Annotated in this window: 51 protein-coding genes and 6 pseudogenes (1 of these 57 only partly in view); 28 read left to right on the forward strand and 29 right to left on the reverse strand. The window is 69.6% G+C overall.

Features of this window, described 5'->3' with window-relative positions; translation table 11 throughout:
• The first annotated feature begins 294 nt into the window (after positions 1-294).
• Both AC07FT_RS11700 and AC07FT_RS11705 read left to right on the forward strand, forming a co-directional pair.
• Complete coding sequence (locus tag AC07FT_RS11700; protein WP_479175973.1) at positions 295-633, forward strand: peptidoglycan-binding domain-containing protein; 339 nt, start codon at positions 295-297, stop codon at positions 631-633.
• A 516-nt stretch (positions 634-1149) separates the two neighbouring features.
• Complete coding sequence (locus AC07FT_RS11705; RefSeq protein ID WP_479175975.1) at positions 1150-2592, forward strand: RICIN domain-containing protein; 1443 nt, start codon at positions 1150-1152, stop codon at positions 2590-2592.
• A 535-nt stretch (positions 2593-3127) separates the two neighbouring features.
• On the opposite strand, the gene AC07FT_RS11710 is transcribed toward AC07FT_RS11705, so the two are convergent.
• Positions 3128-3730, reverse strand: coding sequence for a hypothetical protein (locus tag AC07FT_RS11710; RefSeq protein WP_479175977.1), 603 nt, complete (start codon positions 3728-3730; stop codon positions 3128-3130).
• 166 nt (positions 3731-3896) lie between these two features.
• Positions 3897-4301 (reverse strand): RidA family protein, encoded by a 405-nt coding sequence (locus tag AC07FT_RS11715; protein WP_479175979.1) that lies wholly within the window; start codon positions 4299-4301, stop codon positions 3897-3899.
• Positions 4302-4402: 101 nt separating this feature from the next.
• Here AC07FT_RS11715 and AC07FT_RS11720 point away from each other — a divergent pair, with 101 nt between their 5' ends.
• On the forward strand, positions 4403-4786 hold the full coding sequence (locus AC07FT_RS11720) for a winged helix-turn-helix transcriptional regulator (protein ID WP_479175980.1): 384 nt from the start codon (positions 4403-4405) through the stop codon (positions 4784-4786).
• 242 nt (positions 4787-5028) lie between these two features.
• Here AC07FT_RS11720 and AC07FT_RS11725 read toward each other — a convergent pair whose 3' ends face one another.
• Genes AC07FT_RS11725 through AC07FT_RS11750 form a run of 6 tightly spaced genes read right to left on the reverse strand, consistent with a single transcriptional unit; the run spans position 5029 to position 13758 of the window.
• A complete protein-coding gene (locus AC07FT_RS11725; RefSeq protein ID WP_479175982.1) occupies positions 5029-7392 on the reverse strand; it encodes a glycoside hydrolase family 31 protein in 2364 nt (787 codons plus the stop codon).
• A 1-nt stretch (position 7393) separates the two neighbouring features.
• Positions 7394-8221, reverse strand: a complete 828-nt coding sequence (locus tag AC07FT_RS11730; protein ID WP_479175984.1) for a carbohydrate ABC transporter permease — start codon at positions 8219-8221, stop codon at positions 7394-7396.
• Positions 8218-9129 carry a carbohydrate ABC transporter permease gene (locus tag AC07FT_RS11735; RefSeq protein ID WP_479175986.1) on the reverse strand — a complete coding sequence of 304 codons (912 nt, stop codon included), beginning with the start codon at positions 9127-9129 and terminating at the stop codon, positions 8218-8220. The genes AC07FT_RS11730 and AC07FT_RS11735 overlap by 4 nt, the downstream gene beginning before the upstream one ends.
• Entirely contained in the window at positions 9126-10376 is a 1251-nt protein-coding gene (locus AC07FT_RS11740; RefSeq protein ID WP_479175988.1) for a sugar ABC transporter substrate-binding protein, read from the reverse strand. Before AC07FT_RS11740 ends, AC07FT_RS11735 begins: the two co-directional genes overlap by 4 nt.
• A 41-nt stretch (positions 10377-10417) precedes the next feature.
• A complete protein-coding gene (locus tag AC07FT_RS11745) occupies positions 10418-11350 on the reverse strand; it encodes a LacI family DNA-binding transcriptional regulator (protein WP_479175989.1) in 933 nt (310 codons plus the stop codon).
• A 2-nt stretch (positions 11351-11352) separates the two neighbouring features.
• A complete protein-coding gene (locus tag AC07FT_RS11750) occupies positions 11353-13758 on the reverse strand; it encodes an ATP-binding SpoIIE family protein phosphatase (RefSeq protein ID WP_479175991.1) in 2406 nt (801 codons plus the stop codon).
• An 85-nt stretch (positions 13759-13843) separates the two neighbouring features.
• Here AC07FT_RS11750 and AC07FT_RS11755 point away from each other — a divergent pair, with 85 nt between their 5' ends.
• Positions 13844-14002 carry a hypothetical protein gene (locus tag AC07FT_RS11755; RefSeq protein ID WP_479175992.1) on the forward strand — a complete coding sequence of 53 codons (159 nt, stop codon included), beginning with the start codon at positions 13844-13846 and terminating at the stop codon, positions 14000-14002.
• 141 nt (positions 14003-14143) lie between these two features.
• Here AC07FT_RS11755 and AC07FT_RS11760 read toward each other — a convergent pair whose 3' ends face one another.
• Genes AC07FT_RS11760 through AC07FT_RS11775 form a run of 4 tightly spaced genes read right to left on the reverse strand, consistent with a single transcriptional unit; the run spans position 14144 to position 17323 of the window.
• Entirely contained in the window at positions 14144-15232 is a 1089-nt protein-coding gene (locus AC07FT_RS11760; RefSeq protein ID WP_479175993.1) for an ABC transporter ATP-binding protein, read from the reverse strand.
• Complete coding sequence (locus AC07FT_RS11765) at positions 15229-16074, reverse strand: ABC transporter permease (protein WP_479175995.1); 846 nt, start codon at positions 16072-16074, stop codon at positions 15229-15231. Before AC07FT_RS11765 ends, AC07FT_RS11760 begins: the two co-directional genes overlap by 4 nt.
• Complete coding sequence (gene modA, locus AC07FT_RS11770; RefSeq protein ID WP_479175997.1) at positions 16071-16901, reverse strand: molybdate ABC transporter substrate-binding protein; 831 nt, start codon at positions 16899-16901, stop codon at positions 16071-16073. The genes AC07FT_RS11765 and modA overlap by 4 nt, the downstream gene beginning before the upstream one ends.
• A 35-nt stretch (positions 16902-16936) precedes the next feature.
• Positions 16937-17323 (reverse strand): TOBE domain-containing protein, encoded by a 387-nt coding sequence (locus AC07FT_RS11775; protein ID WP_471201792.1) that lies wholly within the window; start codon positions 17321-17323, stop codon positions 16937-16939.
• Between the two features lie 139 nt (positions 17324-17462).
• Here AC07FT_RS11775 and AC07FT_RS11780 point away from each other — a divergent pair.
• Together AC07FT_RS11780 and AC07FT_RS11785 are read left to right on the forward strand one after the other, a co-directional pair.
• Positions 17463-17810: pseudogene (locus AC07FT_RS11780) on the forward strand (molybdopterin-dependent oxidoreductase); the annotation flags it as partial.
• Positions 17811-17953: 143 nt separating this feature from the next.
• Entirely contained in the window at positions 17954-18694 is a 741-nt protein-coding gene (locus AC07FT_RS11785; RefSeq protein WP_479175999.1) for a class I SAM-dependent methyltransferase, read from the forward strand.
• A gap of 63 nt (positions 18695-18757) precedes the next feature.
• On the opposite strand, the gene AC07FT_RS11790 is transcribed toward AC07FT_RS11785, so the two are convergent.
• Positions 18758-19498 carry a methyltransferase domain-containing protein gene (locus tag AC07FT_RS11790; RefSeq protein ID WP_479176001.1) on the reverse strand — a complete coding sequence of 247 codons (741 nt, stop codon included), beginning with the start codon at positions 19496-19498 and terminating at the stop codon, positions 18758-18760.
• 887 nt (positions 19499-20385) lie between these two features.
• Between AC07FT_RS11790 and AC07FT_RS11795 the strand changes: the two genes are divergently transcribed.
• The gene (locus AC07FT_RS11795) at positions 20386-21921 is read left to right on the forward strand and encodes an FAD-binding oxidoreductase (RefSeq protein WP_479176003.1); all 1536 of its coding nucleotides are present in this window, start codon (positions 20386-20388) and stop codon (positions 21919-21921) included.
• Positions 21922-21957: 36 nt separating this feature from the next.
• On the opposite strand, the gene AC07FT_RS11800 is transcribed toward AC07FT_RS11795, so the two are convergent.
• Positions 21958-22449, reverse strand: coding sequence for a MarR family winged helix-turn-helix transcriptional regulator (locus tag AC07FT_RS11800; protein ID WP_479176005.1), 492 nt, complete (start codon positions 22447-22449; stop codon positions 21958-21960).
• Between the two features lie 75 nt (positions 22450-22524).
• Here AC07FT_RS11800 and AC07FT_RS11805 point away from each other — a divergent pair, with 75 nt between their 5' ends.
• Both AC07FT_RS11805 and AC07FT_RS11810 read left to right on the forward strand, forming a co-directional pair.
• Positions 22525-23472 (forward strand): quinone oxidoreductase family protein, encoded by a 948-nt coding sequence (locus AC07FT_RS11805; RefSeq protein ID WP_479176007.1) that lies wholly within the window; start codon positions 22525-22527, stop codon positions 23470-23472.
• Positions 23473-23723: 251 nt separating this feature from the next.
• Positions 23724-25191, forward strand: a pseudogene (locus tag AC07FT_RS11810) (APC family permease); the annotation flags it as partial.
• Between the two features lie 161 nt (positions 25192-25352).
• On the opposite strand, the gene AC07FT_RS11815 reads toward AC07FT_RS11810, so the two are convergent.
• Positions 25353-25727 carry a helix-turn-helix transcriptional regulator gene (locus AC07FT_RS11815; RefSeq protein WP_479176009.1) on the reverse strand — a complete coding sequence of 125 codons (375 nt, stop codon included), beginning with the start codon at positions 25725-25727 and terminating at the stop codon, positions 25353-25355.
• Between the two features lie 127 nt (positions 25728-25854).
• Here AC07FT_RS11815 and AC07FT_RS11820 point away from each other — a divergent pair, with 127 nt between their 5' ends.
• Positions 25855-26292, forward strand: coding sequence for an STAS domain-containing protein (locus tag AC07FT_RS11820; protein WP_479176011.1), 438 nt, complete (start codon positions 25855-25857; stop codon positions 26290-26292).
• A 388-nt stretch (positions 26293-26680) separates the two neighbouring features.
• Here the strand turns inward: AC07FT_RS11820 and AC07FT_RS11825 are convergent, their stop codons facing one another.
• The 4 genes from AC07FT_RS11825 to AC07FT_RS11840 form a co-directional block, all read right to left on the reverse strand.
• Complete coding sequence (locus tag AC07FT_RS11825) at positions 26681-27124, reverse strand: nuclear transport factor 2 family protein (protein WP_479176012.1); 444 nt, start codon at positions 27122-27124, stop codon at positions 26681-26683.
• Between the two features lie 754 nt (positions 27125-27878).
• Positions 27879-28625 (reverse strand): SDR family NAD(P)-dependent oxidoreductase, encoded by a 747-nt coding sequence (locus AC07FT_RS11830; RefSeq protein ID WP_479176014.1) that lies wholly within the window; start codon positions 28623-28625, stop codon positions 27879-27881.
• A complete protein-coding gene (locus AC07FT_RS11835; protein WP_479176016.1) occupies positions 28622-29614 on the reverse strand; it encodes an alpha/beta hydrolase family protein in 993 nt (330 codons plus the stop codon). Before AC07FT_RS11835 ends, AC07FT_RS11830 begins: the two co-directional genes overlap by 4 nt.
• A complete protein-coding gene (locus tag AC07FT_RS11840; protein ID WP_479176018.1) occupies positions 29611-30531 on the reverse strand; it encodes a zinc-binding dehydrogenase in 921 nt (306 codons plus the stop codon). Before AC07FT_RS11840 ends, AC07FT_RS11835 begins: the two co-directional genes overlap by 4 nt.
• A gap of 89 nt (positions 30532-30620) precedes the next feature.
• On the opposite strand from AC07FT_RS11840, the gene AC07FT_RS11845 reads away from it, so the two are divergent.
• Positions 30621-31565, forward strand: coding sequence for a LysR family transcriptional regulator (locus AC07FT_RS11845; RefSeq protein ID WP_479176019.1), 945 nt, complete (start codon positions 30621-30623; stop codon positions 31563-31565).
• Between the two features lie 486 nt (positions 31566-32051).
• Positions 32052-32564, forward strand: coding sequence for an ATP-binding protein (locus AC07FT_RS11850; protein WP_479176021.1), 513 nt, complete (start codon positions 32052-32054; stop codon positions 32562-32564).
• 86 nt (positions 32565-32650) lie between these two features.
• On the opposite strand, the gene AC07FT_RS11855 is transcribed toward AC07FT_RS11850, so the two are convergent.
• A complete protein-coding gene (locus AC07FT_RS11855) occupies positions 32651-33559 on the reverse strand; it encodes a LysR family transcriptional regulator (protein WP_479176023.1) in 909 nt (302 codons plus the stop codon).
• A 98-nt stretch (positions 33560-33657) separates the two neighbouring features.
• Between AC07FT_RS11855 and AC07FT_RS11860 the strand changes: the two genes are divergently transcribed.
• The 8 genes from AC07FT_RS11860 (at position 33658) to AC07FT_RS11895 (ending at position 42578) form a co-directional block, all read left to right on the forward strand.
• Entirely contained in the window at positions 33658-34653 is a 996-nt protein-coding gene (locus AC07FT_RS11860; RefSeq protein WP_479176025.1) for a threonine ammonia-lyase, read from the forward strand.
• Positions 34654-34800: 147 nt separating this feature from the next.
• The gene (locus AC07FT_RS11865) at positions 34801-35760 is read left to right on the forward strand and encodes an ABC transporter substrate-binding protein (protein ID WP_479176027.1); all 960 of its coding nucleotides are present in this window, start codon (positions 34801-34803) and stop codon (positions 35758-35760) included.
• Between the two features lie 4 nt (positions 35761-35764).
• Positions 35765-36700 carry an amino acid ABC transporter permease gene (locus tag AC07FT_RS11870; protein WP_479176029.1) on the forward strand — a complete coding sequence of 312 codons (936 nt, stop codon included), beginning with the start codon at positions 35765-35767 and terminating at the stop codon, positions 36698-36700.
• An 8-nt stretch (positions 36701-36708) separates the two neighbouring features.
• Complete coding sequence (locus AC07FT_RS11875) at positions 36709-37461, forward strand: amino acid ABC transporter ATP-binding protein (protein ID WP_479176214.1); 753 nt, start codon at positions 36709-36711, stop codon at positions 37459-37461.
• 11 nt (positions 37462-37472) lie between these two features.
• A complete protein-coding gene (locus AC07FT_RS11880) occupies positions 37473-38804 on the forward strand; it encodes a M20/M25/M40 family metallo-hydrolase (RefSeq protein ID WP_479176030.1) in 1332 nt (443 codons plus the stop codon).
• A 196-nt stretch (positions 38805-39000) separates the two neighbouring features.
• Entirely contained in the window at positions 39001-40656 is a 1656-nt protein-coding gene (locus AC07FT_RS11885) for a thiamine pyrophosphate-binding protein (protein WP_479176031.1), read from the forward strand.
• The gene (locus AC07FT_RS11890; protein WP_479176032.1) at positions 40653-42089 is read left to right on the forward strand and encodes a gamma-aminobutyraldehyde dehydrogenase; all 1437 of its coding nucleotides are present in this window, start codon (positions 40653-40655) and stop codon (positions 42087-42089) included. Before AC07FT_RS11885 ends, AC07FT_RS11890 begins: the two co-directional genes overlap by 4 nt.
• A gap of 69 nt (positions 42090-42158) precedes the next feature.
• A complete protein-coding gene (locus AC07FT_RS11895; protein ID WP_479176034.1) occupies positions 42159-42578 on the forward strand; it encodes a RidA family protein in 420 nt (139 codons plus the stop codon).
• Positions 42579-42607: 29 nt separating this feature from the next.
• On the opposite strand, the pseudogene AC07FT_RS11900 reads toward AC07FT_RS11895, so the two are convergent.
• Together AC07FT_RS11900 and AC07FT_RS11905 are read right to left on the reverse strand one after the other, a co-directional pair.
• Positions 42608-42865 (reverse strand): annotated as a pseudogene (locus AC07FT_RS11900) (TetR/AcrR family transcriptional regulator); the annotation flags it as partial.
• Positions 42843-43046, reverse strand: a pseudogene (locus tag AC07FT_RS11905) (GyrI-like domain-containing protein); the annotation flags it as partial. The pseudogenes AC07FT_RS11900 and AC07FT_RS11905, both read right to left, overlap by 23 nt.
• 514 nt (positions 43047-43560) lie before the next feature.
• Here AC07FT_RS11905 and AC07FT_RS11910 point away from each other — a divergent pair.
• Positions 43561-44286 carry a dienelactone hydrolase family protein gene (locus tag AC07FT_RS11910; protein ID WP_479176035.1) on the forward strand — a complete coding sequence of 242 codons (726 nt, stop codon included), beginning with the start codon at positions 43561-43563 and terminating at the stop codon, positions 44284-44286.
• Positions 44287-44366: 80 nt separating this feature from the next.
• Here AC07FT_RS11910 and AC07FT_RS11915 read toward each other — a convergent pair whose 3' ends face one another.
• The 4 genes from AC07FT_RS11915 to AC07FT_RS11930 form a co-directional block, all read right to left on the reverse strand.
• On the reverse strand, positions 44367-44576 hold the full coding sequence (locus AC07FT_RS11915; RefSeq protein ID WP_479176037.1) for a hypothetical protein: 210 nt from the start codon (positions 44574-44576) through the stop codon (positions 44367-44369).
• Positions 44577-44644: 68 nt separating this feature from the next.
• Complete coding sequence (locus AC07FT_RS11920; RefSeq protein ID WP_479176039.1) at positions 44645-45529, reverse strand: methyltransferase domain-containing protein; 885 nt, start codon at positions 45527-45529, stop codon at positions 44645-44647.
• Positions 45530-45773: 244 nt separating this feature from the next.
• Positions 45774-45932 (reverse strand): hypothetical protein, encoded by a 159-nt coding sequence (locus AC07FT_RS11925; protein ID WP_479176040.1) that lies wholly within the window; start codon positions 45930-45932, stop codon positions 45774-45776.
• Positions 45929-46195 (reverse strand): hypothetical protein, encoded by a 267-nt coding sequence (locus AC07FT_RS11930; RefSeq protein ID WP_479176041.1) that lies wholly within the window; start codon positions 46193-46195, stop codon positions 45929-45931. The genes AC07FT_RS11925 and AC07FT_RS11930 overlap by 4 nt, the downstream gene beginning before the upstream one ends.
• Positions 46196-46565: 370 nt before the next feature.
• On the opposite strand from AC07FT_RS11930, the gene AC07FT_RS11935 reads away from it, so the two are divergent.
• The 4 genes from AC07FT_RS11935 to AC07FT_RS11950 all read left to right on the forward strand — a co-directional run bounded on the left by AC07FT_RS11935 (position 46566) and on the right by AC07FT_RS11950 (position 49608).
• A complete protein-coding gene (locus AC07FT_RS11935; protein WP_479176043.1) occupies positions 46566-46727 on the forward strand; it encodes a hypothetical protein in 162 nt (53 codons plus the stop codon).
• Between the two features lie 59 nt (positions 46728-46786).
• The gene (corA, locus tag AC07FT_RS11940) at positions 46787-47869 is read left to right on the forward strand and encodes a magnesium/cobalt transporter CorA (RefSeq protein ID WP_479176216.1); all 1083 of its coding nucleotides are present in this window, start codon (positions 46787-46789) and stop codon (positions 47867-47869) included.
• A gap of 192 nt (positions 47870-48061) precedes the next feature.
• Positions 48062-48955: a sigma-70 family RNA polymerase sigma factor gene (locus tag AC07FT_RS11945; RefSeq protein WP_479176045.1), complete on the forward strand. Its 894-nt coding sequence runs from the start codon at positions 48062-48064 to the stop codon at positions 48953-48955.
• A 164-nt stretch (positions 48956-49119) separates the two neighbouring features.
• Complete coding sequence (locus AC07FT_RS11950) at positions 49120-49608, forward strand: carboxymuconolactone decarboxylase family protein (RefSeq protein ID WP_479176046.1); 489 nt, start codon at positions 49120-49122, stop codon at positions 49606-49608.
• 489 nt (positions 49609-50097) lie between these two features.
• Here the strand turns inward: AC07FT_RS11950 and AC07FT_RS11955 are convergent.
• Positions 50098-50709 (reverse strand): annotated as a pseudogene (locus AC07FT_RS11955) (metallophosphoesterase family protein).
• Between the two features lie 218 nt (positions 50710-50927).
• On the opposite strand from AC07FT_RS11955, the gene AC07FT_RS11960 reads away from it, so the two are divergent.
• Positions 50928-51614, forward strand: a complete 687-nt coding sequence (locus AC07FT_RS11960) for a methyltransferase domain-containing protein (RefSeq protein ID WP_479176048.1) — start codon at positions 50928-50930, stop codon at positions 51612-51614.
• A 190-nt stretch (positions 51615-51804) separates the two neighbouring features.
• Here AC07FT_RS11960 and AC07FT_RS11965 read toward each other — a convergent pair whose 3' ends face one another.
• On the reverse strand, positions 51805-53049 hold the full coding sequence (locus AC07FT_RS11965) for an MFS transporter (RefSeq protein ID WP_479176050.1): 1245 nt from the start codon (positions 53047-53049) through the stop codon (positions 51805-51807).
• Positions 53050-53189: 140 nt separating this feature from the next.
• Here AC07FT_RS11965 and AC07FT_RS11970 point away from each other — a divergent pair.
• A pseudogene (locus tag AC07FT_RS11970) lies at positions 53190-54126 on the forward strand (LysR family transcriptional regulator).
• Between the two features lie 551 nt (positions 54127-54677).
• On the opposite strand, the gene AC07FT_RS11975 reads toward AC07FT_RS11970, so the two are convergent.
• The gene (locus AC07FT_RS11975; RefSeq protein ID WP_479176218.1) at positions 54678-55292 is read right to left on the reverse strand and encodes a TetR/AcrR family transcriptional regulator C-terminal domain-containing protein; all 615 of its coding nucleotides are present in this window, start codon (positions 55290-55292) and stop codon (positions 54678-54680) included.
• A 78-nt stretch (positions 55293-55370) separates the two neighbouring features.
• Between AC07FT_RS11975 and AC07FT_RS11980 the strand changes: the two genes are divergently transcribed.
• Positions 55371-55577, forward strand: the beginning of a protein-coding gene (locus AC07FT_RS11980; RefSeq protein ID WP_479176052.1) for an FAD-dependent monooxygenase. The gene runs 1044 nt beyond the window's last position; the window shows 207 of its 1251 coding nt (coding positions 1-207); its start codon is at positions 55371-55373; the stop codon falls past the right edge of the window.

Consider the following 55577-nt stretch of genomic DNA (forward strand, 5'->3'; position numbering starts at 1 on the left):
CGGCTGGTCCGGCGGAAACCTCCGGCCTGGCTGGTTGCCCCCCTGGCGGTGTTGAGGGGGAGGGGGAGCCGCGGTCGTGCTGCGCGACTCCATCAGGTACAACTGGGGTCTGTGGCAGTGACGTTCGCGGTCATCGGCTTCGCCATCGCCCATGTCACATCCTCCGGCGACTCCACACCGGCTGCCAAGGCATCGCCCTCGAGGCACCCGCCGGAGGCCACCGCGTCGGCATCCCCTTCGCGAAGGGAGAGGCCCAGTGCCCGTCCCCCGACCACGCCGGGGGCGAGAGAGTCCATGTCGCCGAGTGGCCGTCTCAGCGCTTCACCGCCCCCCAGCGCGTCCGCTTCCCCCAGTCCTTCGCCCACCACCCATCCGGGGGGTCGTCCAAGCGCGTCCCCGTCTCGACTCCCTGTGCAGCCCACACTGCGGAGAGGGGTCGAGGGGCCCGAGGTCACGGAGTTGCAAACACGTCTCGCCAGGATCGGATTGTGGCCCTATCCCCGACGTGACAGGTTCAACGGGACCGTCCAGCGCACGGTTCAGTCTTTCCAGAAGCGCCATGGCATCCACGAGGATCCGCCTGGGGTCTACGGTCCGGCCACTCGGAGGGTGCTGGAGTCCCTCACTCCGTGAGACCGGGTGTCCATCGCCGCCCGCATGCTTGGTCCTGATGAGTCCCGATCGCGACTCCGCTCACCTCCAGTGATGTTATCGCAAACATGTGGTGAGTGGCAGGTCATGTGGCCAATCTGTCGAATGTCTCGAAGTGTGCTTGCCGAAGCCCTTGACAGCCCATCATGGAAATCCCACACTCTCACCCAACCTGCGGTGTTCACGTAAGCATGAAGGGGAGGGCGCAGTCGCCCAACACGGCAGGCCACCCCCGTTCGCCCCGCGCCGCCGGGGGAGAGCACCGATGGCCAGGCGTTGTGCGGCAGCATTCGCACGGCTTGTTCCGCACCGGCTCACCCTTCTTCGCCCCGCACGGCAACCCTCGCTGCCGGTTCGCCGCATTCGTGGCCGACCGGTCCGGTCGGCCACGGCCTGACCTTCCTGTTCGAACAGCCCTGTCCGCATGGGCCTGTTCGCCCCATGACCGAGGTGCGCGATTCCCGCATGCGCACGGAGAGCACGCAGAGGTATCCCCACATGGCTCGTAGATGGACGACTGCGACAGCGTTGTTCGCGGCCTTGTCCGCACTGCTCCTCTCAGTCTTCGGCGCCGTCGGTACCGCCTCGGCGGTACCGACCAGCGTCACCAACGCCACACAGTTCACCGACACCTCCGGTGCAGGAGTCCACGCCCACGGCGGTGGTGTCCTCAAAGTCGGCCGGTACTACTACTGGTTCGGCGAGAACCGCAACGCCGACAACACCTTCCGCTATGTGTCCGCCTACCGTTCCACCGACCTCAGCACCTGGACGTTCCGCAGACATGTGCTGACCCAGGCCACCGACCCCGAACTACGGTCCGCCAACATCGAACGTCCCAAGGTCATCTACAACAAGACCACCGGCAAGTTCGTGATGTGGATGCACAAGGAGAACGCATCCGACTACGGAGAGGCCAGGGCGGCCGTCGCCGTCTCCGACACGGTGGACGGCGACTATTCCTGGCGGGGCAGTTTCCGGCCCTTCGGCCATATGTCGCGGGACATCACGGCCTTCGTCGACACCGATGGCACCGGCTACATGATCTCCGCCGCGAACGAGAACCGCGATCTGCACATCTACCGGCTGAACCGGGAGTACACCGCGGTGCAGAGTCACGTCAAGAAGCTCTGGGCGGGCGAGTCGCGCGAGGCACCCGCGCTCTTCCAGCGCGACGGTGTGTACTTCCTGCTCACCTCCGGTGCCACTGGCTGGGCACCCAACCAGCAGAAGTACGCCACCGCCACCAGCATCACGGGAAACTGGAGCGGGCTGAAGGACATCGGCGACTCCACCACCTACCGCAGTCAGACCGCCTATGTGCTCCCGGTCGCAGGTGCCAAGGGCACCGGCTACCTCTACATGGGGGACCGCTGGGCGGGCGAGGGGAACAAGGTCAATGACTCCCGGTATGTCTGGGCACCCCTGACCTTCCCCACCAGGACGTCCATGACCATGGAGTACTCACCGAAGCTCACGATCGACACCGCGGCCGGGTCGGTCGAGGGCATGGATGTGACCTGGGAGTCCATCGAGGCCCGCAAGAGTGGTAAATGTGTCGACGTCGCGAACTTCGCGATGGACAACGCGGTGGAGCTCGTCCAGTGGGGCTGCGGCGGCAACCTCAACCAGAACTTCTGGGTGAAGAAGCTCAGTTCGGGATACGTCCAGATCATGGCACGGCACAGCGGAAAGTGTCTCGACATCAGCGGTGCGTCGAGTGCCGACGGTGCCCTGGCCGTCCAGAACTCCTGCGACGGCCGTAGGTCCCAGCAATGGACGGTGAAGTCCACCGACAGTGAGGATCACGTCCAGTTCATCGCCCGGCACAGCGGCAAGTGCCTGGACGTGGTGAACCAGGCGACCACTGACGGTGCCGCCCTGGAGCAGTGGGCTTGCAACGGTGGCCACAACCAGCACTGGAAGCGCACCTCTGTCTGACCACACACATAGCTACTGAAGAGCTGGTGCCAATGGCAGTGGCGGTGCCCCGATGACCGGTGGGCTCTCCCTGTCCCGGCACGGCCGCCCTCGTCCCCGCAGGCGAGGGCGGTCACCCGGTGTGCCGCCGCAGCGATCGGTTCCTCCGCCCGGCCCTCTGCGCCAGGGACGTCGACACGAGTGATTCGGCCACCGCGCATTCCGGGCGTGACATCCTCGCCGCCGCGGCGCAGCCCGCAGCACGCTGTCCAGCAGTGTCGACTCGCGGTGGACGCCGTGGCCGGCAGCCGCGCGGAGCGCACGCCTCGGGCGTTGTGGAGGCAGGGGAGGCGGCCTGATTCGGCAGCGTCCCGCGGGAGACGGGGGTGGTTGGGTGTCAGGCGCCGTGCGCTGCCGGGGAGGTCGGCCCGAACGAGTGCCGATACGGCGTATCGCAGCAAGTTGCCGGAGTAGGGCCGGTGTCCGTCTCGGAGCCGCGAGGGAAGCTGCCGCGAGCCGGGGCCGGGCGGCGTCGCCGAGGGCGACCGAAGGGTCTCTAGTACGGGCCGCCGCGGAAGAGCATGGTGCCGTGGTGGCGCGGGCGGTCGCCACGTTCGTGGGCTGCTTCGGAACGGTCCGCGGGGGTCGAGAGCCGGGCAAGAGACCGGAGGGTTGCGAGGCCGGCCAGCACTTCGTCACGACGCTTGGAGGACTTCATCCAGACCGGCAGCCGGGCGAACATCGCCATCGTCGGGGAGGCGCGACGCTCGCGCAGCCGGGCGCCCACGTAGGCGGCGAGGGCGTCGACGTGTTCCTCGCCGTAGGCCCACAGGATCCGTCCCGCGCAGCGGGTCTGAAGCCAGAGCGGCCGCCGGAAGAAGAGGTCCTCTGTGCCGCCGGGCTTCGCGCCGACCAGGCCGGCGCCCCGCTCCTCCGCCTTCCAGTCGGCGACCGCGCCGCAGCCGGTGCAGGCGAGGCGGCGAGGCTGGAAGAGCAGGGCACTGAAGTACTTCGGTGCCGCGATATCGGGCCGAGGCACGACAAGCGCGCGGCCACCGCACCTCGGGCAGACCACGAGCACCCGGTCGGTGAACCGGACGAGCCACTCGCCGTGGTCGCGGTGGCGGGCCGGGGTGGGGTGCGCGGGCTCGGAGCTCATGACGGACACCCTGCCAGGCCCACCCCCTCGCGTCAGCTGCTGCCGGTGAACCCGCTCAGAAGTCGAGCCGGCGCCTTCCGTGGTGTGTCTGCCGACGGCGACGCGGTTGTGCTCGCTGTCCGCCGTTACCGCTCGGGCGCGTTCGACGGTTCCTTCGTGTGCGAGGTCAGGCGGGCAGTCCTGGGTCGACGATGCAGCTGATCTCGATGACCTGCCCGGGGAAGGTCAATTCGGATATGCCCAGGACGGTGCTGACCGGGCGGTGGTCGCCGAAGTACGCCCGGTTGCCGTCCGCCGTCGCCGCCGCGTTGTGCCGCAGATCCACCACGTACAGGGTCTGCGAGATGACCTGTTCGCGGGTGACCGCGTAGTGGTCCAGGACCTTGTCCATGTTGGCGTAGGTCTGCTTGAGCTGTGCGGTGAAGTCGTGGGCGTGGACGAACCTGCCCGCCTCGTCGAGCGAGAGCTGGCCGGAGACGTGGATCAGCTCTCCGGACTTGATCGCCTGCGCGTAGCCGAAGTCGCTCTCGGCCAGCACGTTGTGATGGCAGACATCGATGGGGGTGGCCATGGTGTTCACCTTTCCCCGCCGCTCTCTTGTGGTTACTGGAGAACTGTAGGAGAGTGATGGCTGACCTGGACGAACGCACTTTTCGGTGACTGAGGTACCTGATGGTGACCAAGCATCTGCTCACGGGCCTGCCCGAGGACGCCGACCTGAGGCGCGCGGACTCCCTGGCGCGGGAGATCTTCTCGGACGTCGCCAACAAGTGGGCATTCCTGATCATCGAGGCGCTCGGCGAGGGCACTTTGCGCTTCAGCGAGCTCCGCAGGGAGGTCGCGGGTATCAGCCACAAGATGCTCACCCAGAACCTGCGTATGCTCGAGCGCAACGGCCTGGTCGACCGGAAGGTGCACCCCACCGTGCCGCCGCGGGTCGAGTACACGCTCACCGAGCCTGGCCGGGCCCTGCGAGCCACAGTCGATGCCATATGCGGCTGGACCCGCCAGTACCTCGGTCACATCGAGGACGCGCGCCGTCACTTCGATTCCTGATCGCAGTGGCCACAGGACGCCGCCCCTGCGGCGGGTGAGGGCCACGACGGCCTGGACGTGTCGCCGGTCATGGGCACGCTTGCGGTCGTGGAAGCCGCGGCCTTCGTCTGCGGGGTCGGATACACCCGCGCGAATGCCAGGAGTTTGGGGGCGCCTTGCGTTTGTGGCGCCGGTGCAGGCGTCGGCATCCGGAGAGCCGGGCCGGGCTGCCGGCCCGGCCGCCTGGAGCGTGCGGAGGGACCTCACACATCGAGACGGTCGGTGGATGTCACGGCTGTGGGGACGCCGTTCAGGTCGGCGGTCGGAGTGGGTCCGGGGTGGCCCAGAACGGCGATGCGGAGGCGGGGGACGGCGGTGGTGAGGGTGAGGTGGTCATCGGCGAGGCGGGCGGTGACGGAGGCGTGGGCTGTGTCGGTGTCGGTGTCGGTGTCGGTGTCGGTGTCGGTGTCGGTGTCGTGGAGGGTGGCGTGTGCGGTGTCCAGGGGGCGTACCCAGGTGGCGGTGATGTCCTCGAAGGAGGCGGAGTCGGCCCGGTCGGCTGGGGTGGTGGTGAGCAACAGGCTTCCGGCCCGCAGCCACAGCGGGCAGGTGGACAGGGGCAGTTCGACACGGTGCCAGGCGGGCCCGGTGCGGGGTGTGCCGCCGTCGTACGGCAGCCACTCGCCGGGCGGGAACCAGACCTGGCGCTGCCCGCCCGGTGCGTACAGCGGGGCGACCAGCAGGTCGGGGCCGAACAGGTATTGCAGGTCGGCGGTGTGGGCGTCGGGGTGGTCCGGGTGGTCGAAGGGCATCGGGCGGGCGAGCGGTGCTCCGGTGCGGACGGCGTCCGCGGCGGCGGCGTACACGTAAGGCAGCAGGCTCATACGCAGTCGGGCCGCGTGCAGGACGGCCGAGTACGCGCTCTCGCCGAACGCCCAGGGCAGCCGGGAGGTGGTCCCGTGGAACCGGCTCAGCGGTGACAGCAGTCCGAACTGCGCCCAGCGGACGAAGAGTTCGGGGGTCGGCGTGCCGTGGAAGCCCCCGATGTCGTGGCTCCAGAACGGGTGGCCGGAGAGCGACAGGGACAGCCCGGCGCGCAGGGTGGCGGCGAGGTCCGGCCAGTCGGCGTCGGGGTCGCCGGTCCATTTGACGCCGTGCCGTTGGCCACCGGTCCACGATGAGCGGCCCCAGGTCAGGCCGGAGCCGCCGGTGACGTCGCGGGTGGCGTCCGCGACGAGGTCGTTGTAGAGCAGCGGGTAGAGGTTGTGCAGACGGTCCCCCGTCATGCCGTTGTGGGCGATCGCGTCGGCGGGAATCGCTTCGCCGAAGTCGGTCTTGGGGACGGCGGCGCCGCTCGCCAGCGTCTCGCGCACCCGGCCGGTGAGCCAGGCGGCGGCCCCGGGATGGGTGAGGTCCAGCAGAGCGCATGGGGGGTGGTACTCGCCACCCCACACCTCGGACACCACGGTGTCGCCCGCGGCGGTGCGCAGGAACCACCCGGCTCGCTCGACCTCGGCGTAGTACGGGCTGGCGGTACCGATGTAGGGGTTCATCCACAGCGAGACCCTGAAACCCTGCCGGGCCAGATCCTGGTGGAGCCGTCCCGGGTCGGGGAAGGATCCGGTGTCCCACCGCATATCGGACCAGGAGCCGTGCGGCTGCCAGTAGGTGTCGATGTGCAGGACGTCGCAGGGGAAGCCGCGGTCGCGGATGTGCCGGGCCCGTTCGCGTACCGCGTCGGCGCTGTCCGGCTGGAATCCGCCCGAGATCCATGGCCCGAAGGCCCACTTGGGTGGGAACAGGGCAGGACCGGTCAGGTCGCGGTAGGCGGCCAGACAGCGGCCGGGATCGCCGGTGATCAGGTAGAAGTCGAGCACCTCGTCGGGGACGGTCACCGACCAGGTGGCGGTGCTGGAGTGCGCGAGGTCGAAGGCGGCGGCCGTGGTGGTGTCGAGGAGCAGGGCGTAGCCCCGGCTGGACAGCAGGTACGGGATTGCCACGTAGGAGCGGGTACCGGTGCAGCCCATGGCGTCCTGGATCCAGCAGTCGGTCCGCTGCCCGCGCAGGTCCAGGCCGGTGAAGCGTTCGCCGAGGCCGTAGAAGTGCTCGTCGGGGTCGGCGGACCAGCTCGCGTGATGGGCGAGGCGTCCGTCGGCCAGCGGGGTGACGCCCAGGGGCAGTGCTGCCGGGGCGCTGCTGGACCCGGTGGCGTACGGCGCCTGACGCAGCAGTACTTCGCCCTGGTCGTCGAGCAGGTCGAGGGCGAAGGGCGCGTACCGGATGCGCACTCCGAGGGCGGCGGCGCGCAGCAGCAGCCCGTGCTCCGACCGTGTCACATCGCATCGCACGCCGGTCCGGTCCGGCTCGTGTACGAGGGCCGTCCGCGGAGCGGCCGGTGTGTCCGCCATCCGCAGGGTGACCCGCATCCGGTTGTGGCCCCCGATCCGCATCCGCAGCTCACCGGCGCGGCCGGTGGCGGTCCGTACGGCCAGTGCCGCCCCGTTCTCGTGGATCCGTGTGACGGAGCCGGTCACGAGCGGGTCGGTCGCGTCCGGGTACGCCGGGGTCAGCGGCGGTGGCGGGGCGATGAAGGGGAAATGGTCGCGAGGATGGAGGGAGGAAGTCATGTCACCCCTTGACGCTTCCCGCGGTGAGCCCGCCGACGATGTAGCGGTGGAGGATCGCGAAGACGCAGACCACGGGCACACTGACGAGGGTGGCGGTGGCCATGAGCGGCCCCCATGCGGTGCGGACCGGGCCCGCGAAGCTGTTGAGGACCACGGTGACCGGCTGTACCTCGGGCGTCTGGCCGAGCGTCAGGCCGAAGATGAACTCGCCCCAGGCGAGCAGGAAGGACATCCCGGCGACCGCGATCAGACCGGGCGCCATCAGCGGCAGCACCACGTACCCCAGCACGCCGGGCAGGCCGCAGCCGTCGACCAGAGCGGCCTCCTCCAGCTCGACGGGGATGCGCTGCACCAGCGGGCGCAGGATGACCACCGCGAGTGGCAGGGTGAGGGTGGTGTCCGCGGCGATGAGCCCGGTGTACGTGTTCTGCAGTCCGGTCTTGCGTTCCAGGATGAACAGTGGTGCGGCCAGCACGATGGCGGGCAGCAGCTGGGTGACGAGCAGGGCCAGCAGCATGACGCCGGAGCCACGCATCGGGATGCGCGCCAGGGCGTAGCTGAGCGGGACGGCCAGCAGCAGGGTGAGGGCGACGACCCCACCGGAGATCACCAGGCTGTTGAGCAGGGCCCGGGGGAGCGCCGGGTTGGCCAGGGCCGCCGAGTAGTTCTCGGTGGTGAACGGTGAGGGGATCCACTGCGGGGACGCGGCCAGGATCCGGTCCGGCTTCTTGAAGCTGGTGGACACCATCAACAGCACAGGCATCAGGAACGCGGCGGTGACCACCGTGGCGGTCACGGTACGCAGCCAGGGGCGCCGGACGGTGGTCATGCCGTCGCCCTCTCGTGCCGCAGTCTGCGTACGTACAGCGCGGCGGCGAGCAGCGGCACGAGGAGGAGCAGCAGAGCCGCGGCGGCCCCCTGGCCGAACCGGAAGAACCTGAAGAAGACCTCGTAGACGTAGAGGGAGAGGACGGTCGTGGCGTCCACGGGACCCCCGCCGGTCATCACGAAGATGAGGTCGAAGACCTTGAAAGTGAAGATCAGGCCGAGCAGCAGCACCACCGCCGACACCGGCCGCATCAGCGGCAGCGTGATGCGGCGGAACTGCTGCCAGGCGCCCGCGCCGTCGATGGCGGCGGCCTCGTACAGCTCCGGGTCGATGCCGTGCAGCCCGACCAGGAGCAGGAGCATGTTGAAGGGGACGCCGATCCAGATGTTGGCGGTGATGACGCAAGCCAGTGCGGTGGACGGGTCGGTGAGCCAGTCATGGGCCAGCACATCGAGGCCGGTGGAGCGGAGCAGGGCGTTGTACGCGCCGGAGTCGCCGTCGAGCATCCAGCGGAAGAGGGAGCCGCTGACGATCGGGGGCAGCAGCCAGGCCATCAGCAGCAGTGACCGGAGCGGGCCGTTGAGCGGGAACGGCCGGACGAACAGCAGCGCCAGGGCGAAGCCGATGGTGAACTGGAAGACCAGCGAGCCAACGGTGAAGAGCGCCGACAGCCGGACCGCGCGCCAGAAGGCGGGGTCGGTGAGTACGGACCGGTAGTTCGCGAGCCCGTTGAACGGCTCGGGGCCGCCGAGGCGGCTGCTGAGGCTGACGTCGTGGACGGACGTCCACACGTTGTACAGCAGGGGGTAGGCCAGCAGGAGTACGAGGAAGGCGAGTCCGGGCAGGGAGAACAGGTAGCCGGTCCGGTGGCGGCGGACGGCGAGCGGGGTGGTACGCCGACGGCTCATCCCAGCGCCTTGTCGATCTTCACTGCGGCGGTCGACGCGGCGGTGGACGGGGAGACCGTTCCGGTGAGAACTGCCTGTTCGGCCTCGGCGACGGCCTGGGAGATATCGGCGTAGTGCGGCCCGTACCGGCGCGGGCGGGCGAGGGCGAGCTGCTTGAGGAACAGGTTGCGGACGGGATCGGATGTCCAGGTGCCGGCGTGGGCCAGGTCTCTTCGGGCGGGCAGTTCGCCGAGGGACTCCAGGTACGGCACCAGGACCGAGGGTCGTTGGGTGTATTCCAGCACCTGCCACGCCTTGTCCAGGTGTTCGCTGGTCTTCATCACCACCCAGTTCTCGCCGCCCAGGCATGTGGCGGAGGTCTTGTCGGAGGGAAGGGCGACGACGCTCCAGTCGAAGGGGGCCTTGCGCAGGACGGGGATCTGCCACGGCCCGTTGATCTGCATGGCCGCCCTCCTGCTCAGGAAGCGGGCGTTGACGTCCTCCTGGGTCCAGCCCACGCATGCGCGCGACAGCGAGCCCCGGTCGATGAGCTTCTTCAGGAAGGCCAGCGGAGTGCGGCCGGAGGTGGCGAAGGTGTCCAGGTCGCCGCCGCTCTGCCACAGGAACGGCAGGAACTGGAAGACGCCCTCCTCGGTCCGGATCGCGCTCATCGCCAGGCCGAACCGGTTACGGGTCGTCAGCCGGTGGGCGCTGTCGGCCAGTTGGTCCCAGTCGGTCGGAGGGGTCACCCCGGCGTCGTGCAGCATCGAGACGTTGTAGTAGAGCGCGAGGCAGTTGCTGTTGTTGGGGATGCCGAGGGTCTTCCCGCCGATCTGGCAGCTCGCCCAGGGCCCGGGGTAGTACGCGTGTGCCTGGCCCCAGCTCTTGACCCGGCTGGTGAGGTCGGCCAGCAGTCCGTTTCCCCCCAGGGAGCTCATGGAGACGTTGTCGACGATCGCGAGGTCGGGCAGATCGCCCGAGATCGCGGCCAGGTTGAGGGTGTTGACGAGATCGGCGAAGGGGATGGCGCGCCGCCGGATCCGTACCCCCGCGACATGGGCCTCGATCCCGGCGATCAAGTCGTTCAGTACCGGCTGGAAGTTCGCCGGGGTGAAGTAGTCCCATAAGGTCAGCGTGACGGTGCGCGACCTGCGTGCCTTCCCCGTGCCGCCCGTGTCGCACGAGGCCAGTACCCCGCTCAGGCCCAGGGCCGCCGCGCCCGCGCCGGCGGTGCGCAGCATGCTGCGGCGGTCGGTGGTGTGCGTCATGCCTCGCTCCAGGGTTCGGCGGGGGCGGCGGGGGCGTGGGATCAGAACTCCAGCTCCTCCAGGTCGGGTGCCTCGCCGGGCAGCTGACGGCACGGACCGGTGCTGTCGCGCTGGGCGACCAGGGGTTTGAGCAGCACGTGCCGGGGCGGCGCGCCGGGCGAGATGAGCCGTTCCCGCAGCAGGTCCACGGCGACCCGGCTCATCTCCGCGACGGGTGTCTCGATAGCGGACAGCCGAAGGCTGATCTGCTCCACCCAGCGGCCGGCCGTCACGGCGACCACCGAGAAGTCGCGCGGCACGACCCGGCCGTGCCGCTTGAGTCCGAGGTACACCCCGCGCAGCGCGGCTTCGTTCATGGTGACCAGCGAGGTGGTCGCCGGGTCGTCCAGAAGGATCTTCTCCAGGACCGCCTCTCCGGAGGCGTCGTCGTCGCCGCACAGGTACGCGTGCTCGGTCAGGCCGAGTGCCGCCATCGCCTTGGTGTAGCCCTCAAGGCTCAGACGCGCCGGGCCGTATCCGCTGGCGAAGAGCCGCTCCGAGCGGTTGACGAAAGCGATCCTGCGGTGGCCCAGGTCGGCCAGGTGCTGCACACAGTTGGCGGTCATGCCCACGAAGTCCAGATCGACCCAGCCGGTCGCGTCCGCCGTGCTGTTGCGGCCGATGATGACGTAGGGGATACCCGCCTTGGCGAGGTGTTCCACGCGGTCGTCGTGCAGCCGGATCTCCATGACGATCAGGCCGTCCACCCGCCCGGGGCTGACCATCCGCCGGAACGACGGCTCGTCCGCGGTGACACTGGGGGACAGCAGCATGTCGTAGTCGTAGCGAGCTGCCGCCTCGGCGACGCCGCCGATGAAGTCGTGCTGCTGTTCGGTGTAGGTGCCGTCCGGTTCCGCCGGTGGGTAGACCAGTCCCACGGTGTGGGCCCGGGCCGGATCCGGTCCGGTCCGTGTGCCGCCCGCGGTGCCTGGCATCGTCAGCCGACCGGGAGGGCCTGCTCGGCCCAGATCGTCTTGCCGGTCGGGGTCTGCCGGCTGCCCCAGCTCTGGGTGAGCTGGGCGACCATGTCCAGCCCGCGTCCGCCCTCGTCGTACACACGGGCGCGGCGCAGGTGCGGGGCCGTGCTGCTGGTGTCGGAGACCTCGCAGATCAGGGTGCGGTCGCGGATCAGCCGGAGGCCGATGGGTACCGCTCCGTACCGGATGGCATTGGTCACCAGCTCGCTCACCACCAGCTCGGTGACGGGCGTGGCTTCCTCCAGCTTCCAGGCGGCGAGCTGGCGGCTGACCTGGGCGCGGGCATCGGCGACCATCGACGGATTGGCCGGCACGGCCCAGGTGGCCACCTGGTCGGCGTGCAGGGCGCGGGTGCGGGCCAGCAGCAGGGCCACGTCATCGGCGGGGGTCGGCGGGAGCAGGGTCCTGAGCATGGCGTCGCAGCTGACCTCCAGGGAAGGCGCGGACTGGTCGGCCAGCGTTCGGCACAGCCGGTCCAGGCCGGCACCGACGTCGTGGTCGCGGCCCTCGATCAGACCGTCGGTGTAGAAGGCCAGCAGGCTGCCTTCGGGCAGCTCCACTTCGGTGGCCTCGAACGGCAGGCCCCCGATGCCCAGCAGTGGTCCGGGGGACAGCTGGACCACGTCGACCGTGCCGTCGGGCAGCAGCGCGACGGGTGGTGGGTGGCCGGCGCTCGCGATGGTGCAGATACGCGTGACCGGGTCGTAGATGGCGTACAGACAGGTGGCGCCGAGTTCTTCGGCGTCCGTGCCGGAGACCGCGCCCCGGTCGCCGGTGCCGTCGTCCGAGTCCAGGTGGCGGACCAGGTCGTCGAGGTGGGTGAGCAGTTCGTCCGGGGGCAGGTCGACATCGGCGAGGGTGCGCACCGCCGTACGCAGCCGACCCATGGTGGCCGAGGCGCGGATGCCGTGGCCGACCACGTCGCCGACGACCAGGGCGACCCGGGTGCCGGACAGTGGCACCACGTCGAACCAGTCGCCGCCGGCGCCGGCCCGCGACCCGGCCGGCAGGTAGCGGAAGGCCGCCTGGACGGCCGCCTGGGCCGGGAGCCGCCGGGGGAGCAGGCTGCGCTGCATGGTCAGTGTGGCGGAGCGCTCCCGGATGTAACGGCGCGCGTTGTCCACACCGACGGCGGCCCGGTCGGCGAACTCCCCGGCAAGGATCAGGTCGTCCTGCTCGAACGGTTCGGAGTCCTGGGTCTTGGCGAAGATGGCCACCCCGAGCGTGATGCCGCGGGCTCGCAGCGGGGCCGCCATGATCGAGTGGAATCCGTACTCCCGCACTCTGGCGCTCCGTGCCTCGTGGAGGGCCATCCAGCGCAGGAAGTCGGGGTCGTCCTTGCCGGTGAGCACCGGCCGCCCGGTGGCCAGGCAGCGGGCGGGCGGCGTGAAGGCCGGGTAGGTGTCGAGCTCGCCGAGGGGCACCGCCGCCTCGGGTGTGCCGCTGGTGGACGACCGGTGTGCGACCCGGCGCAGCTTCACGTCGGCGCCGACCGGGCCGGGCACCGGCTCCTCTCCCTGGAGCACGGAGTCCAGCAGGTCCACGCTGGCGAAGTCGGCGAGCCGGGGCACGGCCGCGTCGGCCAGTTCCTGGGCGGTGCGGACCACCTTCAAGGCGGTCCCGATGCGGGTGCCCGCCTCGTTCAGCAGGGCCAGCCGCTGCCTGGCCCGGTGGTATTGGCTGCTGTCGAACGTTGCGGTGCCGACACCGCACACCTGGCCGGAGGCGGGATCCCGGACGGGCCACAGCTCGACGATCCTGGCCTGCTCGCGCGAGAAGGACCGCGCCGGGGTGCGGGTCTCGAACCGGGCCGGTTTCCCCTGCTCGGCCACCTGGTGGAGATGGCGCAGGAACGGCTCGTCGGCGCCTTCGCCACCCGCGGCGGGGGCGGCCTCCGCGGCGGCGGTGTTCAGCCGCCACCTGCCCGAGGCGGTGTCGAACACGGACATGGCGATGGACGCCTGGGTGAACGCCCGGTCCATCATCGGGTGCTCATCCTGCGCCCCGGCGGCGTACGGCACCGCGGTCAGCACGTATGCCTGAAGCGTGCCGTCACCCGCCAGCGACGGATAGGCCCGCAACATGACGTCGACGCGGTGGCCGTCGCGGTGCCGTAGCGTGGCGGTGCCACTCCATTCGCTCGAGCCGGCCGGGGTGAACCCGGCCGCGTCGGACGCTCCGGTGGCGGCCACCAGCTCGACCGCTGCCCGTCCCACCACCTCCCGCGCCTGGTGGCCCAGTAGCCGTCCGGCCTCTTCGCTCCAGCCCGTCACGATGCCCTCGGGGCTGACGACGGCCGTGGCAGCGCCGTGTGGGTACCCGAGCTCACCCGGCGCCGGCTCCATGACCACCTCGTCGCTCGTCATCACCATTCCGTCTGCTTCATGCCTGTTCTGTCCAGTTTGTCAAATATCCTCCAAAATCAGCGAGCGCACGGCAGGAGATCAGGGCATGCGGACGGTGTGCGGTTCAACAGCGGCCGTCCGGGTGAGCCCCGGCGTCCAGGGCGTGCTGCGCATCGGCGCCAAGGCGGTACCGGACGCGGTCGAGGGCTTCCGCCTCCGACGGCATTCCGGTGCCGTAAGGGCGTGCATCGCCGCCAATGGGTAACACTCGGCACCTGATCGGTAACCGTCTGCGCGCGTCTCGGGGCAGGTGATCAGGATCAGCCTCGTGTGGCTGACCGGTCGCAGCGAGGTAGATGGTGCGGAAGACCGGGAGCAGGGATCACGCGCTGTCGAGGAGGGGGAATCAGGCGGGGTAGGCGTGCGTCTGGGCCGCCTTGACCGCGGCCCACACCGTGGCGCCCGGGTGGAGTTCGAGTTCGGTCGCGGCGACCGTGGTGAGGTCCGCGGCGAGGCGGAGCGGGCCCGTGAGGTCGGCGCGTACCTGGTCGCCGTTGGTCTCCAGGCCGGTGACCTCGCAGTGCCAGAGGTTGCGGGCGCTGGAGCCGGTGGGGCGGTCGCGGTACAGCGTCACCGCGCTCGGCGGAAACGCGACGAAAACCGGACCGGTCAGTTCCTCCATGGTCGTGACCTCGGGTCCGCGATCGACGCGCACCGTGTGGCCCTCGGCCTCGCCCCGGTAGAGGTTGAGGCCGACCAGGTGAGCGATGTAGTCCGTGCGCGGGTGGCGGGCGATATCGGGTGGGGCGCCTTCCTGGACGACGCGGCCGTCCTCGATGACGACGAGGTGGTCGGCCAGGACCATGGCGTCGAGCGGGTCGTGGGTGACCAGCACCGCGACCGCCTCGAACTCCGCCAGGTGGCGGCGGAGCCGGGCGCGGACGTCGAGGCGGGTACGGGCGTCGAGGGCGGCGAGGGGTTCGTCGAGCAGCAGCAGCCGGGGTTGGGTGGCCAGGGCGCGGGCGAGGGCGACGCGCTGGGCCTGGCCGCCGGAGAGGCGGCGGGGTTTGGCTCCGGCGTGGTCGGCGAGGCCCATATGGTCCAGCCACTCCGCGGCCTGGGCGCGGGCCTCCGCCTTGGGAGCGCCGTGGCAGCGGAGGCCGAAGGCCACGTTGTCGAGCGCGGAGAGATGAGGGAAGAGCAGGTAGTCCTGGAAGACCACGCCGACTGGGCGGGACTCCGGGGGCATCCGGTCCAACTCGGTTCCGTCGAGCCGGAGATGGCCGCCGGTGAGCGGGGTGAGCCCGGCAAGCGCCCGCAGGGCGGTGGTCTTGCCCGCACCATTGGGGCCGAGGAGCGCGACGACGTCACCGGGCGCCGCGGTCAGCGCCACGTCGAGCCGGAAGGACCCGCGCTGGACCACGAGCCGGGCGTCCAGCCCCTCACTGCCCGGGGTGCCTGTGGCGCCGTGTGTCATCTTCTCGGTGTGGGTCATGAGGTGGTCATCCAGCGGTCGCGCAGCCCGGCCAGTACCGCGATGGACACGGCCAGCAGGGCCAGGCTGAGGGCGATGGCCGCGTCCGGGTCGCTCTGGAGGGCGAGATAGACAGCGAGCGGCATGGTCTGAGTGCGGCCGGGGAAGTTGCCCGCGAAGGTGATCGTCGCGCCGAACTCGCCCAGCGCGCGGGCCCACGCGAGCACGGCACCCGCCGCGATGCCGGGGGCGATGAGAGGGAGTGTGACCCGGCGGAAGGCGGTGAAGCGGGAGGCGCCCAGGGTGGTGGCGGCCTCCTCGTAGCGGGGGTCGGCGGCGCGCAGTGTGCCCTCGACGCTGATGACGAGGAACGGCATCGCCACGAACGCCTCGGCCACGATGACGCCCGTCGTGGTGAACGGCAGCGTGATTCCGAACCAGGAGTCGAGCCACTGCCCGACGACCCCGTTGCGGCCGAGCGCCATCAGCAGGGCGACACCACCCACCACCGGTGGCAGGACGAGCGGCAGGGTCACCAGAGCCCGTACGAGGCCGCGCCCGGGGAACTCGACCCGGGCCAACAGCCAGGCAAGCGGGACTCCGACGACCAGGCTCACCGCGGTGGCGGCCGTCGCGCAGACCAGGGAGAGCTGGAGCGCCTGCCAGACCTCGGGGCTGGTCAGCAGGTCGGGGAGGCTGCGCCAGGGAGCCCGTACCAGCAGGGCCACAAGCGGGACGAGCAGGAACGCCAGGCCGATCAGCGCGGGCAGGAGCAGCGGCAGCGGGGCGCCCTTGCGGACACGGCCGCGCCGCGGAGCGCCCTCCAGGGTCTCCGCGGCGCCTGCCTTGTCCACCGAGGTCACGGCTTGAGGAACCCGGCGTCGCCGAGGACCTTCTGGCCCTCGGTGGACCGCACCAGCTGGATGAACGCCTTGGCCGCGGCGGCGTTGGGCGCGTCCTTCAGCGCGACGATCGGGTAGTCGTTGATGGCCTTCGTCGACTCGGGGAACTCCACGCCCTGCACCTTGTCGCCCGCCGCCTTCACGTCGGTCTTGTAGACGACGGCCGCATCGGCCTCCTTCAACTGCACCTTGTTCAAGGCGCTCTTGACGTCCTGCTCGTAGGAGACCGGGGTGAGCTCGAGCTCACTGGCGTGGAGGGCCTTTTGAGCGGCGGCGCCGCACGGGACCGTCTTGTCGCACAGGACGACCTTCAGCCCGGACTTGGTGAGGCTCTTCAAGGAGGAGATCCTGTCGGGGTTACCCGGCAGGGTGGCGATCTCCAACTGGTTGCGCACGAACGTGGCGGGCTTGCCGGACGCGTCTCCCTCATCCGTGACGATCTTCATCGTCTTGGGGCTGGCGGCGGCGAACACATCAGCCGGGGCGCCACCGGTGATGCTCGCGGCGAGGGCGTCGCTGCCACCGAAGCTGAAGGTCACCTTCGTGCCGGGGTGCTCCTTCTCGAATGCGTGGCCCAGCTTCGTGAAGCTCTCCTTCAGCGAGGCGGCCGCGAAGACGGTCACCGAGCCCGATACCTTGTCCGAGCCGGAAGCGGCGTCGGAGGAGTCCGACTTCTCCTTCGAGGAGGAATCACCGGACGGAGAACAGGCGCTCAGGGCCAGCAGGGCGGCGGCACCTGCAGCAGCCACCTGCAGGGTCCGGCGGTTCCGACGCGCGGAACGGGTCATCACGGGGTCACTCCCTTTGGTCCTGACGGACACATTCACGGTCTCTCGACAACCACGTTGGTCGACTTGATCACGGCTTCCGCCGGAACGCCCGGCTCCAGCTTCAACTCCTCAGCCGACTCGCGGCTGACCATCGCCACTACCCGGAACGGTCCGGCCTGGATCTCCACCTGCGCCGACACATCACCGAGAATCACGTCGGTGACGATTCCGGAGAAGCGGTTACGGGCCGAGGAGCCCGCGGACTCCCGCTCCATACGGTGCACCTGGCGGGCGTAGGCCGCGAGAGCCGGCCCGGGGATGATCCGGTGGCCCAGTTCGTCCCGTTCGGCGGTCAGTTTCCCGCCATCGATCAAACGCCTCACGGTGTCGGCACTGACACCGAGCAAGGCAGCCGCGTCCCCGATCCGGTAGGTGTGCATGCCTGGATCATACTGCCGCAGATGCCAGGGGATGAACAGCCGTCCCTTCGCATGAGCCGGACCTTCGGTCCGATGGCATGGCATGTGCGTTTGTGCGGGATAGGTGTTCGGGTACGGGTCAGCCAGGAGGTGGCAGCCTGTGAGTGAGTCCCTCGCCACTGCCCGTACGACCACCGGCCCGGTGGCTGAGCTCGTTCTCACCGGCGATCTGACCCGTCCGGCCCGGCTGACGGTGTCCGATCTGCTGGTCTGGCCTCAGCACCGGGCACAGGTCAGTTTCGAGTGCGCCACCAGCGGCGTCCAGCGCCACCGATTCACCGGACCGCTCCTGCACGACGTCCTTGTGGACGCCGGCCCGGGCTTCGACCCCACCAAGCGCAAGGATCGCCTGTGCTTCCTGGTCGCCGTACACGGTGCGGACGGCCACCGAGCGATGTTGTCAAGGGCCGAGATCGCCCCCGACTTCGGGCGCGCTCCTGTTCTGCTCTGATTCGTCTGATCCCCGTCGTCTGGGACGGCGCCACCGCCCGGCCCGCCGGTGCCGACAATGGGTTTGGCAAGGCGTGGCGCTGCGGCTTTGGTGCCCTTATCCTGTTGACCGCTCCCGGCAGGCAGTGCTGGAGTCGGCACGTGGACAGCATCCCCGCCAACCGGCGGTTCTGGAACCAGATCAGCAGCGCCTACCAACACAGGCACGACCCGCAAATCGGCGCCACACCCCGGCTGTGGGGCATGTACTCCATCCCCGACGCGCACCTGCAAGCCCTGGGCGACGTCACCGGCAAGCGCGTCCTCGAACTCGGCTGCGGCGCCGGCCAGTGGTCCAGAGCGCTCGCCGCCGAGGGCGCCACCGTGGTCGGACTCGACCTGTCCGAAGCCCAACTCACCGCGGCCGCGAGCGCGATGGGAGCGGCCCGCTACCCGCTGGTGCAAGGCGCCGCCGAACAACTCCCCTTCGCCACCGACAGCTTCGACCTGGTGTTCTGCGACTTCGGTGGACTCAGCTGGGCGCCCCCGCACCTGGCCGTCCCGCAGGCCGCACGCGTCTTGCGCCGAGGCGGGCGCCTGGTGTTCAACGTCGCCAGCCCATGGTTCGAAGCTTGCTACGACGAAGCCGCCAGCCGCGTGACCACGACACTGCAGCAGGACTACTTCGGGCTGGACACCATCGCCGAAGACGACGGCGCGACCAGCTATCAGCTCACCTACGGCGACTGGGTCAAGGTCCTGCGCGGCGCCGGTCTCATCATCGACGACCTCATCGAGCCGCGGCCCGAACCCGGAACACCCAACGGCTACAACAAGACCGACCCACCCGACTGGGCACACCGCTGGCCGGCCGAACTGCTCTGGGTAACCCACAAACCGTAAGTGCCGCCGCGCCGAGACGTGAAGGCATCCCCCCGCCGGACAGGCCCTCCTGGGGGGACCTACCTACAGTTCAGCGACGACGAGCCGGTAACCGACGTCGAGTGTTTCGCGGTCGAGCAACTCGGCGTGGCGTTTGTGCCAGTGGCGGGAGGACAGGTCGTCTGCGAGCCTGGCAAGCCCCGCGCGGAGGACGCTCTCGCCGGACAGAGCAAGGTGTGACATCCCGGCCCGGACTGCTGGATCGAGGTATGCCTCGGGCCGACGCCAGTATGCGGCGCCGAATCCGTCGGTGCAGTCATGCGGGATCCGGACTGTTTCGATGCGGGCGCCTCCCAGCAGTTCTATGAGACGGTCGATAGGGACGGCACGCGCTTCATCGAGCGCTGCCGCTTCGGGCAAGTACTCATCCAGCAGCCAGTATTTGCGGCTGATGTTCTGGTCCCAGGTGAAGATGACGATGCGTCGGCGGGCGATCCGACGCAGTTCCCTGATGCCGGCCGCCAGATCCGTCCAGTGGTGCACGGTCAGCAGGGCCATGACCGCGTCAGCCGCTCCGTCTGCCACGGGGATGGACTCAGCAGTCGCCTGCAGGGCCGGCGCGGAGCCCGCGGGGCGCTGGGCGATCATCGCCGAACTGGGTTCGACCGCGAGCACTGTCTGCGGCGGCTCGTAGGAGCCGGCCCCCGCCCCCACGTTGATCACTGTCTCGGCGTCGCCGAGGGCCGCGTGGATCTGCACGGCAATCCGAGGGTCCGGTCGACGCGTGCTGCGATAGGTCCTGCCGATGGTGTCGTAGGTCGTCACGACGGCCAGTATGGCGGGTCACGAGGGCTCCCATCGCTGCGTCAGGTCAGCATGACTCGGCCGACGCCCGTCGAGATCAGCATGCTGCTGATGGTGGTGCTGCCCCCTGACGCCAGCCTGCCGGCGACACCATCGCTCGCCCGGAGCGGTATCGGCCCACGCCGAGGAACGAGGAGGTCTCTCCGGTCATGAGCGCCCCCGGATGAGGAGTGGCCGACAGTAAGGAGATCGTCGGCCCGGCCTTGATGACCGCCGTCCCGGCGAGGCGGCGAGAACCGCGGCGTCGCTCTCCCCGAGATGGGGCTGGACGTGGTGCCGGCCCGGAGTCCGGAAGTGGGTGCCGGTCGGCGAGTTGGCTCACGCCAACGTTGTGCGCACAGAGAGCGGGCCGGGAGCGTGCCGTACGACGTTTGCTGCGCAATGCCTCGATACGCCCAGGGTTGCGGCCCGATCGACGGGGCGGCAACGCCGACCCCGGTCGCGTGGCTCGGCGCTGCGCGCCGCTCGTCGGCCCCGGCGACGCCGGCCGAGCCAGCTCAGCAGCCGTCACTCGCTCGCAGACACTGCCCAAGTCACCGCCGACGACCATGATCCCCTCGGTTCCCGTAGAACTTTTTGTTCATGCGGAGCGGCCGGAGCCCTGGAGTGACGTCCGGCGAAACCTCCTTTGGGACGGCACTGCTCATCCTTTGGATGCAGGGGCCTGTTGGTCTTCAGGGACGATGTCGGGTCGCCCAGGTCCCCCGAGGATTGCTGAGGAGGCGGCGGGAGTGTCCCGGCGTCCGGCTAGATGGGAGTGGACCATGGCAGAAGTGACGCGGCGAGGTGTCCTGACCGGCGCTGCAGCACTCGGGGGAGCTGCGGCCGCCGGGGTGGCGGTACATGGCATGACGGCACATCAGGCCATGGCGTCGCCCGTGGGTGGCGAGGAGGCCCCGGTGGGCCCGATCACGGTCGCGCCCGGCGATCCGCGTTACCGGTCCCTGACGCACCGTGGCTGGAACGCGCGTTTCGTCGGCAGGCCGGACTGCGTACACGTGGCCGGCTCCACCGAAGAGGTCGTGAGCGCGGTGCGGCAGGCGGTGCGGGAAGGCAAGCGGATAGCCGTGCGCAGCGGCGGGCACTGCTTCGAGAACTTCGTCGACGACCCGGCGGTGAAGGTCCTCATCGACTTGTCTCCCATGGCATCCGTCTCCTACGACGCCCGCCGCAGGGCGTTCGCGGTCGAGCCGGGAGCTCTGCTGGGGGAGGTGTACCGCAAGCTGTTCCTCGGCTGGGGCGTGACCATCCCGGCGGGCGCGACAGCCGAGGTCGGAGTGGGAGGACACGTCCTGGGTGGCGGATACGGGACACTGTCGCGTCGGCACGGCTTGTCCGTCGACCACCTCTACGCTGTGGAGGTCGTCGTGGTGGAGGCGTCCGGCGAGGTGCGCAGTGTGGTGGCCACATGCGAGCCTTCCGACCCTCACCACGATCTGTGGTGGGCGCACACCGGTGGTGGCGGTGGGAACTTCGGCATCGTCACGTGTTATTGGTTCCGCGACCCGGCGGCGAAGGGCGAGGACCCCGCGCGGTTGCTGCCCCGGCCGCCGGAGTCCGTGATCTCTTTCTACGCCTCGTGGCCCTGGAAGGACCTGGACCAGCGTTCGTTCGCCCGGCTGGTGCGCAACCACGGAAGCTGGCACGAGCGCAACAGCGGCCCCGACTCGCCCTACGCCGGTCTCTTCAGCATTCTGATGCTCAGATCGCGCAAGGGGGACAGTGTCACTCTGGCCGGTCAGCTGGACTCCAGTGGCCGGGGCGCGGAGCGGCTGATGCACGACTACGTGGCCGCGGTGGGCCGTGGAGTGACGGTGGAGCCGGTGCGCGGCCATGAGAGTCAACCATGGCTGCAGGCCGCCGGAGCCGTACAGGAGAGTGCCGCGGCGCCGTTCAAGGCCAAGGCGGCCTATCTGCGCCGTCGCTTCACGGACCGGCAGATCGAGGTCATCCACGAGCGGTTGTCAGGGGAGAAAGGGGCCGGTCTCGACGGGGCGGTGTGGTTGGTTTCCTACGGCGGCAAGGTCAACACCGTCCCGGCGGACGCGACCGCCGTCGCGCAGCGGGACTCGATCCTCAAGGCGATCTATCTGGCCGAATGGCAAGCCCAACAGGACGCCGGCCCCGGGCTTCAGTGGGTTCGCGACCTCTATCGGTCCGTGTACGCCGAAAGCGGTGGTGTGCCCGTACCGGGCGGGGCGAACGACGGCGCATTCATCAACTACCCGGACACCGATCTCGCGGATGCCGACCTGAACACCTCCGGCACCGCGTGGCACACCCTCTACTACGGGGGGAACTACCCCCGGCTGCAGCGGGTCAAGGCCCGCTGGGACCCACGCGACGAGTTCCGGCACACTTTGGCCATCCGTCCGCCGAAATGACCCCAGCGCGCCTGGGCCGCTTCCGCGGCCGCGCACTCAGGTGCCGGGCCGGGCTGTGGCGTTGGGCGTCTGCTGGATCAGGACGGTGGTGGCGCGTTCCAGGAGTTCGCAGAGTGAGGCACGTTCGGAGGGAGTGAACGCGTCGGTGAGCGCGCGCTCAAGGATGACCACCTCCTGGTAGGCGCGGTCCAGCAGTGTCTGGCCCGCATCGGTGAGCGTGGCGATCTGCACCTTTGCGTGCACCGGGGACGTCTCGCGGCGGATGAGGTCTTTGGTCTCCATATTCGCGAGCACGCTGCTCATGCTCTGTTGTGTCACCCCGCAGGAGCGGGCCAGCTGGGCGCCGGACATGCCGCCTTCGCGCGAGAGGGTCACCAGCACGGTGTACTGCGTCATGGTCAGCCCGTAGGTGCGCAGCGCTGCCTCATGGTGCGCCATCAACGCCTGTTCCGACCGCCTGATCCGGGTGCAGAGGTCATTCTCGATCGGGGCTTCCATCGCGTACTCCCACTCCAGTAACAGGTTCATGGGTTGACTCAGGAACCTTATATACGTACTGTCCTCGACTGTAAGGATACTGAGTCAACCCAGGGGGCTGTAACCATGAAGGCTGTCGTTCTCGACACCGATGACCACTACCGCGTCACCGAACTCGATGAGCCCACTCCCGGCCCCGGCCAGGTGGCCATCCGTGTGGCCTACGCGGGGATCCAGTGGGGCGACACCATGGTCCGGGAAGGTCGCTTCGCCGTGCCGCGTCCCTTCGTGCCGGGGTTCGAGGCGTCCGGGCACATCGTCGCGGTCGGCGAGGGTGTCGACGCACGCCGTGTCGGTGAGGCCGTCACCGCGCTGACCCCCTCAGGCGCCTACGCCGAGGTGGTCCTGGCACCCGCCACGCTCACCTTCGGCACCGGCGACATGCCGCTGAGGACAGCCGCGGGTCTCGGGTGGGGATCATCGACCGCCTACGACCTGATCAACACCACCGCGCGGGTGCGGCCCGGCGAAACCGTGCTGATCCACGCCGCCGCGGGCTCGGTCGGCACGCTCGCCGCGCAGTTCGCACGACTGGCCGGAGCGGACCGGATCGTCGGTGTGGTCGGGACCGCCGACAGGGCCGAGTACGCCGCGCAGTTCGGGTACGACCAGGTCCTGTTCCGCGAGGAGTTCCCGGCCAAGCTCGGCGACGAGAAGCCCGACGTCATCCTCGACCCGGTCGGCGGCCCGACCCGCACCGCCGGCCTCGAGCACCTCGCGGCACACGGCCGACTGGTGGCCTACGGCTACCTCGCCACGTACGAAGCCGTTCACGCCGATGCCAACGACCTCCTCATGCAGGGCAAGTCCCTTCTGACCTACAACAGCCACCTGCTCAGCCAGACCCACCCCGAGCGGCTCGCCGAGAGTGCCCGCCACGCACTCGCCCTCGTCGCCGACGGCAAGGTCCGCGTGGACATCACCGCCGAGTACGCCCTCGAGGAGCTGGCCACGGCCGTGCAGCGCCTCGCCGAGGGCGCAACGCACGGCAAGAGCATCCTCCGCGTCGCCTGAACAGAGCACCGTTCCCCGGCGCCCCGGCGCCCCGGCGCCCCGGGCGTCGCCCGGACAGGCGGCGTTGGCGCGGCCGTGACGCTCGGCGCCGCGCGAGCGACCCATCCCAGAGGGGTCTGGGCTTCTTGGCGTCGTACGCCGTCGGGGGAGCGTCAAGACCGGGGGACGGTGTGCCAGGAACGCGACAAGGAGACATGTGGAGGTGCGATCCCACCCGGAAGCTGGGCTTCCGACGTGGAGGTGTGATCACTATGCCGACGGTCTCCCAGGGAGAGAACACGGCCGACGCCGTCAACAGGGCAGGCGAGGAGCCTCCTGATACCGCTGCGGATCCCGGCGGTCGGCACAAGCTCACCGCGACACAGGGCCTGGCGGCGCTCTCGCTGGACGCGATGGCGTCCGTCGCGTACGGCCCGGAGGCGATCGTCCTGGTCCTGGCCGCCGCGGGCGCGCACGGGCTCGGCTTCACTCTGCCCGTCACCCTCGCGATCGCCGGGCTGCTGGCCGTGCTCGTCGCTTCGTACCGGCAGGTGATCGCGGCCTTCCCGAACGGCGGCGGTGCGTACGGAGTGGCCAGGGCACATCTGGGCAGGAGAGCCTCGCTCGTCGCCGCGGCCTCTCTGATCCTGGACTACGTCCTCAATGTGGCCGTCTCGGTGACCGCCGGAGTCGCGGCCCTCACCTCGGCCTTCCCGGCGCTGTACGACGAGCGGGTGTGGATCTGCCTGGCCGTGCTGGCCCTGGTCACGGGGATCAATCTGCGTGGCGTCGTGGAGTCAGCACGGGCCCTCATCGTCCCCACGGCGATCTTCGTGGGCAGCGTCTTCGCCATCATCGCCATCGGGCTGTTCCGTTCCGAGCCGGTCAGCACCGCCACCGCCGACGGACACGCGTCCGCCCTCAGCCACGGAGCGACCACGGTCGGCGCGCTGCTTCTGCTGAAAGCCTTCGCCTCCGGCTGCTCGGCGCTGACCGGCGTCGAGGCCGTCGCCAACGCCGTACCGTCCTTCCGCGCCCCGGCCGCCCGGCGCGCACAGCGGACCGAGGTGGCCCTCGGCGCACTGCTCGGCACCATGCTCATCGGCCTGTCGGTGCTGATCGGACGCTTTCACCTCCAGCCGGTCGAGGGCGTCACCGTCCTCGCGCAGCTCGCGGACGCCTCGCTCGGCCACAACTGGGCCTTCTACGTCGTCCAGTTCGCCACCATGGTGCTGCTCGCACTGGCGGCCAACACCTCCTTCGGCGGCCTGCCCGTCCTCATGGGCCTGCTCGCCCGGGACAACCACATGCCCCATGTGTTCGGCCTCAAGGCCGACCGACAGGTCCACCGCCACGGCGTGCTCGCACTCGCCGGTGCCTCCGCCGCCCTGCTGATCGTCTCCGGCGGCGACACCAACACCCTCGTACCGCTCTTCGCCATCGGCGTCTTCGTCGGCTTCACCCTCTGCCAGACCGGTATGGTCCGCCACTGGCGCCGGCAACGGACACCCGGTTGGCGAGGGAAGGCCGCACTCAACGGATGCGGTGCGCTGCTCACGGGCGTCGCCGCGGTCGTGGTGACGGCCACCAAGTTCACCGAGGGCGCCTGGCTCATCATGATCGCCCTGCCGCTGCTCGTCCTTGCCTTCGCGCGTGAACCGGGCGTACGAGAGTATCGGCGACGCCCTCGGCCTCGGCAGTATCCCCGACGCCCCGCGCCGGGACCGTTCCCTGGTCGTCGCGCACGCACTGCGCCGCGAAACCGACGCCGTGATTTGCCGACTGCGCTTCCGGCTCCCGGCGACGTGAAACCGTGTCCTTGTGCGCGGGCTCAGCGCCCGCACGGCGCCGCTTGACCGATTCACCAGGGCCCGACTCACCAGGGAGGCGGTGGCAAGCGGTCAGTGTGCTCCACTGTCGGACCGGTGGCCGTGGTGTTCCTCATGTGCCTCGGCCTCGAAGGCGGCTGCGTGTGTTGTCTCCTGGTGGGCCAAGAGGGACAGCAGATCGGCGACGGTGGCACCGGCGTCTGCCGGATGGCGTAGGAACGTGCCCGGGGGGATGCGGTAGACGTTCGACCGGCCTTGCCGGATGTGGGTGAGATAGCCACCGTCTTCGAGGTCGGTGATGATCTTTTGCACGGCGCGTTCCGTGAGCTGGCAGCGGGTGGCGATGTCGCGGACGCGGATGGTGTGATCCTCGAAGATCGCGGCTAGCACGCGGGCGTGGTTGGTGAGGAACGTCCACGTTGTGCGTGATTCCGGTGCTCGATCCATGGCCCTACGATACGGCGGCCGATTCACGCATTCAAAAGCCTGAAGTAGATTTCGTGTAATAGTTGACGTGAAAGCCAGGTAAGGTGATGCTGGAAGCGCGGACCACCTGTATGCGCCGGGAGCACCCATGTGTCAGCACACGACTCTCCCTCGGGAGAGGCCTCGCCCTGAGTGCGGCGCCGATTTCGGACCACTCCAGCGGCCGGAGCCGCTGACGCTGAGTGTCGACGCCTCCGGTGACCACATCGTGGTGGCGGTGGCCGGTGAGCTCGACCTTGAGACCAGCCCACCGCTGCAGTACGCGCTGAGCGAAGCATTGGACCGCTGTGCAGGAGTCGTGGAACTGGATCTCGCGGGGGTCGGTTTCTGTGATTGCTCCGCCCTCAATGTCCTGCTGCGAGCGCGTCTTCGCGCCCAGCGGACTTCCAAGCGCCTCGTCCTGCGGGCGACCAGCCCGGCCGTGGAGCGGCTCCTCGGGCTGACCGGTACTCTTCCGCTCTTCACCGGATCGGACGGAGAAACCAAGCCCGTGCCGCCCCAGCCCATGCCCGCCCCTGCGGCGTGATTCGGCAGAACCCGGCAGGGGCGGCGGGGCGGATGCGAACGCGACCGGGCCCCTGCGCCGCCCTGCCCCGCATCGGGCCTGGCCGGCCATGTGTCCGCCCCCGTCGTGTGCGCGTTGACAAGGCGTACGCCTCCCGCAGGAGCCTCGCCCATCTGCGCCGCCGCGGGATCCGTTGCACCATCCCGGACAAGCCTGACCAGGCGCGCAACCGCCAGAAGCTCGGCTCCCGCGGTGGTCGGCCGCCCTATTTCGACCCGGCCGACTACCGTGAGCGTCAGGTGGTCGAGTGCGCGATCAACCGCTCGCGGTCCGACACGAGGCGACCGTCCTCGTCGCGACCATCAACGAGTGGCCGCGAGCAGCTTCTTCGCGAATGGCCGGTGGTCGTTCACTGATCCTTCGGTTCGAATGCCTGCGCGACGGCAAGGCTGTCCTCGTAGACATGGTGCCGGGTGACAAGGCCGTCTGTGACGGTGAGATGCAGAGCGAACCGCGCCGTGTAGGCACGTCCGGTGGGCCTGGCGGTCTGACGGATCTCGCCCAGCACGACCGCGTCGCTTCCGTCGATAAGGATGCGCTCGACCTCAGTCGCCACATGCTCCGGCACGTGGTTCTCGGTGAGCTCGCGATAGTGGGCGGCCGCGTCGGCCCGGGTGGAGCGGTGACGGATCCACGGCGTGGCAGTACGGCCGTGCTCGTCCTCCGGCCAGTCGAGCTTCCAATCACCCTCCTCGGCGTACAGCTCGGCGATGTGCTCGGGGTTGCCCTTGGCAATCCTGCGCAGCAACTCTTCCACCACAGTGCGCGTGTGTGTGGGTGTGGCTATGGACATGGCCGACCTCTCCGTCCTGGTCCGCTTCCTCCGACGCGGAGTGATCACCAACCCTGCCAGTATGGGCACGCCGCGACGATTACCTCGGACGTAATCCGCGCGGATCACCAACCTCTCCGGACAGCACACCTAGGGCCGTCCAGCGATCGACATGGCCCCGAGACATCCTCATGGCGTGATTTCACCTGACCGCCCATCAGGTGAAGCTTCTTGTCACCGCTTTCCCGCGCAGCGACATGAAGCTTCTTCTGATGGATGGGTCCTCTGACCGACGGCGTGTGGGGAACGACGAGGAGTGGTGTCCTGGTGCGCGGGGGAGTCGGCCCGCCGAGCGGCGCGGCGTGTCAGCGCTGACGGGTGTCACTGGCACCGCGAGTAGTCGCATCCGTGCGCCCCAGCCGGAACAGCCACCCTTCCCCCTTCGCCCCCAAGCGCTCACTCTGCTGCCAGACCAACGAGGAGAGACGCTCGTCGGGTGTCGTCACGACATGGGCCTGCGCAGCGAGCACGCCTCCACAAGCGCCGTTGCCTCCACCGGACTTTCCCTGCTGACATGAGCCACGTCGCTCGTGTGTGGCAGCGCCCAGCCGACCGCCGGTGCGACGCCTGGGACAGCGAGGCGACCGGCGTCGGCTACCCGCCGGACGAGGGCTCTGGTGGGCGGATACCGCTCCCGTCATCGAGTGCGGCGAGACCCGCCACCACTGCCCGTGCAGAGGAAGCCGGTCAGACCGCGGCTGGGTTCGGTCAACCGTCACGCAGGTATGGCACCCACCAGGCCACCGTCGATGACGAGGTCCTGGCCGTTGATGTAGGAGGCGTCGTCCGAGGCGAGGAACGCCACCGCCGCGGCCACCTCTTCCGGGCGTCCGAAGCGGCCGGCGACGATCTGGCCGGTGATCGCCGCTGCCTCGGTCGGGGTCAGCGCGGCAGCGGGGTACATCGGGGTGTCGATGTAGCCGGGGCTGACGGAGTTGACCCGGATCCCGCGCGGGGCGAATGCGGGGGCGAGGGTTCGGGCCAGGTTGTGCACGGCGGCTTTGGTCGCCGAGTAGAGGGTCAGGACGCTGTTGCCCCGGTGGAGGGTCCAGGAGGCGTTGATGACGATCGAGCCTCCGTCTGCCAGCAGGGGCAGCGCCTTTTGGATGGTGAAGAACACACCTTTGACGTTGACGTCGACGCCGTGGTCGAAGTCCGGCTCGGTGATGTTCTCGAACGGCAGGAAGGTACCGGTACCGGCGTTCATGAAGAGGCAGTCCAGGTGGCCGTGACGCTCCCGGACGGTCGTCATCAGCCTGTCCAGCGCGCCGAGGTCGGCGGAGTCGGCCACGAGCCCCGAGGCCTGGGGGCCGAGTTGGCCGACGGCGGAGTCCAGCCGTGGTCGGCTGCGGCCGGTGACGATGACGTGGGCGCCTTCGGCGACGAGGCGATGGGCGGTCGCGAGGCCCATGCCGCTGGTGCCGCCGGTGACGAGGACGGTCTTTCCGGTGTAGCGGTTCATGCTGGGGTTCCCCTCAAGGTGTGTGTGAGATGGTCGCTGAGACGAGGCAGCCAGGCAGACCGCGCGTTTCCCAGGAGGTGGTCGCCGTGGGGGACGGACAGGTAGGTGCCGTGTGGCGCCAGGCGGGCCAGGGACTCGCCGTTCGTCACGCCGGGGATGACGTCCTGGCCGCCGTCCACGACCAGCAGCGGGGCCGTGATGCGGGGCGCCAGTGCAGTGAGGTCCACATGCCGTGCGAACGCGCGGGCGGCGTCGGGTCCCCCCGCGCGCTGAGCCATGATGTCCCTGACTGGCTGCGGTAGTTCGTCCCAGTCGAGGTGGAAGGGGCCGCTGACGGTGGCGACGGCCGCCACGCGCGGTTCCAGCGCCGCGGCACGGGCCGCGAAATGGCCGCCCAGACTCAGACCGACGAGCCCGACACGCGAGGCGCCGAGGGCGTCGATGGCCCGGCCCACGACCCGCTCGTAGTCCGTCACGAAGGTGGTGGTGGCCGCGAGCACGCCCTGACCGGGACCGTCCATCGCGAACACCGACAGTCCTCGGGCCAGCAGCGCGGCCGCGAGGTCGAGGAACTCTTCCTTGGCCGAGTCCAGGCCGGGGACGACGATCACGGTCCCTGGTGCGTCGGAGGGGCCACGCAACCAGCCGGTGAATCCCTCACCGCTCACCCGTCGCGCGCCGGGCTCCAGGAGGGTGAGAGCTCTGCTCAGGGCGTGATCCGCCTCGGCGGCGGCGCGATGCGCTTCCGCGTAGGGCGCCAGGGTGGCCAGGTGGAACCACCGCGCCGCCACCAGTAGATGTTCGCCCGCCGAGCGGGCCGACCCTGCCTCCTTGGCGTGCAGGAGGTAGCTGTGCCCGACGCGGGAGAAGGCTGGGCCCCAGTCGGCGACGGATCGGAGGCCATGGGTGATCCGCTGGTACTCGTGAGGGTCAACGCCTGCGCCGGTGGCACGGGTCCACTGGGCGGCGGTGAACGCGGTGGGGCTCATCGTGCTTCTCCCGTCAGCAGGACAGCCTTGCCGCGTATCCGGCGTTCTCTGAGATCGACCAGGGTTGCGCCGGTCTGTTCCCACCCTGCGACGCGGCCGATCTCCGGGTGCAACCGGTCCTGCGCCACCAACCCCACCAGTGCGGAGAGGTCGCGGCCGTACGGGGCGCCGGCATAGTGGAAGTGCTGGATCGTCACGCGCTCGGGCCCGCCGAGGAGGTCGAAGAAGTCGAGGGTCACCGGGGTGCGGCTCACCTGGCCGAACCAGATGAGCAGGCCCCCGGGCCGTACCTTGGACAGGGCGAGTGGCAGATCCGGTCCGCCGGTGGACTCCAGTACGACATCGAACGGCCCCTCAGCCGTCGCGACGTCGTGCACCACCCGCGCGCCCAGTGCCGTGAGCCGCTCGCCGCGCGGCGGGGTGGCGGTCACCGCGGTCACCGCCGCTCCGGCTCCCACGGCCAGCTCGGTGACGTAGTGGCCGACACCGCCTGAGGCGCCGGTCAGCAGCACCCGTCGGCCGGCCAGGGAGCCTGCCGTACGCAGCAGCCGCAGAGCTGTGATCCCGGCCAGGGGCAGAGCTGCCGCCCGCGGGCTGTCGACGCTGTCCGGAAGGACCGCGAGCGAGTGCGTGGGCACGGTGGCGTATTCGGCCCAGCCGCCCTGGGCAGGGTGTCCGACGACGCGGGTGCCCACGCCGGGGCCGGAGCCGTCGGCTGCCGCCTGCACGACGAGCCCGGCGATGTCTTTGCCGGGCAGCAGGCCCGGTCGTGGGCGTTCGAGGAGGAATGTCTCGCCCCGGTTCGGGGCGAACGCCTCGACTTTGATCAGTGCTTCGCCGGGCTCCGGCACAGGCTGGGAGACCTCGGCGAAGGCGACCGGGCGCACCGCTTCTCCGGTGGGAATCAGTCGTTGCATGGAGAGGATGCAACCTCCCTTGCCGCTCAGGGAGCCAACAACGAACAAGCGCAACCGACAACCTTTGGTTGTCACCTATGGTGGGGCCCATGGATCTCGACGTGGCGCAGGTACGTGCCTTTGTGCGCACCGCCGAAGAACTGCACTTCGGCCGCGCGGCCGGGACGCTCGCGATCTCCCAGCAGGCGCTGTCCAAGAGGATCTCCCGCCTGGAGTCCCTGCTCGGCGCCGCACTCTTCCAGCGCGGCGGCAACGGAGTACGCCTCACCGAGGCCGGGCAGCGTTTCCTCCTACCTGCCCGGCAGACCGTGGCTGCCGCCGATGCCGCGGTCGCGGCGGTCTCCGGGAAGGAGCGTCCGCTGCGTATCGACGTCTGGGGACACCTCTACGCGCCGATGCGGACGCTCGCCCAGGTCGCCGGACGAGCCGGGGAACTGACGCTGGGGCACGGCCGCGATCTGCCATCGGTGACGACTGCCCTGCTGCGCGGCGACATCGATGCCGCCTTCGGCCGAGTCCACCCCCCGTTGCCTGGGGGACTCGCGCACCGCCTCGTCCGTCTCGAACCAGTGGACGCCGTACTGAGTGCGGACCATCCGCTCGCAGCCGAACCGGCGGTGCGGCCCGATCAGTTGCGCGACAGTACGCTGTGGACACCTGGCGCACTGGACCGGCTCGATTTCCTCCACCGGTTCGCCGACCGGTTCGGCATCCAGAACACCGCCATGAGCGTCAACCTGGGACTCGAGCACTTCCTGGCCGAGGTGGCGGGCGGCTCGCGGGGGTTCTCGCTGGTGCCCGCTGATGTGCCGCTGCCACAGGTCCCAGGAGTGCGCTCCGTCCCTCTGGTCGATCCCACGCCGCTGTACTCCTGGTCGCTGCTGTGGTGCACCGGGAATGAACACCTGAGGCTGCATGACCTCGCCGCCGCCTGCGCGGCGGAAGCAGGGCGAAGCCGATGGCTGGAGTACGACCCGACCCGCGACTGGCTGCCTGAACCGCCCACGAGTGAGGTCGGCTCGGACGAGCGGTGATCTCCGGGGAGCTGGTCGGGGGCCGTACCCGAGCACCCGGGGACGGGGAGGCCGCCGATGCGGGGGCAGGTTTCCCATGTCAGCTGGGCGGGTCGTCGGTGGTGGCTCGGCCATCGAGAACGACGCCGACATCCCCGGCCGACTGCATGGCGGTATGCGGGGCGCCAAGCTTCGCGAGGTCTTCGGTAGCTTCCGGCCCAGCCGCTTCCAACTCGCTTCAACACGCGTGAAACTGATGACCATGCAGGTATCGGCGTCGGGCCCATCGCACCGCTGTCGTCTGCGGACGCGGCCAAGGTGGCCAACAGCCGGGTGCGGACGATCCACGGCGGGACGGGTCGGCGAGCATAAGGACGGCTTACGCAGCGCATCGGGAAATGCCCCTTCTGGTGATGCCTGGGGCGTGCGCAGCCTGGAAGCAGCCGTCTTCTCTCCGCGCAGGCGAGCGTGGCACCGGTCCGAGGCCGCTGATTCGAGGAATACCCCATGCACCTGCTCAAGCCCGTAGCGCATCCGACGAGCCGAGTCGACCGACAGCCCGCCGACCGGGCCCACGCGGCTCACGGCACGGCCTCGCAGACCAGCCGACTCGGCCTCGCCGGGGCCGTACAGCCGGTGACCGCCGCTCGCCGACACGCTCATGACACCCTCCGGTGCTGGGGCCTGAGCGACGCCGTCATCGACGACGCCCTGCTGGTGGCCGCGGAGCTGGTCGCCAATGCCGAAGAACACGCGGCGGGAGCCGGTGGTCCGCTGGAGATGCGGCTCACCTTCCGAACCGGCCACGTGATCATCGCGGTCAGCGATGCAGAGCCCCGGCGCCCCGTGTATCACTCCGTCGACAGCGGCGCCGAGTCCGGGCGAGGCCTGGCCATCGTCCGCGCGCTCGCTCAGGCCCACGGCTGTGGGTTCAGCGCGGGCCGGAAGACGGTGTGGGCGAGGCTTATGGCGTCGGCCGGACCCTCCGGGACCGTTCAGCCCGCTCGCAAGAGCGCATGAGCACCCGCCGAGTCCGCCCGGCCCGGCCTCCGCGTCCTGGGCGACCTCACACGGAGTGACCGGGCTGGATCCCGGCCCGGCACACATCAGGTCCGTCGGCCGGCCATGCGCCGACGAACGAGCAGTTGCGTCAGAGCCCGGGTCGCCGGCGAGGAATCGGCGGCACGTGTCGTGATGTGAATGTTCCGGGCCGCTCCCGTCGGCTCGCTGATGTCCAGGTAGGTCACGCTCGACCGGGGCGCGGCTGCCAGCCCCGGGACGAGGGCCACGCCGAAGTCGGCCGCCACCATGTCGAGCAGCATCTCGTAGTGGTCGGAGCGGAAGGCGATGTCCGGTTCGAAGCCCTCAGCGCGGCACAGGAGTTCGGTGACTGCCTGGAACCCCTCGCTCGGCACGGTCGAAAGCCAGGTGGCTTCGGCGTAGTCGCGAAGCCGTGCGGTCGTCTGGCCCGCACGCCGCAGGTGTGGGGGGACGGCGAGCAGGATCCGGTCGCAGTGGAGGTGGAGCTGTCGCAGCCCACGCAGGTCGGGCGGGGACAGGTGCTCGTACTGGTGTGTGACGGCCAGGTCGATTTCTCCGGCGGCCACCGCGGGGATCGCGTCCTCGGGCTCGACTTCGGTGAAGAACAGGGAGACGTCGGCGTGCCGCTGCCGGAAGGCCATGAGAGCGGGCACGACCAGGGGGGTCGCGGCGGTGGCGAAGGCCGCGACGCGCATCCTGCCGCCGCGCAGGCCGGAGACGGCGTGAACGGCCTCCTCCGCGGCATCGAGTTCCGCGAGGACACGGTGGGCGTGTTCGACCAGGACACGACCGGCTTCGGTCAGGCGCACGCTCCGCGCCGAGCGTTCCAGCAGAGCGATGCCCAGGTCCTGCTCAAGTGTGGACAGCTGCTGGGAGGCCGCCGAGGCGGTGCAGCCCGCGCGCTCCGCGGCACCGGCGATCGACCCGGTACGGGCGACGTCCCGGAGCAGGCTCAGTCTTCGAGGATCGAGCATAAGGAAATCATACGCTCAGACGAAGCAGGTGGGTATCGTCCGATGCTCAGCCGCTGGGAGAACGTGGCTCGACACACCGTCGAACCCCAGGAGGGCTCATGCCGTCCACACCTTCCGACGCCGTGGCCGGGCAGCTGGCCCCGCGCCTGGTCCGGCCGCCTACGGCCGAAGACCTGGACCGGGCGTGGCGGACGGTCAGCGCCCACCTGCCTCCCACACCGGTCGACCTGGGCACCCCCGGTCCGTCCGGCGCAGAGCTCGCCCTCAAGCTGGAGTCCCTGCAACCCACGGGATCCTTCAAGGTCCGTGGAGCGCTCGCCTCGCTGTCCGCCCTCCCCGAGGGCGTCCGCGTCGTCACGGCGTCCGCCGGCAACCACGGCCTGGGCATCGCCTACGCGGCTCGGGCCCTCGGCCGACCGGCCACCGTCGTCGTCGCCGAGAACGCCTCACCCGCCAAAGTGGCCGTACTGCGCCGTTTCGGCATCGACCTGGTGCAGACCGGAAGCTCCTTCGACGAGGCCGAGGCGCACGCCCTGGCCCTCGCTGACCACGGTGCCCATTACCTTTCCGCATACAACGACCCGTACGTCATCGCAGGTCAGTCGACTATCGGCCGGGAACTGGACACGCAGCTCGACGGCGAGCTGACGGTGGTGTGCGGCATCGGCGGCGGCGGGCTGGCCTCGGGCCTGGGCCTGTGGGCCCGGGCGCGTCCCGGCGTCCGGGTGGTGGGTGTGGAGGCCGAGGTGTCCACGGCGGTCAGCGCGGCCGTGCGGGCGGGGCGACAGGTCAGCGTGCCCATCGGGGAGACCCTTGCCGACGGCATGGCCGGAAACATCGAACCCGGCGCGGTGACGCCCGGCCTGATCGCACGCCATCTGGCGGCCACGGTGACGGTCACCGAGGCCGAGATCCGCGCGGCGGTGCGCTATCTGGTCACCGAACGGGGCTATGTCGCCGAGGGGTCCGGCGCGGCCGCAGTCGCGGCCCTCCTGGCCAGCAAGGTGCCCCTCCACGGGCGTGCGGTGGCCATTGTCTCCGGCCGCAACATCACGCTCACCGCGCTCGCGGACGCGCTGGAGCCACCCACCTGACCTCGTCCGTCCACGACCCGCACGCCGACGCGGCCCGAGACATCCCGGCCTCACATCCGGTGGCCCGCCGGTTCCGCGAGCCGTTCCTCACCCCCGCTTCGCTCACACACTTCCCGAACCGCCTCCTCGTGCCCCCAGGGAGAAACCATGTCCACCCACAGTGGTGCGCTGCCACCGCGCCGTACTCGCCTGTGCGTCCACGCCGCTCTGGCGGCAGGCCTCGCTCTGGCCCCCGCCGCCTGCGCCAACCCTGACGACGCCGGTTCGTCGCCGTCCGCGGCCGCGAGCGGGGCGAAGACCACGGAACCGGTCAAGCGCGACCCGGCCCTGTACTCCATGGTGCCGGCCGACTATCGGAAGGCAGGCCGCATCAAGGTCGCGACCAACGCCCCCTTCCCGCCCTTCGAGATGTTCGCCGGGGCCAACAAGCTCACCGGGCTGGAGATCGACCTCGGGCACGCCCTGGGCCAGCGGCTGGGTGTGCCGTTCGTGTTCTCCCAGCAGCCTTTCGACGGTCTTCTGCCGGGTCTGCAGGCAAAGAAGTACGACGTGCTGATGGCCGGTCTGTTCGACACGAAGAAGCGTGAGAAGACCATCGACTTCGTCAACTACGCGCGGTCCGGCTCCGCCGTCATGGTCGCCAAGGACAATCCCGCAGGCATCAAGGAGCTGGCCGACCTGTGCGGCACGCAAGCCGCCGCGCAGACCGGGGCCCAGCAGATCGCCTTGCTCACCAAGCAGAGCCGCAGTTGCACCACGAGCGGCAGGAAGGCCGTCGTCATCAAGACCTTCCCGCAGTTCTCCGATGCCCTGCTCGCCTTGAAGACCGGCAAGGCCGACACGGTCCTCGGTGACCTGCCCGCCTTGCGCTACTCCGCCGAGAAGGACGGATCCGTCGAGGTCGTGACCGATCCGGCCGCGCCGAGCGGGTACGACGCCCAAGCGATGGGCATCGGGCTGGCCAAGGACCAGTCGGCCCTGCGCGAAGCTGTCCGGAAGGCGCTGGCCAGCCTGATGAAGGACGGAACCTATCGCGAGATTCTCGGCACCTACGGCGTCGGTCACATCGCCGTGCGGACCCCGTCCGTGAATCAGGCAGGGGGCTGAGGCGATGACCCACGTTCCGCCCACCACCGTACCCGCGGCCTTCCACGACGTGGACCTCCCCGTCCGCAAGCTCCGGAGACCGGGCCGAACCTTCGCGGCCGTCCTGGCGACGCTCTGCGCCGCCGGTATCGCCTGGAGTTTTGCCACCAACCCCAACGTCGAATGGCATACCGTCGGCGCCTACCTGTTCGCCCAACTCACGGTCCAGGGCGTCTGGGTGACGTTCTACCTGACGGTGGTGAGCATGCTGATCGGAGTGGTCGGCGGCACGCTGATCGCCGTGATGGCACTGTCCGACAACTACGTGCTGCGCACCATAGCCACCGCCTACACAGCCCTGTTCCGCGGTACCCCGGTCCTCGTGCAGATCATCTTCTGGGGGTTCATCGGAGCGTTCTTCCCCAACGTCACCATCGGCATTCCCTTCACCGGCATCGTCGCGTACTCGGCCCCGACCAGCAGTCTGGTCTCGGCGACCACTGCCGCCATCCTGGCGCTCGGGCTCAACGAGATCGCCTACGCGGCGGAGATCGTCCGCGGCGGCATCGAGTCCGTGGACCCTGGCCAGCGCGAAGCGGCCGGCGCGCTGGGACTGAGCCCGGCCACGACGATGCGCCGCATCGTCCTGCCACAGGCGATGCGGGTGATCGTGCCCCCCATGGGCAACGAGGTCATCACCATGCTCAAGACCACGTCGCTGGTCTCGGTCATCGCGGGCAACGACCTGATGACCAACCTCCAGCAGGTCTACTCCCAGAACTACAAGGTCATCCCGCTGTTGGTGGTCGCGTCCCTCTGGTATCTCGTGCTGACCGCGGTCTTCACCCTCGGGCAGCGTCAGCTGGAGAGGCACTACGGCCGCGGCACCCTGTCCGGGTCGGCCCGCAGGAGACAACTGCCCAAGGACTCCGGAGCCTCGGCGACCGGGAGGTCACGATGAACACCCCCATGGTCAAAGCGGTCAGCGTGCACAAGGCGTTCGGCCACAACGAGATCCTCAAGGGGGTCGACTTCACCGTCGAACAGGGTGAAGTCGCCTGCCTGATCGGTCCGAGTGGTTCGGGCAAGAGCACCTTCCTGCGCTGCATCAACCACCTGGAGAGCATCGACTCCGGACAGCTGTACGTCGCCGGTGAGCTCGTCGGATACCGCCGGCACGACGGCTGGCTACAGGAACTCTCCGAGAAGGAGAGCGCCCTGCGCCGCAGCGGCATCGGAATGGTCTTCCAGCGGTTCAACCTCTTCCCGCACATGACCGCCCTGCAGAACATCACCGAGGCGCCCCAGCGCGTCCTGGGGCGTACCCGGGCCGAGGCCGAGGAAGACGCCCATGGCCTGCTCGCCCGCGTCGGCATGGCGGGGCGGGAGAACCACTACCCCTCACAGCTGTCGGGAGGCCAGCAGCAGCGGGTCGCCATCGCCCGTGCCCTGGCCATGCGGCCGAAACTGATGCTCTTCGACGAGCCGACCTCCGCCCTCGACCCCGAACTCGTCGGCGAGGTGCTCCACGTCATGCGGGATCTCGCGGAATCCGGCATGACCATGGTGGTGGTGACCCACGAGATGGGCTTCGCCCGCGAGGTCGCCGACCAGGTCACCTTCCTCGACGACGGCTGCGTCGTCGAGCACGGCACCGCAACGGACGTCCTGACCACACCCGCGCACGAGCGCACCCGCGCCTTCCTCGCCCAGGTTCTGTAGGAGGCGGCCCCATGACCACGCCGGACGCCGCCGAGGGTGTACCGGACCGGCACGGCCTCGACGAAGTGGTCGAGCTGTGCCGGGACCTGATCCGCATCGACACCAGCAACTTCTTCGACGGAACCGGGCCGGGGGAACGGCTGGCGGCCGAGTTCGTCGCCCACCGGCTCGACGAGGCAGGCATCGACAGCACCATCCTCGAAGCCGCCCCACGCCGCACCAGCGTGGTCGCCAGGATCCCCGGACGTGACCGCGCACGGCCGGCCCTGCTCGTCCACGGCCATCTCGACGTGGTGCCCGCCGACCCGCACCACTGGTCCGTCCACCCCTTCTCCGGTGAGATACGGGACGGCTGCCTGTGGGGCCGAGGAGCCGTCGACATGAAGAACATGAACGCCATGATCCTTGCCGCCGTACGACAGCTGGCCCGAAGCGGTGAACTGCCCGCCCGGGACGTGGTCCTGGCGTTCCTCCCGGACGAGGAAGCCGGCGGCCACTACGGATCCCGCTGGCTGGCCACCCATCACCGCGACCTCCTCGACGATTGCGACCAGGCGGTCAGCGAGATCGGTGGCTTCTCCATCGACCTGTCCGGAGCCGCCCGGCGCGTCTACCTCATCGAGACCGCACGCAAAGGTGTCGCCTGGCTGCGCCTGCGGGCCCGCGGTACACGCGGCCACGGATCGCTGCCCACGGAGGACAACGCCACCGCGCACCTGGCTGACGCCGTGACCCGGCTGGCCCGGCACGTCTGGCCCCTCGAGCTCACCCCGACCACCACCCGCATGACGGACGAACTCCGGCAGCTGACCGGGATCGACGTGACCGAGGATGACCTCGCGGGCACCGCGCTCGCCCCCATCGCCGGGCTGATCGGCGCCTCCCTGCGGCACGTGGCCAATCCGACCGTGCTGCGGGCCGGAGACACCATCAACGTCATCCCGTCCGAAGCGGAGGCGCTGGTGGACGGCCGGTTCGTCCCTGGACTTCACGAGGAGTTCCTGCACACCGTCAGGGAACTGGTCGGTCCCGAACTGGAGATGGACGTCATCGACCTCACCGCCTCGGCCGAGGCCGACCCAGGCGGCGCACTGGTGGACGCCATGCACCGGGCTCTGCGTGCCGAAGATCCCGCCGCAACGGTGATTCCCTACTGCTCTGCCGCCTCGACCGACAACGCCTCCTTCGCTCCGCTGGGCATTCAGGGTTTCGGCTTCGCTCCGCTGCAGCTGCCTCCCGGGTTCGACTTCGCGTCCATGTTCCACGGCGCTGATGAGCGCGTTCCCGTGGAAAGTCTCCGCTTCGGAGCCCGCACTCTGTGCCGGTTCCTCACCGACAACTGAAAGCCCGGAGCAGCACAGTGCCCCGGTCTCCGACCGACCCCGGTCCCTCATCCGGCACCCGGCTCGGACGATGCAGGGCCCTGCTCCTCATCACCCGGCCGACGCCCCCGTCGCCACGACCCACCTCAGCTCCGTCATTCAGCACCCCGCCGTCCGGCCCCACCGTGCTGACCACCCACAACCCCTCGGGCAGCCAATGATTGAGTCCTTCCCCAGCCAAGCCGACCGCCGTCACCGCAACGGTGGCGATCTCGTCATCGAATCCCTGGAGGCCCTCGGCGCCTCCACCGTCTTCGGCATCCCGGGCCAGCACGCCCTGGGGCTCTTCGACGCGCTCAGCCGCAGCGGCCTGCGATTCATCTCCAGCCGTGTCGAGAACAACGCCGCCTTCGCAGCTGATGGACACGCCCGCACCACAGGGCAGGTCACCCCGCTGCTGCTGTCCACAGGACCCGGGGCCCTGACGTCGCTCGCAGGGCTGCAAGAGGCCATGGCGGCCTCGGCGCCGGTGCTCGTGATCTGCAGTCAGATTCCCTCCGCGGGCCTCGGCGGCGCCCGGCGCGGTTTCCTGCACGAACTGCCCGACCAGCAGGCCGTCACCCGCGGTGTGGTGAAGTCCGCTCACCTCGTGCGCTCTGCTTCCCAGATCCCCTCAGCGATCGCTCGGGCGTGGCAGGAGGCAGCGACGGCCCCCAACGGCCCGGTGTGGGTCGAGATCCCCCAGGACATCCTGCTCGCCCCGGTGACACTGCCGCCGGTCGAGGATCTGGTGGTCCGTCCGCTGCCACTGCGCCCACGCGCCGAACTCGTCTCAGAGGCGGCCCGCATCCTCGACGCGGCCGCACGCCCGGTGATCCTCGCGGGCGGGGGAGTGGTTCGTGCGGGAGCCCAGAGCGTGCTGCGGGAGCTGGCCGAACGTCTTCACGCACCGGTGGCGACCACGTTCGGCGGCAAGGGCGCGTTCCCCTTGGAACATCCTCTGTCCCTGGGATCCTGGCTCGAAGACCGTCACCTCACCGAGTTCCTGGAACAGGCCGACGCCCTGCTGACAGCGGGTACCGGTCTTGGTGAGCTGTCCAGCAATTACCACACCTTCGCCCCACGCGGCCGGATCATTCAGGTCGAGGCCGATCTGGGCAAGCTGGAATCGAATCACCCCGCACTGGGCATCCACGCCGATGCGGGCACCGCCCTGGAGCAGCTTGCCGCATCCGTCAGCCGCCGCGATTCCCCTGCCCGGGCACAGCAGGCGGTGGCCGAAGTGCTGGCCCGCGTCCGCGCCCGTCTCGATGCCCAGGACCTCGACCTCGAGCAGCAGGTCCTGGCCGCCGTACGCAGCGCCCTGCTCGACGATGCCCCCAGCTTCTGGGACATGACCATCCTCGGCTACTGGGCCTGGTCCGCGTTCGACCCGCGCGACGGCGCCTTCCACTCGGCACAGGGCGCCGGAGGACTCGGCTACGGCCTGCCCGCCGCCATCGGCGCGGCCGCCGCCCGCGACGGGGCGCCCGTCCTCGCCGTCAGCGGGGACGGCGGAGCCATGTACTCCCTTGCCGAGCTCGCCACCATCCGCCAGCACAACCTGCCCGTGACGTGGCTGATCGTCGACGACGGCGGCTACGGCATCCTCCGCGCATACATGATGGACGCCTTCGGGCAGTCAACGGCCACCGATCTGACCCGTCCGGACTTCACGGCCGTCGCGCGGTCCTTCGGCATCCCCGCACTCACGACGACACCCGAGCGTCTCGAGGCCGATCTCTCCGACGCACTCGCCTCGGGCGAACCCCGTGTCGTCGTGCTCCCCGCCGTGCTGCGCATGTTCGCCCCCACCCACCTGGAGAACGCATGACCGCCCCGCCCGTCCTGACCAACGTCGTGGACAACCGCAGAATCGTCGGCGTCGGCGCCACGAGCCACCTCATCGACCCCAGCACCGGCAAGGCGACCGGGCTGGCCATGGTGTCCACCGCCGCCGACGTCGACCTGGCGGTACGTGCCGCGCAGACGGCGTTCACCTCGTGGCGGCGCAGCACGCCCAAGGACCGCCAGCGGGCGCTGCTGTGCCTGGCGGAGGCCCTGGAGACGCACGCCGAGCAGCTCGCCGACGCCGAATGCCGAGAGACCGGCAAGCCCCGGCGTGTCGTCCTGGAGGAGGAGATTCCCCAGTGCGCCGACCACCTCAGATTCTTCGCGGGGGCTGCCCGGGTCCTCCAGGGCACCGCTGCCGGTGAGTACGCGGAAGGGCACACCTCACTCACACGACGCGAGCCGTTGGGCGTCTGCGCGCAGATCACGCCGTGGAACTATCCGCTGATGATGGCCGTATGGAAGGTCGCCCCCGCGATCGCCGCCGGGAACACCACTGTGGTCAAACCCGCGGAGTCCACGCCCACGACAACGGTACTGCTCGCGGAACTGGCGGCTTCATTCCTGCCCCCGGGGGTCCTCAACGTCGTGCTGGGTGACCGTGACAGCGGGCGCGCCCTCGTCGCACACCCCGGTGCGGCGCTTGTCGCCATCACCGGTTCGACCCGGGCAGGCATCGAGGTTGCCCGGGCCGCGGCGGACGGGGTCAAGCAGACTCATCTCGAACTCGGCGGCAACGCGGCCGTGGTGGTCTTCGACGACGCTGACGTCGAGGAAGCCGCCGACGGCATCATCGCCGCAGGTTTCTACAACGCCGGCCAGGACTGCACCGCCGCCTCCCGCATCATCGCTCACGAGGCGATTCACGGGGCACTCCTGGACGCCCTCGTCACCCGGGCCAAGGCGTCCGTCACCGGCCCACGGGTCCAGGGTGACCTCGACTTCGGGCCGCTCAACAGCCAGACCCAGCTGGACCGTGTGACGGGACTCCTCGAACGGCTTCCGGGCCACGCCACCCTCCACACGGGCGGTCACCGTGTCGGTGACCGCGGGTTCTTCTTCGCCCCCACAGTGATCTCCGGGTTGCGCCAGGATGATGAGATCGTCCAGGAGGAGGTCTTCGCCCCGGTCCTGACGGTGCAACGGTTCGGCAGTGAGACCGAAGCCGTCCAGGCCGCCAACCACCAGCCGTACGGACTGGCGGCATCGGTGTGGACCCGTGACCACTCCCGGGCACTGCGCATGTCCGCAGAACTGGATTTCGGAGCCGTCTGGATCAACACCCACGGTCTTCTCGCAGCGGAGATGCCGCACGGCGGCTTCAAGCACTCCGGCCATGGGAAGGACCTCTCGGCCCACGGCCTGGACGACTACACGCGCGTCAAGCACGTCATGAGCACGGTGCGCTCCGTCTGACCCGTCCCCCTCCCAGGCCGCCCGTGGTTGTTCCCGGCCCTGCGGATGTTCCTCCCCCTGGAAAGACACATGCCTCTCACCACCATCGCCACCAACGCAGCCCCCGAACCGGTCGGCGCCTACAGCCAAGGACGCCGCATCGGCCCTTTCCTGCAGGTCAGCGGACAGCTGGCCACCGATCCGTTGACCGGGACGCTCCTCGCAGCCGACGTGGCCGGCCAGACCCGGCGTGTACTCGAACAGGCACAGGCCATCCTCGCTTCGGAGTGCGCGGGCTGGCAGGACGTCCTGATGGTCCGCGTCTTCCTGGCCAGTGACGACGACTTCGAGGCCATGGACGGTGCCTACCGCGGCTTCCTGGCGGCACCCTTCCCCCCGCGTACCACGGTCACCGCGGGCCTGGCCCCCGGAGCTCTCATCGAGATCGACGTTCTGGCCGTGCGGCCCGGCAACCCTCGGCCGAACCGAGGCTCGCTGCCTGGTGACTGAGCGCTTCAGCGGGTCGGCCCTGTGGCCGGGTGTGGGCCGTGGGCGCGCTGCCAGTCGTGCTTGGGCAGGCCCGTGGCGCGCTCGGCCCGCAGGTTCGCGATCTCGCGTCTGATCGCGCCGATGAAGTAGGCGCTGACGGTTTCCTCGGTGCGCAGGACGGTGTCGGCGATGTCGTCGAAGGCGGACAGTGTGGCCTCGGTCATGGCGAGGCCGTTCGGGCCCAGGGCCGGGAGACCGCCGAGGAGGTCGGCCGGCCCTGGATGGTCAGGGCTTGGCCACTGGTGCCTGTAGTTCAGTCACCCACTGGCCCCGGTTCGGCGGGCACTCCAGGCTGATCTCCCGCGGGTATCCGGTCGACTGGTAGCCGTTGGCGTCGATCCAGCGGGCCAGGGCCTGGGCCGTGGGCAGTACCGTGTCCATCGAGCCGTGGTGCACGATCGTCGCCGCCTGGTCGACGGACGGCAGCTCCCCTGCCAGATCTGCCGGACAGCCTGGAGGACGCTGGTCAGGGCCTGAGGAAACCTGCTCGGCGACGGGCTGACCGCGGGGCGCTGAGCCCGCCGCCTGAGGAAACCTGCTTGGCGACGGGCTGACCGCGGGGCGCTGAGCCCGCACTCGAAGGACATGGATTCAGGTCCTCGGCAGCCGGAATCGCAGTCGGCAGGTCACGACGTCACCGCGCTGGTTCTGCAGCGGACGCTGCCAGAGGTGCGCGGGCTCGGCCTCGGGAAGGAGAACGATGATGCGGGTTCCGGGATGCCGAGCGGTCAGCTCCGCGACATACGCGGCGTTGGGGGAGGAGGTGGGGATGAGGCCGGTACCGGTTCTCGGCCGGTGGACGGCAGACCCAGGGCAGCGATCGACGTTCCGCGTTGGTGTCGGATCATGATCCATCGCCGCCTTTCAGGGGAACACCCGCGCTGTTCTGCCAGCGGCAGAACAGCGGCCCGACCGGACTCGACGATCACTACAGTCCAGCCGCATGACGACGATGACGACGCGCACGGTCGAGTACCCGGCCGATGGTCTGACGATGGTCGGGCACCTCGCACTCCCGGCCGGAGTCGATCGCCGGCCCGCGGTGCTGCTCGGGCCGGAGGGCATGGGGCTCAGCGACGTCGAGCGCCGCCGCGCCGATGCTCTCGCCGAGCTGGGATACGTAGCGCTGGCCTTCGACCTTCACGGCGGGCGCTATTTGGGTGACCCCGAGGAGATGCTGGCCCGTTGCATGCCGCTGCTCGCCAGCCCCGACCGGATGCGGGGCATCGGTCATGCGGCGCTCGACGTGTTGCGCGCCGAGCCGCGGACCGACCCCGACCGGATCGCCGCCGTCGGCTACGGCACCGGGGGCGCCGTCGGGCTGGAACTCGGGCGCGACGGCGTCAACCTGCGTGCGATCGGGACAGTCAACGCGCTGACCACGGGCCGACCAGGCGAGGCGGCGCGCATTCGCTGCCCGGTATGGGCCGGGGTCGGGTCGGAAGACCCGATCATGCCGCCCGCGCAACGGGACGCGTTCACCGCCGAGATGCAGGCCGCGGGCGTCGACTGGCGCCTCGTGGTCTACGGCGGCGCCTTGCACGCCTTCCACCACCCGCCGGTCGACCACCCCGCGGTCCCCGGCGTTGGCTACCACCCACGGCACGCGCAGCGAGCCTGGCGCGACGTCGTCGACCTCCTCGCCGAGTGCCTGACCGTAACGGAGTGATCTGCTCGACAACCGCGATTCCGGGCCGCGGACCAGGCCCGTCGACCGCCACCGGCTCGGTGATCTCCCCCTCGCCCCGGTCAGCGGCTGGCGGGGTCGGCCTGCCGCCCGGGGCCGGGGAGGTGCAACTCGTAGAAGCTGCGGCGCACCGTGTCGCTGTGCCGGATCGTGCGCGGCTTGTGGAGGTCGGTCGTCCAGGTACGGCCTTCGTGATCGTGTTGGTCGATCCGGCGGTCACCGCCGAGTGCGTACGCGCCGACGTCCGCGGCTTCGTCATGCCACGCAGCCACGGCACGAAGTCGCGGACCTCGGCGGACGTTGCCCGATCCCACTCGACCTGGACCATACGGAGCCAGCGTCACCAACGCAGCAGATCGAAGGCGTAGCTGTGGACGCTGCCCGGCCGGTCGTCCCGAGCGACGAAGTCGATCAGAAACCTGCGGATCGGCTCCACCGCTCTTCCCTCCTCATCGAGGACCAGCCAGGGCACTGCCCCTGCGCCTCCAGCCCCCCGCCCCCATCGGGGCAGGCAGATCCCATGGCGGAGGCTGGGCAGCGGACAGGTCCGCTGCCCAGCCTGGGGTGATCCCCCGGGGCGGATTGACTGCAGGTTGGCTATGAGAAGCCGATACCCGACGTCAAAAGTCTCTCGATCAAGCAGGGCGGCATGAGGCTCCCTCCACCGACCGGAGACCAGGTCGTCTGACAGCCGAGCCAAACCAGCGTGCGGGGTCTCTTCCCCGACCAGGGCAAGGTGGGACATGTCCGCCCGCACTGCCGGATCGAGATAGGCCTCCGGCCGTCGCCAGTACGCAGCGTCGAACCCATCGGAGCAGTCGTGCGGGATCGGAACAGTTTCGATGCGGGCACTCCCCAACAGCCCGGTCAGTCGGCCGATTCCGACGGCACGCGCCTCGTCGAACGCGGCCGCCTCGGGCAGGTACTCATCCAGCAGCCAGAGCTTTCGGCTGACGTCCCGATCCCAGGTGAAGATGACAACGCGCTGCGTGGCGATCCGTCGCAGTTCACTGATGCCGGCCTCATGATCGGTCCAGTGGTGCACCGTCAGGACCGCCATGGCCGCGTCGGCGGAGTCGTCCGCGATCGGTAGGGACTCCGCCGACGCCTGCACGACCCGCGCTGAACCCACAGGCTGCTGGGCGATCATCGTGGCACTGGGCTCCACGGCCAGCAGTGTCTGCGGCGGCTCGTAGGAGCCGGTGCCGGCTCCCACACCGATCACCGTGGCAACTCTCGGCCCGATGCCTCCCTCCCAGGGAGGTCGCCCGCAGCGGGTCGCCAGGACGGCTCCTTCGTCCGCGTGAGGGGCGCCCTTCCATGAACCAAAGTGTCCGGACGGGCCCACCCAGGCGTACTCGCCTCTTTTCGGAGTCCGGTCTTGACCGTCGCGGCATCCGGGTCAGCGGCGAGTGCGGTTCATGCGATGAGCCGTGTTTCCTGTGGGGAGATGGGATGTGAACCCTGGGTCAGCCGGTGCATCCCGAGATGGGTGTGGGGCTGCCGGCGCAGTTCGTGGGCTTGTTGCCCGCGACGACAGAACCGTTCAGCGTGACGTTTGCGTTGGTACTGGCGATGCCGCCGGGCGCGGTGGTGGCGGTGTTCCCGCTGATGGTGCTGCCGGTCACGGTGACCGTGCCACTCCCGTGGTTGTAGATGCCCCCGCGGAGCCGTTGGTCATGGTGTTCCCGCTGACGGTTGCCCTTTGCAGGATCAGGGTGCCGTCGTTGTAGATGCCACCGGAGTCGCTCGTGGCGTTGCCACTGGCGGAGTTGCCGTTGACGGTGGTGTTGCTCAGGGTCAGGGTCGTGTCGTTGTAGATGGCTCCGCCCTGGGCGACCCCCGTCGCCGTCAGGTTGTTGCGGTTGACGGTGGAACCCGACACGGTCATGGTCCCGTTGTTGTAGAAGGCTCCGGCGATCCCTCCTCCGGAAGCAGACCTGGATTCATTGAGGCTGAAGAGGCGCGCGGCTGAGCGGAACCCATCATCTGGTGCCGTCCGTTCACCGGAAGATCTTGGAAGAACGCGCGCAGGGGTGACACCCGACGTCATTCGCCCGGGTGAGGGGCGGTCGTGACCCGGAGAATGTCACCAACCCTCTCCCAGAACATCCCCCTGGTCCCACGCTTCCGTACCCGGTGGACAGCAGGGTGTCCGGGTATCGGCTGCGTGGTTCCTACGGTTTGTGTGCGGCGGTGAGGAAGTCCAGGACGAGGGGGCTGGCGTGGGTGCGGCACTCCTCGAAGGAGGCGTGCCGGCCATGGGGGATCAGGTGCGGTCGGGCGTCGAGGTGATGCCGACCCGGAGTCCGGAGGCGGTGCTGGTCGGGACCTGGCTCACGCCGACATTGTGGGCACGAGAGCGGGCCGGGAGCGTGCCGCACGACGTCGGTCTGCGCCGGACCGCTCCCGGGGGCGGCTGACCTGTGTGGCGGGGGATGGCACACTGACCGTCGATCCGCCGAAGGAGTCCGCCGTGTCGATGATCAGCAATCTTCGTCAAGCGGTCCGCCGGGTGCACCGGCGCACCGTCGACCTCAGCCATCCTGCCCGGTCACCGCTGGGCAGTTCGGTGGTGAACTGCGTGGTCTATCGCGATGGTGTGCGTCAGCACGGCAACTGTCCGGCCGAAGAGGCACTGCGGCAAGCCTGCAAGTCGGACGATGGCTTCGTCTGGATCGGACTGCACGAGCCGACTCAGGAGGAGTTCGCCGGACTCGCCGAACTCTTCGGCCTGCATCCCCTGGCGGTCGAGGACACCGTCCAGGCACACCAGCGGCCCAAAGTGGAACAGTACGACGACACGCTGTTCGCTGTCTTCAAGACCGTTCGGTATGTCGAGCACACGGAGCTCACCGCCACCAGCGAAGTGGTGGACACCGGCGAAATCATGATCTTCACCGGACCCCACTTCGTGATCACCATCAGGCACGGACGGCACGGCTCGCTGGGGCCGGTGCGCGAGGCTCTGGAGGCCACTCCCGAGCACCTGGCCAAGGGGCCCGCCGCCGTGCTGCACGCCATAGCCGATCATGTGGTTGACGACTACCTCACCGTTGCCGACAACGTGCAGCACGACATCGACACCGTGGAGTCCGCCGTCTTCACCGAGGACACCAGCTACCGCGACGCCGGTCGCATCTACCAGCTCAAACGCGAGCTCCTGGAACTCAAACGGGCCGCCGCGCCGCTGGACCGGCCGCTCAAGCGGCTCGCCACCCAGCCCATACCGCTCATCGGCTCCGACATCAGCGCGTACTTCCGTGACGTCGCCGACCACTTGGAGCGCATCACCGAGCAGATCACCTCCTTCGACGCGCTGCTCGACTCCATCCTCCAGGCCCACCTCGCCCAGGTGACCGTCGCCCAGAACGAGGACATGCGCAAGATCACCGCATGGGCGGCGATCATCGCCGTTCCCACCATGGTCTGCGGCATCTACGGCATGAACTTCGACCACATGCCCGAGCTGCGCTGGACGTACGGCTATCCCATGGTCCTGGGGATCATGGCTGTCGCCTGCTTCCTCATCCACCGGGGCTTCCGCCGCAATGGCTGGCTCTGACCCGCCCGAGTAAGCACAAGCGACCCGGAGGACTCCCATCAGGCTGGGCAGCGGCCTTGTCCGCTGCCCAGCCCCCGCCGTGCCCGACTGCTCGGGTGGACGACATCGCACACGGGCGGCCTGCGCGTTTTTCGCGCTGGGCGGGTAGCGTCCGTCACTGCACTGATGGATCAGACCGCGAGGATGTGACAGGTGAGCGAGAGAGATCTTCTGGCCCAGCGTTTCGAGGAGCACCGGTCCCATCTGCGCGCGGTGGCCTACCGCATGCTGGGCTCGCTCAACGAGGCGGAAGACGCTGTCCAGGAAGCCTGGTTCAAGCTGGACCGCTCCGACGTCTCGGGAGTGCAGAACCTGGGCGGCTGGCTGACCACCGTGGTGAGCAGGGTGTGCCTGGACATGCTGCGCTCTCGCACCACGCGCCGTGAGGAGCCGCTGTACGACCAGGATGGTCAGTTCCACCTGCCCGACCCCGTCGTCACCGGCTCGGACAGCGTGGACCCCGAGCAGGAGATACTCGTGGCCGACTCGGTGGGCATCGCCCTCATGGTCGTCCTGCAGACCCTTGCCCCCGCCGAACGCCTCGCCTTCGTGCTGCACGACCTGTTCGCCGTCCCCTTCGACGAGATCGCTCCCACTCTCGGCCGCACGCCCGCCTCCACCCGGCAACTCGCCAGTCGCGCCCGCCGCCGGGTCAATGAGGCCGCGCCCGCTCATGACACCGATCTCACCCGCAGGCGCGAGGTCGTGGACGCCTTCCTCGGCGCCGCGCGTGGCGGCGACTTCGACGCCCTCCTCGCCGTCCTCGACCCGGAAGTCGTGGCGCGCTCCGACGGCGGCACCCTGCGCCCGAGCCTGCTCCGTCGCGGCGCGTCCGCGGTGGCCTCCCAGGCGATCACCTTCTCCCGGTTCGCGGAGGCCGGACACGCGGTGCTGGTCAACGGCTCACCCGGTGTGGTCGCGGTCGCGGAGGGCTGCGCGATGTCGGTCATGGCGTTCACGATCCAGGGCGGCCGGATCACCGCTGTCGACATCCTCACCGATCCCGAGCGTCTTGCACGGATCGACCTGAGTGTCCTGAGCAGCTGACTCACCGAACACATCTGGTGCGGCGGGCAGTCCAGCCCGTCGCAGACACGTCGGCGACGCGGCGCAGCTGGGAAAAAAGTTCTCCGGATTCCTGTCACACCGAGGCGAGTTGCTCCGTCAGTGTTTTGAGAACGCAGAACAGGCCCATATGAAGGAGTCCAGACATGACCAGCACCCCGATCTCCCGGATGCCGAACCCGGCCGAGTTCGTTCCTGAGCTGAACGACATCAGTGCCGCGCTGTTCCGGGCCACGGGGAACCGCTCGGTGCCGCGTACCACGATGAGTCTGGTGCACCTGCGGGCCGGACAGATTGTCGGCAACACCTACCTGACCATTCTCAACACCGGTTTCCTGCGCAAGGCCGGGGAGAGCGAGGAGCGCATCACCGCTGTCTCCTCATGGCAGGACGCCCCGTACTTCACCGATGCCGAGCGCGCGGCTCTGGCCCTGGTGGAAGCCACCATCCAGCCGGCCCAGCGTGGCCAGGAGCGGGTAACCGACGACCTGTACGCGGAAGTGGCGAAGCACTACGACGAGAAGGCCCTGGCCACCCTGACCATCGCCATCGGTCAGATCAACTTCTTCATCGCACTGGCCGTCATCGGCAAGCCCGCACCGGTAGCCTCCCTCGCCGACGAGCAGTGGGACTGACCGCGGCCCGACACCACCCGGAAACCGCGTCGTCGATTTTGAGCGGAGGCTGCGGTGACCGTGGCCTCGTGGCCGGCCCCGCGCCGCGGGAGAAGAAGGACCCCCGCCTGTATGTCCCGCTTGTGCCCGGCGTACTGCTGGTTCCAGCGGTACGGTCGTAACAAGGCTGATGCGGTTGGGCCGTTGCTACCACCTCGACCGGGGGCCGGGCAGGGCTCGTTTCGGCACGGAGCAGGCCGCCGACCTCGCGGTGTCGCCGGAGGGGGTGGCCTGATCACCTACGGCCCGCTGCTGTCCGACCTCGAGGTGCACAAGTGACAGTTCGGAGGGCGCTCGTTCTGTGTCCCACCAGGCCCTGTGGACGCATCGGTCGTACACAGGGTGGTGGCCCCGCGGGTTCGAGCCGGGGAAGTGTTCTGTTCGGGGGTAGGCGCCGCTGATCGTGTAGGAGGTGTTCGGCCGCCCGCTGTGGTGGAAGGCGAGCGGTCGTCACGGTGTGTGGTCGCGTCCGTCTCGTGAGGCGAAGGCGGTGAGGGCGTCGGCGTCGGGCGCGCGAGCGTGCAGGAAGTAGTCGGTCCACTCGGTGTTTTCGGGATAGGACGAGTCCTGACTGAGCCGGGTGGCTGCGGCCTGGTTGTCGAAGTTCGTGGTGCGGAGTTCGACGCCCGGTCCCAGGAGGGCCCAGTGCGCTCCGGTTCGTCCGCAGGGCATGCCGATGCTGCCAGGGTTGATGACAAGTCGGCCGTGGGCGAGACGGACGAACGGCATGTGGGTGTGGCCGCGGACCACGGTGCGGATGTCGTGGGCGAGCCCGCTGAAGACTTCCCTCCAGCGATCGAGGAGGGAGTCGACAAGGACGACCTCTTCGTCGTCGCGAGGGGTGGCGTGTAGAACAGCACGTTCCCCAGGCCGCTTACGGCCAGGGTGAGTGACCGTGGCAACGAGCTGAGCAGGTCGAGATGGTCCTCGCGGAGCTGTGCGGCTGCCCAGGGGGGCGATCGGGTCGGGGATCGTCTCACGTTGCCCCCGGCGGTACTCGAGGAGCTCGCGGTCGGCGGTGCTGACATCTGGTTCGGCGAGGACTGTCTTCAGGGCTGGCAAGCGGGGCCTGGAGGACGAGCTGGCGGATGGCGGAAGTGCGGCCCTTCTCGACGGGGGACGCCGAGTTTCCGCAGCGCTTCACGGGCCGGGGCGACCTTGGGCACCGCGGTCGGGGTCGTGCACCGAGATCAATCAGCGCGCGTGGAGCTGGTGTGCTCCTGGGGCCATGAGTCGAACAGGGGGAGGGGGACCTCCGGGCGGCGGGCTACACGCCGAAGGTGATCCGCGGCGACGCCGCGGACGGCTGGCCGGACAACGCGCCCTATGACGTCATCCTGGCGACGTTCTCCGTCGACCGGCTTCCCCCGGCCTGGATGGCGCAGACCGTGCCGGGCGGACGCATCGTCACCCCCTGGAACTCGGCCTGGTGCTGCTACGGCACGCTGGCCCTGACCGCAGGCCAGGACGGCAGCGCACAGGGCCGCTTCCACTCCTTCGCGTCCTACATGCCCATGCGCCGCCCGCATCCCGCCATCCACGACGCCCCAGGCCCGGCCACCACCGACCATCCCACGCACTCCACCACCAGCACGCTCTCCCCCTGGGCAGTGGCCGGCGGTGACCTGGACGCCGAATTCCACGTCGGTCTCACCGTCCCCGGTGCCTCCCTCGCCTGGGACACCAGCGGTGACCACGCTCCGGTGCGTCTGGAGGTGGCCGACGGCATGGGCCCGTCCTGGGCCACCGTCGACTATGACGGCCACCACGGCGACAGGTTCGCCGTGGCCCAGTACGGCCCGCGACAGCTATGGGACGAGATCACGGCCGCTTACGATCGCTGGCACACCCTCGGCCGTCCGGGCGTCGGCCGGTACGGCCTGACCGTAGACGCCACAGGCACACACACCCCATGGGTGGAAGCAGCCGGAGGACGCCACCCCGTGCTAGCCGCGCTCAGCCGATGAGGACTGCTGCGGGGGCCCGGCCCTTGAGCGTGCCTATCTCCCTGTACGGCCACGCGCACGGGCGAGCCCCTTCCACGCCGGCCGAAGAAGGTCCAGGAGCGCCTGACCAGGATCGCGGGCCGGTGGTCCATGACGAGAAGCGCGGTGTGCGGCCTGCGGTCCCCGGGCTTCGACGGTGAGTTGCGGTGCCTCATGAGTGGCTTCGGGACAGTTCCGGCTCGAGCTGCGACGTTCGGTCCCGCGGGGGAAGCAGGAGCGGGGTGGTCAGGATGAGCAGTCCTGCGACCGTGAGAGCGGTGCGTGGGCTGGTGATGTCGGCGAGCAGCCCGGCAAGTGCGGTGAGGATGGCGATGGACGCCTGCTGGCCGACCGACCAGGCCGTCAGGGTGCGGGCGACGAGATGTCTGGGTGTGTGTTCGAGCCGGTAGGTGGCGAGTACCGGGTTGTAGAGGCTCATGTTGATGATGATCGCCAGCTCGACGGCCATCACGGTGACGAGGCCGACGACGCCGGGGCGTACGAAGGCCAGGCCGATCAGCCAGATGGCGCGCAGGGTGCCGACGGTCCGGAAGACCCGGTGCCGGCCGAAGCGGGCCACGACACGGCGGGCCAGCCGCGAGCCGATGAGTCCGCCGAGGCAGGGGGCGGCGAAGGCGAGGCCGTACTGCCAGGGCGGGAACCCGAGCTGGCGCAGCAGGAGCACGGCCAGCAGCGGCTCGGTGGCCATGATCAGGCCGGCGACGAGCATCTGGTTGAGGCAGAGCGGCCGCAGACCGGGGTGGCTCATGATGTGTCGCCAGCCGTCGAGCAGTGCGCCTGCCCGGACCGGGCTCCGGCCGGTCGTTCGCGGCGCTTCTTCCTGGCCGCGGATCGCGGTGATGCCCAGCGCGGAAAGCAGGTAGCTGAGCGCGTCGGCCACCACGGTGGTGACCGGCCCGAAGAGGCCGATCGCCGCCCCGCCCATCGGTGGCCCCACCGCGATGGAGCTCCAGTTCGTGGACTCGAACCGGGCGTTGGCGACGAGCAGGTCGTCCGGTCGCACGAGGGCCTTGAGGCAGGCGCCGCCGGCCGCGTTGAAGGCGATCTTGGCTGCGGCGACCACGGCCGAGACCACGAGCAACTGGAGGAAGCTGAGCCGCCCGAAGGCGTAGGCGACCGGGATCGTCGCCATGGCCGCGAACCGGGCAAGATCCATCATGACCATGACCGGGCGCTTGCGCCGGAACTCCACCCATGGCGCGAGCGGCACCGCGATCAGCGCACCCGCCGCAGGCCCCACCGCGGACAGCGCGGACACCTCAGCGGGTCCGGCATCCAACACCACCACGGCGATCAGCGGCAACGCCCCGAACCCCAGCCCGGATCCATACGCGCTCACCGCATATGACGCCCACAGCCAGCCGAACTGCCGGCCCAGCCGTCTCCTGCCCACCATGCTCAGCGCACTCCCCTTGAGGTCCCAGCCGAACAAACCGACGTTGACCGATGAGAGGTAAGCGGGCAAGGCAGCAGCAGGTCAAACAACTGATCTGCCAGCAGTCCACAACCATCAGTTGTTCACTAAGGTGGGTCGGCGTGGATCTCGAAGCAGTGCGTACCTTCGTCGCCGTCGCGGACGCGGGCCAGTTCCAGAAGGCCGCCGCCGATCTGTCGGTCACCCAGCAGGCCGTCTCCAAACGCATGGCCGCGCTGGAGCGGACCCTCGGCGTGCGATTGTTCACCCGTGCCCCACGCGGCGCTGAGCTCACCATCGATGGTCAGGCGTTCCTGCCCCACGCACGCGAGCTGCTGCGCGTCGCCGAGCGTGCGGGCGCGTCCGTGCGCCCCGGCCGCCGCCCGCTGCGCGTCGACGTGATCGCCTCGCGCGTCGCGCCGTCGGGCCTGATGCGCGGTTTCCACCAGGCGCACCCCGAGATCGACCTCGACGTGGTGATGCTGTTCGACGTCGAGACGGCCGTCGCCGCCATCCGATCCGGTGCCATCGACGCGTCCTTCCGCGCCGTCGCCATGCCCGGCCACCCCCTGCCCGAGGACATCGAGTCCGTCCGGGTGCTCGACGAGCCGCACCAGCTCCTCACCGGCCCCGCCCACGCGCTGGCCGGGCGCCCGGTCGGTGACGGTCGCCCAGCTCACCGGGCACCGGATCTGGATGCCCGGCATCACCCCCGGAACCGAGTGGGCCGCCTACTACGGCGACCTCGTCGCCGAATTCGGCCTCACCATCGAGGCGACCGGCCCCAACTTCGGCTCCGACGCACTCCTCGACACCATCGCCGACACCCCGGCCCTGGCAACCTTCACGACCGCGCGGACCCGCCTCGTCTGGCCCGCCGGCCACGGGCTGCGCCGCATCCCGGTGACCGACCCGACGCCCGTCTACCCGCACTCCCTCCTCTGGCACCGCGACAACCCCCACCCGGCGCTGGCCGCCCTCCGCGCCCACCTCGCCGCCATGACGGGCGGCCAAGACGCCGCCGGAACCTGGGCACCGGACTGGGTGATTCCGCGCTGAACGGCCTTTGCCCGCACGGCCGGCCTGCCCGGCTCGGGCGGCAAGCGGGGGGCCGGAGGGCGTCGCCGGGGCGAGCAGGCTGGTCGGTTCGGAGATCGCCTCGGGGGAGGGCTGAAGCAGCGGCTTTCCAGGTACGAGGTGTGTACGTCGCCGGTCTTCGCGGGCCGCCACGGCGGGGCGACGCCCGCTCGTGCTGCTCTTGGCCCCGGCGGCACGCAGTCCGTTGTAGGTCAGCTCGCGCTGGAGGTCGCGCTGCAGGTCGCCGGCGGCGGCGAGGGTCTGCACCATGAACGTCACGGTGGACAGCAGCTCGCAGGTGCGCGGGTGGAGGGCGGTGAGGTCCATCGCGGAGAACGCGCCGTCGTGGATGCGCAGCGCGAGGCGGTCGCGGTCGACGGCTGGTTGGTCGAGACTCGCTTGTAGACCATGTTCGCCTCCGAGGAGCCCGTTCCGTGCGGAGGATCGGACCCTGTCCGTCGTCAAACCCTGTCAGCAATCACCATCGGATCTGATGGGATTCGAGCCGCCGCGACCGCCCTGATGGCACGGGTTCATCGGACGCGTCGGCTGTCTGTCGTCAAATGATCGTTTGACGACAGGGACGCCCTGCGCCCCTGTGCGGTGCGTTGTTCCAGGCCGTCCAGGATGAGGGCGAGGCCCGCCTCGAATGCGGACTCATGGTCGATCGCCGGCACATCAGGCAGTGCGGTGGTGCCGGTGCTCGGTTCCGCCTGTTCCTCCAGGACGCTGCCGACCGTGAGGCGGCCGGCGGCCAACATCGCCATCTGGGCGTCACGCTCGGGCACACCGGAGGTGATGAGGAAGTCCATCTTGTGGCGGATCCGGTCGAGGTCGCTGGTGGGTGTGGTGCCGGCGTGGAGCCGTGCGCCGTCCCGGCGCATCAGCAGGGTGTGCCTGAAGCTGCGCGTGTTCTCCCGTAGCCAGTCGCGCCAGTCGTTGCCGCGCGTCGGCAGCGGTTGCGCCGCGTGGGGTGCCATCGCCGCTTCCGCCATGGCGGCCAGGAGGTCCTTCTTGGTGCGGAAGTACCAGTAGAGCGACGGCTGCTCGACGCCCAGGCGCTTCGCCAGCCGCCTTGTGCTGACGGCGTCCAGTCCGACGTCGTCGAGCAGACCGAGCGCCTCGGTGATGACGGTCTCGCGGTTCATCTTGGTCACGTTGACAATCTATCGGTGATAGATGACGGTGGAAAAGAATCATTCACTGATAGATTTTGGAGTGGGGTCATGATCACGCGATCGGGAACACGGTCCTTAAGGGTCCTCGTCGTCGGCGCCGGGGTAGCAGGGCAGTCCCTGGCGTTCTGGCTCACCAGGGGTGGCCACCGGGTCACCGTCGCTGAACGCTTCCCGGCGCTGCGGGCCACCGGCGCTCAGGTCGACCTGCGGGGGCAGGGCATCGAGGCCGTCCACCGGATGGGCCTCCTCGACGCC

It is taken from the genome of Streptomyces sp. NPDC045899, assembly GCF_056431485.1.

Coding starts and splice junctions, on each gene's coding strand:
- AC07FT_RS11700 (WP_479175973.1), top strand. CDS start 295: ATGTCGCCGAGTGGCCGTCTCAGCGCTTCACCGCCCCCCAGCGCGTCC.
- AC07FT_RS11705 (WP_479175975.1), top strand. CDS start 1,150: ATGGCTCGTAGATGGACGACTGCGACAGCGTTGTTCGCGGCCTTGTCC.
- AC07FT_RS11710 (WP_479175977.1), bottom strand. CDS start 3,730: ATGAGCTCCGAGCCCGCGCACCCCACCCCGGCCCGCCACCGCGACCAC.
- AC07FT_RS11715 (WP_479175979.1), bottom strand. CDS start 4,301: ATGGCCACCCCCATCGATGTCTGCCATCACAACGTGCTGGCCGAGAGC.
- AC07FT_RS11720 (WP_479175980.1), top strand. CDS start 4,403: ATGGTGACCAAGCATCTGCTCACGGGCCTGCCCGAGGACGCCGACCTG.
- AC07FT_RS11725 (WP_479175982.1), bottom strand. CDS start 7,392: ATGACTTCCTCCCTCCATCCTCGCGACCATTTCCCCTTCATCGCCCCG.
- AC07FT_RS11730 (WP_479175984.1), bottom strand. CDS start 8,221: ATGACCACCGTCCGGCGCCCCTGGCTGCGTACCGTGACCGCCACGGTG.
- AC07FT_RS11735 (WP_479175986.1), bottom strand. CDS start 9,129: ATGAGCCGTCGGCGTACCACCCCGCTCGCCGTCCGCCGCCACCGGACC.
- AC07FT_RS11740 (WP_479175988.1), bottom strand. CDS start 10,376: ATGACGCACACCACCGACCGCCGCAGCATGCTGCGCACCGCCGGCGCG.
- AC07FT_RS11745 (WP_479175989.1), bottom strand. CDS start 11,350: ATGCCAGGCACCGCGGGCGGCACACGGACCGGACCGGATCCGGCCCGG.
- AC07FT_RS11750 (WP_479175991.1), bottom strand. CDS start 13,758: ATGACGAGCGACGAGGTGGTCATGGAGCCGGCGCCGGGTGAGCTCGGG.
- AC07FT_RS11755 (WP_479175992.1), top strand. CDS start 13,844: ATGCGGACGGTGTGCGGTTCAACAGCGGCCGTCCGGGTGAGCCCCGGC.
- AC07FT_RS11760 (WP_479175993.1), bottom strand. CDS start 15,232: ATGACCCACACCGAGAAGATGACACACGGCGCCACAGGCACCCCGGGC.
- modA (WP_479175997.1), bottom strand. CDS start 16,901: ATGACCCGTTCCGCGCGTCGGAACCGCCGGACCCTGCAGGTGGCTGCT.
- AC07FT_RS11775 (WP_471201792.1), bottom strand. CDS start 17,323: ATGCACACCTACCGGATCGGGGACGCGGCTGCCTTGCTCGGTGTCAGT.
- AC07FT_RS11795 (WP_479176003.1), top strand. CDS start 20,386: ATGACGGCACATCAGGCCATGGCGTCGCCCGTGGGTGGCGAGGAGGCC.
- AC07FT_RS11800 (WP_479176005.1), bottom strand. CDS start 22,449: ATGAACCTGTTACTGGAGTGGGAGTACGCGATGGAAGCCCCGATCGAG.
- AC07FT_RS11805 (WP_479176007.1), top strand. CDS start 22,525: ATGAAGGCTGTCGTTCTCGACACCGATGACCACTACCGCGTCACCGAA.
- AC07FT_RS11815 (WP_479176009.1), bottom strand. CDS start 25,727: ATGGATCGAGCACCGGAATCACGCACAACGTGGACGTTCCTCACCAAC.
- AC07FT_RS11820 (WP_479176011.1), top strand. CDS start 25,855: ATGTGTCAGCACACGACTCTCCCTCGGGAGAGGCCTCGCCCTGAGTGC.
- AC07FT_RS11825 (WP_479176012.1), bottom strand. CDS start 27,124: ATGTCCATAGCCACACCCACACACACGCGCACTGTGGTGGAAGAGTTG.
- AC07FT_RS11830 (WP_479176014.1), bottom strand. CDS start 28,625: ATGAACCGCTACACCGGAAAGACCGTCCTCGTCACCGGCGGCACCAGC.
- AC07FT_RS11835 (WP_479176016.1), bottom strand. CDS start 29,614: ATGAGCCCCACCGCGTTCACCGCCGCCCAGTGGACCCGTGCCACCGGC.
- AC07FT_RS11840 (WP_479176018.1), bottom strand. CDS start 30,531: ATGCAACGACTGATTCCCACCGGAGAAGCGGTGCGCCCGGTCGCCTTC.
- AC07FT_RS11845 (WP_479176019.1), top strand. CDS start 30,621: ATGGATCTCGACGTGGCGCAGGTACGTGCCTTTGTGCGCACCGCCGAA.
- AC07FT_RS11850 (WP_479176021.1), top strand. CDS start 32,052: ATGCACCTGCTCAAGCCCGTAGCGCATCCGACGAGCCGAGTCGACCGA.
- AC07FT_RS11855 (WP_479176023.1), bottom strand. CDS start 33,559: ATGCTCGATCCTCGAAGACTGAGCCTGCTCCGGGACGTCGCCCGTACC.
- AC07FT_RS11860 (WP_479176025.1), top strand. CDS start 33,658: ATGCCGTCCACACCTTCCGACGCCGTGGCCGGGCAGCTGGCCCCGCGC.
- AC07FT_RS11865 (WP_479176027.1), top strand. CDS start 34,801: ATGTCCACCCACAGTGGTGCGCTGCCACCGCGCCGTACTCGCCTGTGC.
- AC07FT_RS11870 (WP_479176029.1), top strand. CDS start 35,765: ATGACCCACGTTCCGCCCACCACCGTACCCGCGGCCTTCCACGACGTG.
- AC07FT_RS11875 (WP_479176214.1), top strand. CDS start 36,709: ATGGTCAAAGCGGTCAGCGTGCACAAGGCGTTCGGCCACAACGAGATC.
- AC07FT_RS11880 (WP_479176030.1), top strand. CDS start 37,473: ATGACCACGCCGGACGCCGCCGAGGGTGTACCGGACCGGCACGGCCTC.
- AC07FT_RS11885 (WP_479176031.1), top strand. CDS start 39,001: ATGATTGAGTCCTTCCCCAGCCAAGCCGACCGCCGTCACCGCAACGGT.
- AC07FT_RS11890 (WP_479176032.1), top strand. CDS start 40,653: ATGACCGCCCCGCCCGTCCTGACCAACGTCGTGGACAACCGCAGAATC.
- AC07FT_RS11895 (WP_479176034.1), top strand. CDS start 42,159: ATGCCTCTCACCACCATCGCCACCAACGCAGCCCCCGAACCGGTCGGC.
- AC07FT_RS11910 (WP_479176035.1), top strand. CDS start 43,561: ATGACGACGATGACGACGCGCACGGTCGAGTACCCGGCCGATGGTCTG.
- AC07FT_RS11930 (WP_479176041.1), bottom strand. CDS start 46,195: ATGACCGTGTCGGGTTCCACCGTCAACCGCAACAACCTGACGGCGACG.
- AC07FT_RS11935 (WP_479176043.1), top strand. CDS start 46,566: ATGGGGGATCAGGTGCGGTCGGGCGTCGAGGTGATGCCGACCCGGAGT.
- corA (WP_479176216.1), top strand. CDS start 46,787: ATGATCAGCAATCTTCGTCAAGCGGTCCGCCGGGTGCACCGGCGCACC.
- AC07FT_RS11950 (WP_479176046.1), top strand. CDS start 49,120: ATGACCAGCACCCCGATCTCCCGGATGCCGAACCCGGCCGAGTTCGTT.
- AC07FT_RS11965 (WP_479176050.1), bottom strand. CDS start 53,049: ATGGTGGGCAGGAGACGGCTGGGCCGGCAGTTCGGCTGGCTGTGGGCG.
- AC07FT_RS11975 (WP_479176218.1), bottom strand. CDS start 55,292: ATGAACCGCGAGACCGTCATCACCGAGGCGCTCGGTCTGCTCGACGAC.